Here is a 55,250-nt window from a genome sequence, read left to right as displayed (position 1 = left end):
ACGAGTCCAAGGTGCATGCCGAGGGTCTGGCCGCCGCGACCGCAGCCGGTGCGCAGGTCGTCGCCGCGCCGGGCGGGCAGCGTTGGTGCCTCGACGCGATCTTCGGCATCGGTGCGCGTCCGGGGCTCACCGGCAAGGCCGCTGAGTGGGAGAGCTGGCTCGGCCGGGAGCTGCCCTACACGTTCGTGGTCGACGTGCCGTCGGGTGTCGACGTCGACGGGGCGACGCTGCCCGGCAGCCACGTCAGCGCCGAGGCGACGGTGACCTTCGGGACCTTCAAGAACGCACTGCTCGCCGACCCCGCAGCGGACGCGGCCGGCACGGTCACACTGGTCGACATCGGGCTCGTGCCCCACCTGCCGACGCCGTCGATCGAGGCGATCGAGGCCTCCGACGGCCACCTGCTCGACCAGGTGCTGCCGGGCAAGAGCTCGCACAAGTACTCGCGCGGCGTGCTGGGCATCGCCGCCGGGTCGGAGCAGTACGCCGGTGCGGCCCACCTCTGCGTCGCCGGCGCCCAGGCTGGGCTGGCCGGGATGATCCGGTTCGTCGGGAGCACCGCGCTCAGCCAGCGGGTCGTCGACCGGGCGCCCGAGGTCGTGGCCGGACGCGGACGAGTCCAGGCCTGGGTCGTGGGACCCGGCAGCGGCGACGACGTCGAGTCGCAGCTCGCGATGGCGCTCGAGGACGGCGTGCCCGTCGTGGTGGACGCGAGCGCGCTGCACCACATACCCGATCGGTTCGAGGTGCCAGCGCTGCTGACGCCACATGCCGGCGAGCTCGCGGCGATGCTGGACACGACTCGCGAGCAGGTCGAGGCCGACCCCCTCAGGCACGCCACCATGGCGGCCGAGCGCTGGAACGCGACGGTGCTGCTCAAGGGCCGGCGCACGCTCGTGGCCCAGACCGGTGCGCCGACCAGGGTCAACCTCAGCGGGTCGTCGTGGCTCGGCACAGCGGGCGCCGGCGACGTGCTGGCCGGGTTCGCCGGATCGCTGCTGGCCGCAGGCCTCGACCCGCGCAACGCCGGATCCATCGCGGCCTACCTGCACGGCGTGGCGTCGGTCCACGCCAACCCTGACGGTCCCATCGTGGCCACCGACGTGGCCTACGAGCTGCCGGCGACCGTCGCCGCATTCGTACGGGGGGACCTCGCGTGACCGCGCCACAGGCGGAGGCCGTCATCGACCTCGACGCGTTCCGCGCCAACATCGCCGCGCTCAAGGCGTGTGCGCCGCAGTCGGCGTTGATGACCGTGGTCAAGGCCGACGGCTACGGCCACGGTGCGGCGCAGGTGGCCCGTGCGGCGCGCGACGCCGGCTCCGAGTGGCTCGGTGCCGCGACCCTCGAGGAGGCCCTCGCCCTGCGACAGGCCGGCGATCGGGGCGACCTGTTGTGCTGGCTCGCCGCACCCGGCGCGAACTTCGCCGCGGCGATCGACGCGGGCGTCGAGGTCACGGCGTCGTCGGCCGGGCAGCTCGCGGAGATCCTCGCGGCACCGGCGACCGTACGCCCGAAGGTCCAGCTCAAGGTCGACACCGGGCTGTCGCGCAACGGCGCGTTCGGCACGCAGTGGACCGAGCTCGTCGAGGCCGCTGCCGTCGCCCAGATGGGCGGAGCCGTCGAGATCACCGGCGTGTGGTCGCACTTCGCCTGCGCCGACGAGCCTGGTCATCCGGCCAACGACGCCCAGGAGTCGGCGTTCAACCACGCCGTGGGTGAGCTCCAGACAGCCGGCATCGAGCCGGCGCTCCGGCACCTCAGCAACTCCGCGGCGACCCTGACCAGGCCCTCGGCCCACTTCGACCTCGTCCGCGTCGGCATCGCGGCATACGGCATCCGGCCCGATCCCCGCATGACGTACGAGACACGGCTGACGCCTGTGATGACGCTGCGGGCCCGCCTGGCCGCCGTCAAGCGCGTGCCGGCCGGCGCCAGCGTCTCGTACGGCCACACGTGGACCGCCGAGCGCGAGACCACGCTCGGCCTCGTCCCCATCGGCTACGGCGAGGGCATCCTGCGCACCGCGTCCAACCGTGCCGAGGTCGGCTTCGCCGGCGGACGCGCGCGTCAGGTCGGCGTGGTCTGCATGGACCAGTTCGTCATCGACCTCGGCGACGCCGATGCCTCGCGGGGCGACCTCGTCACGGTGTTCGGGCCCGGCGCCGACGGCGAGCCGACCGCCGAGGACTGGGCCGCCGCCGCGGGCACCATCGCGTACGAGGTGGTCACCCGTCTCGGCGGCCGCATAGAGCGTACGTACGTGGGGGAGCAGGCATGAAGCGCGCGGCAAAGGTCGGCACCACTGCCGGGGCGTTCGTGGCTGCGGGCGTCGTGGCGACGCTGCTCAACGGCCGGCAGCGCCACCAGCGGCGCCTGAGGCGCGGCGAGGACGTCGAGTTCGGCTCGGTCCACAGCGACCCGGTGCAGGTCACGGCCACCGACGGCGTGCTGCTCAACGTCGAGATCGACGAGGCCGAACGCAAGACCCCGACGGTCGTGTTCGTGCACGGCTGGGTCGAGTCGATCGACGTCTGGCACTACCAGCGGCTCGCGTTGAGGGGCAAGGTCCGCATGGTGTTCGTCGACCTGCGCTCGCACGGCGAGTCGGGGCGCTCGTACCTCGACAACTCCTCGATCCCGCACCTCGCCGACGACCTGCGCACCGTCATCGGCGCCCTCGTGCCGCGCGGACCCATCGTCCTGGTGGGTCACTCGATGGGCGGCATGGCGATCATGGAGCTCGCCGCGGCGGAGCCGAAGCAGTTCGCCCGCAGGGTCAAGGGTGTCGTGCTCATCAGCACGAGCTCGGGCAAGCTGATGCGCAGCAGCCCGGCCCTGCGCTACCTGATCCCGTTCCTGCGCGTCGCGTCGCCCGTGCTGGACTGGGGTCGTACGTTCAACAGCTATTCGATCGTTCGGCGCTGGGGACTCGGCCCGAACGCCCAGGAGCGCCACGCCGACATGACCAACGAGATGATCCTGAAGTCGCCGACCCACGTGCTGATGGACTTCTACCCCAACTTCGTGTCCCTCGACCTGACGTCGGGCCTCAAGACGATGGGGTCGGCCAAGACCGTCGTGATGGGTGGCACCGCCGACCTGATCACGCCGATCAAGCACAGCCGCCGCCTCGCCGACGCCATCCCCGGTGCCAAGCTCGTCGCGCTCGACGACGTCGGCCACATGGTCATGTTCGAGGAGCACGAGAAGGTCACCGAGGTCATCGAGGACGTCCTGGAGGGGCTGGCATGACCGCGCTCAACGTCATCCATGCCGGACCGGAGCACGCTCCGCAGATCGTCGACATCATCCACCGGTCGTTCGGTGCCCGGCCCGCCCTCGACCCGCCGTCGACGGCGTCCGAGGAGACCGTGGAGTCGGTCGCCGAGGTGCTCGGCACGGCCGGGGGACTCCTGGTCGAGCGCCGTGGACTGCCGATGGGCGCGATGCTGTTCGACGAGTCCCGCCCGGGACAGCTCGGCCTCAAGCGGGTCTGCGTCGACCCCGACATCCAGGCCCGCGGCGTCGCGTCGGCGATGGTCGGGGTCGCCGAGGACACCGCCGAGGAGCGCGGCAAGGACGGCATCTGGCTCGACGTGCGCGAGGAGCTGCCCGAGACGGTGCAGTTCTGGTCGCGGCGGCTCTACCACCCGGTCGGTCGCGATCGCCAGTTCATCGAGTTCGGCAAGACGTTGTGGCTGGCCCGTGAGGTGCCCACCCCCGACGAGATGCACGACCTCGCCGCGAAGCTGTCGACCCTGCTGCGGCCCGGCGACCTGCTCGTCCTGTCCGGTGACCTCGGTGCCGGCAAGACCACGTTCACGCAGGGCCTCGGCGAGGCGCTGAGCGTACGCGGGCCGATCACCTCCCCGACGTTCGTCATCGCCCGTACGCACCCGTCGCTCGCCGGGGGTCCGCCGCTCGTGCACGTCGACGCCTATCGGCTCGGCAGCGCCGCCGAGCTCGACGACATCGACCTCGACGCCACGACCGAGGAGGCCGTCACGGTAGTCGAGTGGGGCGACGGCATGGCCGAGCAGCTGTCGGACAGCTGGCTGCACGTACGCATCGAGGTTCGCGGTGCGCGTCCGATCGACCCGCTCGGGACGCCGCACGAGGGTGACCTCGTCGACGAGGCCGAGCCGCGCGTCGTGACCGTCAAGCCGCACGGTCCCCGTTGGGTCGGCGTGCCGCTGCGCTCGACCCTCCTCTCCTGACCTCCGCTGAGTCATCAGCGTTAGGGTTCATGGCGTGCTGCTGCTTGCGTTCGACACCGCCACCCCGGCCATCACGGTCGCCGTCCACGACGGCGAGCGCGTCGTCGGCGAGGCCGCGGGCGAGGGCGCCATGGCGCACGGCGAGCTGCTCGCACCCGCCATCAGGGACGCCGTGGCTCAGGCCGGCGCCACGATGGCCGACCTCACCGACGTCGCCGTCGGCGTGGGCCCCGGGCCGTTCACCGGTCTGCGCGTCGGCGTCGTCACGGCACTGACGCTCGGCTCGACGCTGGGCCTGACGACGCATGGGGTCTGCACGCTCGACATCATCGCCGCCGACACCCAGGTCGAGGGCGAGTTCCTCGTCGCCACCGACGCCCGCCGCAAGGAGGTCTACTGGGCTCGTTACGGCGCCGATCATGTGCGCCTCGACGGTCCCCATGTCGACTTCCCGGCGGATCTCGCGGGGCGGCACCCCGACCTTCCGACGTACGGGCGGGGCGGTCAGCTGTATGACGGCGTGCTGCGTGCCGCCGGCGAGTCGAGCGACCCCCGTGCGGCCGCGTTGGCGCGGATCGTCGCGGCAGGCACGGCCCAGGTGCTGCCGCTCGAGCCGCTCTACCTGCGGCGCCCCGACGCCACCCCGTCGGTCTCGACCAAGCGCGCATGATCCGCACGGCCCTGCCCACCGAGGTCACGGCTGTCACGGCGATCGACCTCGCGTGCTTCGGCCGGGACGCCTGGACCGAGACCCTGCTCCGTGCCGCGATCGAGGACGAGCGCCGGACCCTGCTGATCGACGACCTGGAGGCTTACGGGCTGATCGCCGTCGCCGGTGACGTCGCCGACCTCGAACGCATCGCCGTCATGCCGTCGCGTCGCCGCCAGGGCGTTGCGCGGCGGATCCTGGACGCACTGTGCGCCGCCGCGGGCGCTCAGGGTGCGTCCCGCATGCTGCTCGAGGTGGCCGCGGACAACGCCGCGGCGACGGGGTTCTACGACGCGTACGGGTTCACCACGATCAGCCGGCGTGCCGGCTACTATCGCGACGGCGTCGACGCGCTCGTCATGCAGCTCGAGCTCCAGGAGGCTTGATGAGGAAGAACGTCAGCTCACCGTCGCCGTTCGAGGACGTCGTCGGCTACTCCCGCGCCGTACGCGTCGGCGACAGCGCGTGGGTCGCCGGCACCACCGCGACGGTCGACGGGGAGGTCGCCGGGGTCGGCGACGCGTACGAGCAGGCGCGCGTCGCGTTCGGGATCGCGCTCGAGGGCCTCGGCACGACCGGCCTGGGGACGGAGCACGTCGTACGCACGCGGATGTACGTCACCGACATCGCCGACTTCGACGCCGTCGGCCGGGCCCACAAGGAGATCTTCGACGCCGTACGCCCCGTCGCCACGATGGTGCAGGTCGTGGCGCTCGCCCGTCCCGAGCACCTCGTGGAGGTCGAGATCGAGGCACGCATTGCGCGTTCGGGATGGCGTGGAAGGCTGGGTGCATGACCGAGACTCCAGACACCTTTGACGACGACGGCGACGGACCCGACCAGGACGCGATCTTCGACGATCCGGACGAGACCCTCGACTCGGGCTACTCGCCGCCGGAGAGCTACCGCGGCGAGGGATTCGGCACGACAGCCGACGAGGCGCTGCAGGGCGAGTCCCTCGACGAGCGCCTCCGCCAGGAGGAGCCGGACGCCGATCCCTATGCCGAGCCGGCCGAGGACATCGACGACGGCGAGGTCGGCACGGAGCGCGCGGGTCGTCTGGTCGATCCCGACGAGGGCTTCGGCGAGGACACCGAGAAGGACCTCGTGGGCGAGGACGTCGGTGTCGACGGCGCCGCTGCGAGCGCCGAGGAAGCCGCCGTCCATGTCGTGGAAGAGGACTGAGCGGGGCCGGGCGTGAGCCTGCTCTCGATCATCGCTTCGGTGCACGCGTGTGCACTAAGGTGACCTGATGCGCGACATCACCTACCCTCCGGTCATCCTCACCGCCCGGACGTTGTTCAAGGTCCTCGGCATGAAGTTCCAGATGTCGGGCACGGAGCACATCCCGCGCACCGGTGGCGCGATCCTCGCCGCCAACCACATCGGCTACGTCGACTTCATCTTCGACGGCTTCGCGGCCCAGCCGAGCGGGCGGCTCGTGCGCTTCATGGCCAAGAAGGACGCGTTCGACCACAAGATCTCCGGGCCGATCATGCGCTCGCTCCACCACATCTCGGTCGACCGCGACAACGGCCAGGCGTCGTACGACCAGGCGGTCGAGTACGCCCGCAACGGCGAGATCGTCGGGATCTTCCCCGAGGCCACGATCAGTCGCTCGTTCGAGATCAAGGAGCTCAAGACCGGCGCCGTGCGCATGGCCGCCGAGGCCGGCGTGCCGCTCATCCCCATGGTCACCTGGGGCACGCAGCTGCTGAAGACCAAGGACCACCCGTCCGACATGAAGGGCCGCGGCAAGACGATCGGCCTGCACGTCGGCGCGCCGCTCGAGGTGACCGGTGAGGACCCCGTCGCCGAGACCGCGCGCCTCCGCGAGGCCATGACGGAGCTGCTCGACAAGGCGATCGCCGACTACCCCATCAGCCCCGAGGGCAAGTGGTGGGCGCCCGCGCGGCACGGTGGCACGGCCCCGACACCGGAGCAGGCCAAGAAGCTTGATGAGGAAGAGCTGATCGCCCGCGCCGCGCGCCGGGCCGCCAAGAAGGAGTCGTGACATGAAGGCAGTGCTCGGGCAGACGGTCCTGGCCGAAGCGCCGGTCGAGGACCTCGTCAAGATCGAGGGCAACTGGTACTTCCCCCCGGCGAGCCTCACCGACGGCGCGTTCGAGAAGAGCCCCACGGCGTACCACTGCCCGTGGAAGGGTGACGCGCAGTACTGGAACGTCGGCGCCGGGGACGACCGCCTGCCCGATGGCGCCTGGTCCTACCCCGAGCCGATCCCGTCGTCGTTCGACAAGGTCGGCCAGGACTACAGCGGTTACGTGGCCTTCGACCCCCGCGTGACCGTCGCCGAGTAGGACCCCGGGAGAGCTCAGTCGCCGACCGACCCGTCGGCCATCTCGCGGAGCAGGTCGAGGTGGCCGTTGTGCCGCGCGGTCTCCTCGATCAGGTGCAGCAGGATCCACCGAGCCGTCAGGGGGATGTTGCGCGACTGCTTGCCCTTCATCGCCATGTCGAGGTCGACGGTCTCGAAGACCGCGCGGGTGCGGGCCGCCTCCTCCTCGTAGAGCCGGATGACCTCGTCGAGGGGCAGCTCGAGGCCCTCGCGCAGCTCGGCGTCAGGATCTTCGTCGGTCCACGGCCCGTCGTCCTCGCCGCCGAACAGGTCGGCCTTGACCCACGACCGCTCGACCCAGCGCAGGTGGTTGAGCAGCGCGGCAGGCGCGGTCAGCGGCGAGGTCTCGATCGGGGCGTGACGTGCCTTGGCCTCGTCCAGCCCCTGCACCTTGAACACCGCGGTCTCCTGGACGTACTTCAGCATCGTGAGCAGCAGCGTGCGCTCGTCCCACGGTCCGTCGGGTCCCGGGTCGTCAGATCTCGTCATGGTTCGAGCCTGCCACAGCCGCCTGTCACAATGGCGGCGTGAGTGAACCGTTGGTGATGGGCATCGAGTCGTCGTGTGACGAGACGGGCGTGGGCATCGTGCGTGGCACGGAGCTGCTGGCGCATGCACTCTCGTCGAGCATGGAGCAGCACGTACGCTTCGGCGGCATCGTGCCGGAGGTCGCCAGCCGGGCCCACCTCGAGGCCATGGTCCCCACGCTCGAGCAGGCCTACGCCGAGTCCGGCATCCGTGTGCAGGACGTCGACGCGATCGCGGTCACCAGCGGGCCCGGTCTCACCGGCGCGCTCCTGGTCGGCGTCGCGGCAGCCAAGGCCCTGGCACTGGCGCACGACAAGCCGCTCTACGGCGTCAACCACCTCGCCGCGCACGTCGCGGTCGACCAGCTCGAGCACGGCCGCTTCGAGGAGCGTGCCGTGGCGCTGCTGGTCAGTGGCGGCCACACCGAGATCCTGCTCGTCGACGACATCGTCACCGGCATCACGTTGCTCGGGCAGACGATCGACGACGCCGCCGGCGAGGCGTTCGACAAGGTCGCCCGGTTGCTCGGCCTGCCCTATCCCGGCGGCCCGCACATCGACCGCGTCGCCCGCGAGGGTGACGCCTCGACGATCAAGTTCCCCCGTGGTTTGACGGGCGGCCGTGATCTCGACAAGCACCGCTACGACTTCTCGTTCTCCGGCCTCAAGAGTGCTGTCGCCCGGCACGTGCAGCACGAGGACCGCATGGGGCGTACGTTCGCGGTCGCCGACATCGCCGCGTCGTTCCAGGACTCGGTCTGCGACGTGCTGACCAAGAAGGCCATCGACGCGTGCCTCGACCACGACGTCAAGACCCTCATCATCGGCGGTGGCGTGGCGGCGAACGGCCGGCTGCGCCAGTTCGCCGAGGAGCGCGCCGCCAAGGCCGGCATCCAGATCCGGGTGCCGCGCATCGGCCTGTGCACCGACAACGGCGCGATGGTCGCGGCCCTCGGAGCCGAGGTCGTACGCCGTGGGCTGCCGCCGTCGTCGCTCGACCTGCCCGCCGACTCCAGCATGCCGGTCACGCACGTCGTCGCGGCCTAGCCGACCCGGCTGAACCGCACGACCTGTCCCGGTGCCGCCTGCCCCAGACGGTCGGTGTGCCGGTCGAGCACGACCGCGATGACCGGGTAGCCGCCTGTCACCGGGTGGTCGGGGCCGAACACGATCGGCTGGCCGTCTGCCGACACCTGGATGCTGCCGCGCACGCACGGCTCGCTCGGCAGCTCGTCGGTCCTGGTGCGTTCCAGCGCCGGACCGGTGAGGCGTACGCCGACGCGGTCCGAGGCCGGGCTGACCTGCCAGGGCGACTCCAGCAGCCGGCGCACCGCTGCCGCCGTGAACCAGTCGTCGCGCGGCCCGAGCACCACGTCGAGCGTCAGCTCGCCGGTACGTCCGAGAGGCGGCACGTCCTCGATGTCGGGCGGGTGGGTCGCCGGGCCGACATCGAGGCGGTCGCCGGTGCTCAGCGGGGCAGGGCCGAGCCGGGCCAGCGTGTCGGTCGACCGCGAGCCGAGCTCCTCCGGCACGCCGATGCCGCCGGCCACCCCGACGTACGCCCGGAGTCCCGCGCCGGGCGTTCCCAGGGCCAGGCGTTCGCCCGCGTGCAGGCGGACCGCCCGCCCGTACGCCCGAGGGTCACCGTCGACCGTGATGGCGCCCGCGCCGCCCGTCACCGCCACCCATGTGGCCGTCTCGGCTCGCAGCTCGAGCCCACCGCGCAGCACCTCCAAGGCGGCGGCGCCCGGCTCGTTGCCGAGCACGAGGTTGACCTGGCGGAGCGCCGGTCGGTCGAACGCGCCGGACGGGCTGACGCCGAGGTGCCCCAGACCCGGCCGGCCGAGGTCCTGCACGAGCGTGAGCAGGCCGGCGGACTCGACGACGAGGGTCATGCCACGACGAACCTGACGGTCGTGCCGGCCGTGAGCAGGGCGGGCGGCTCGCGCTGGGTGTCCCACATCGCCAGCTCCGTGCGGCCGATGAGCTGCCAGCCGCCGGGCGACTCCCGCGGGTAGACGCCGCTGAACTCGCCGGCGAGCCCCACCGAACCTGCGGGCACCCTGTTGCGGGGAGACTCGCGACGCGGCACCTGCAGGCGCGGATCTCCGCCGACGAGGTAGGAGAACCCGGGCGCGAAGCCGCCGAACGCGACCGTCCAGGGCGTACTCGTGTGCGCCTCGACGACCTCGGGCTCGGTCAGGCCGGTGAGCCTGGTGACGTCGTCGAGATCGGCGCCGTCGTAGACGACCGGGACCTCGATCTCGGGCCCGTCGAGCGGACTGGCGAGATCGGCCGGCGTCGTACGCCCGACCAGCGATCGCAGAACCGAGGGCTCCCCGCGGAGGAGGACGGTGCGGGCGCCGAGCACCACCTCGGCCTCGTCGTGGAGCGCGGCGAACCAGCGCTGCGCCTCGTCGAGCGACTCGCAGTCGATCAGGAGCGCCGTGTCGCCGTACGGCTTGAGGTTCACGCGATGACGCTCGTGAGCTCGGCGCCGTGTGCCTCGAGCGCCGTACGCACCGCGCGCGCCAGGTCCACCGCGCCCGGGCTGTCGCTGTGCACGCAGACCGACGAGACGCTGTCCATCAGGCGTACGGCCTGGGCGGCGACGGCCTCGGGGTCGTCGAGCACCGCGCCGGGCTCGCTGCGGGGCACGAGCCGGCCGTCGGAGGTGTAGGCCCGGTCGGCGAAGCCCTCACGGATGACCGGGATGCCGCAGGCCTCGGCGATCGACAGCGACACCGATCCGGGCAGCCCGAGCAGGGGCAGCGGTGTGCCGAGACCTTGGACTGCGTCGACCACGGCCTGCGCCTGCACGTCGTCGTCGACGATCCGGTTGTAGAGGGCGCCGTGCGGCTTGACGTACGACACGACGCCGCCGGCTGCGCGGGCGATCCCGTCGAGCAGCAGGATCTGGCTCAGGACCTCGCCGGTGAGCTCGTCCGAGGGCATGTCGAGGTGGAGCCGGCCGAAGTTGCCCCGGTCCGGATAGCCGACCTGGGCGCCGATCGCCACGCCTCGTGCGACGGCCGCTTCGCACGTCGCCTGCATGAGCTCGGCGTCGCCGGCGTACGCCCCGCAGCACACGTTGGCGCTGGTGACGATGTCCAGCAGCGCGACGTCCTCACCGGACTCCCACCGCGGCCAGGACTCACCGAGGTCTGCGTTGAGGTCGATCCGCATGGCAGCAGCCTATGCCCCGAGATTTGGATGCTGCTGCACCACGAAAACGCCGGCGGTGGTGCACCGGCATCCAAACCTCGGACCGTCAGAGGCGCTCGACGAGGAACGCGCGGCCGTGGCCGTGGACGCGGGTCATGATGATCGTCGCCGTGTTGGGGCCCTTGAGCTTGAGCCGGCGGATCAGCTCCTCGGGCACGATGTCGACGCCACGCTTCTTGACCGTCAGCGTCCCGACGCGGCGCACCTGGAGCGCGGCCTTGAGTGGCTTCTCCCGGAACGGCAGCTCGTCGACGATCCGGAACCCCCGTGCCAGCGGTGTCGTGTGCACGGCGTCCGAGGCGACGTACGCGATGTGGGCGTCGGGCAGCCACCCGCCGATCGTGGCGGCGAGCTCGCTGACCAGCCCGGCGCGGATGACGGCGTCGTCGGGCTCGTAGAGATACGCCCCGACGTCCGCCACCGCCACGGGCTCGCCGGTCGACACGAGCCCGGCACCCGACGGCAGCACCGTGGCGCGGCGAGTCGCCGAGGCGAACGGCGCGCCCCACAGACACGCCTCGACGAGGTTGCCGCCGTCGCTGACCCACTCGGCCTCGACCCCGCCCGGCACGGCGTCGTGCGCGATCCCCGGCATCAGCTTGGCCACGGCGCGACCTGCCAGCAGCTCCCTCACCCAGTCCCACGGCGGTTGCAGGTCGGACACCGAGAACGTACGTCCGCGGCCGTCCCGGCGTGCCGGGTCGATGAACGCGACCTCGTCGGCGCCGATCTCGACCGAGCGGGCGTCGGCGCAGATGACCTCGCCGTCGAGCCCGAGCGCGTGCAGGTTGGCGGCGGCGACCGCGGCCCGTACGGGATCCAGCTCGACCCCGCGGACCCGCAGTCCGGCGCGGGCCAGCGCCACGAGGTCGCCTCCGATGCCACAGCCGAGATCGACCACGTGCGTGGCCCCGGTGGACGCGAGTCGCTCGGCGCGGTGCGTGGCCACCGGCATCCGTGTCGACTGCTCCAGGGCGTCGTGCGTGAAGTACATCCGGGCCGCATCCGCGCCGAACTTGGTCGCTGCCCTGCCGCGCAGGTGGTTCTGGGTCACCGCTGCCGCGACGAGCGCCGGCGCGTACGTCTTGCGCAGCCGGGTGCCCAGCGCCAGGTCCGACTCGACGCCGGCCCGCTGAGCGACGTCGGCGAGCAGGAGCTGGCCCGCGGGGGACAGCAGCTGCTCGAACGTCGCCAGATCCATGGGGAGCAGTCTGCCGTGTTCCGGCCAAGGGGCCGGACCCAGGTTTTCCGCGCCGATTGGTTACATGGGTCGTGTCGGATCCGTCATCACCTATGACGAGATGTCCGATGTGAGGTGACGACATGACCGGATCGACCCACGACGAGCCGTTGGCGGCGGCGTTCGAGGAGCAGCGCGCACGCCTGGTGACGCTGGCCCATCGCCTGCTCGGCTCGCAGTCGGACGCCGAGGACGCCGTGCAGGAAGCCTGGTTCCGTCTGGCCCGGCAGGAGGCCGGCTCGATCGACAACCTCGGCGGCTGGCTGACCACAGTCGTGAGCCGGGTCTGCATCGACGCCTTGCGCTCGCGCACGTCCAGGCCGGTCACGTTCTTCGACGACAGGCTGCCGGAGGTCGTCGTGACCGATCCCGCGACCGGGCCCGAGGACGACGCGCTGCTCGCCGACTCGGTGGGGTTGGCGATGCTGGTCGTGCTCGACACGTTGCGGCCGGCCGAGCGCCTCGCGTTCGTCCTGCACGACCTGTTCGCGGTGCCGTTCACCGAGATCGCGGCCATCCTCGACCGGACCGTCGAGGCCACCAGGATGCTCACCAGCCGGGCGCGCCGGAAGGTGCGGGGTGCGCCGACCCCGGATCGCCGGGCCCGGACCGCGGTGGTCGACGCGTTCCTCGCAGCGGCCCGGGACGGAGACTTCGCTGATCTGCTCAGGCTCCTCGATCCGGATGTCACCTGGCGCCACCAGTCGCCCGACGGGACGGCCTCCCTGGTCGGTGCGTCCGACGTCGCGCGCCAGGCGGCGCAGGGTGCCAGTGGCCCCGTCGTCGCGCAGTCGGTGCTCGTCAACGGCGAGCCCGGAGTCGTGGCGCGGACCCCGAGCGGTGAGCCGTTCGCGGTCATGGCGTGCGCCGTGGTCGGCGGCCGGATCGTCGAGATCCTGTCGCTCCGCGACCCGGCGAGGCTTGCCGCGATGCACCTGCCGCCCATGTCGTGACTCGACGGCGCGGAGCCGGGGCCGCTAGCACTCGTTGAGGGCGAGTGCTAGATTTCGTATTGGCACTCTCGCCATGAGAGTGCCAAGCATCGGTGAGTACGACCCCCGCGACGGCGTGCCCACCAGCGTCCACCGTTCCACCGCCTGAAAGGGGAGGTCGACACGTGTCGGTCACCATCAAGCCGCTCGAGGATCGCCTGGTCATCCAGGCTGTCGAAGCCGAGCAGACCACTGCATCAGGTCTGGTCATCCCGGACACTGCCAAGGAGAAGCCCCAGGAGGGCAACGTCATCGCTGTCGGACCCGGTCGGGTCGACGACAACGGCAACCGCGTTCCTCTTGACGTCGCCGTCGGCGACAAGGTCATCTTCAGCAAGTACGGCGGCACCGAGGTCAAGTACGACGGCCAGGAGTACCTCATCCTGTCCGCTCGCGACGTCCTCGCTGTCGTTTCGTGATCTGACGCCCCGGCGCCCCTCCGCGGGCGCCGGGGCCTCTCACGTACGCCACCCCAGTCGCACCCCCACATTTTCGAAAGAAGCTGACATGCCCAAGATCCTCGAATTCGACGAGAACGCCCGCCGCTCGCTCGAGCGCGGCGTCGACAAGCTCGCCAACACCGTCAAGGTCACCCTCGGCCCCAAGGGTCGCTACGTCGTCCTCGACAAGAAGTGGGGCGCCCCCACGATCACCAACGACGGCGTGACCGTCGCGCGTGAGGTCGAGCTCGACGACCCGTTCGAGAACCTCGGCGCCCAGCTGGCCAAGGAAGTCGCCACCAAGACCAACGACGTCGCCGGTGACGGCACGACGACCGCGACCGTCCTGGCCCAGGCCATGGTCCACGAGGGCCTGCGCGCCGTCGCGGCCGGCGCCAACCCGGTCGGCCTCAAGAAGGGCATCGAGGCAGCCGTCGAGGCCGTCGTGAAGCGCCTGCACGAGGTCGCCCGCGACGTCGACGACATCAAGGACATGACCGACGTCGCGACGGTCTCGTCGCGCGACGGCGTCATCGGCCAGCTCATCGCGGAGGCCTTCGACAAGGTCGGCAAGGACGGCGTGATCACGGTCGAGGAGTCCAACACCATGGGCACCGAGCTCGAGTTCACCGAGGGCATGCAGTTCGACAAGGGCTACCTCTCGCCCTACTTCGTGACCGACACCGAGCGCATGGAGACCGTCCTCGACGATCCCTACATCCTCGTCAACCAGGGCAAGATCTCGTCGGTCAGCGACCTGCTGCCGATCCTCGAGAAGGTCGTCCAGGCCGGCAAGCCGCTGTTCATCATCGCCGAGGACGTCGACGGCGAGGCGCTGTCGACGATCGTCGTCAACAAGATCCGCGGCACGTTCACCTCGGCGGCCGTCAAGGCCCCGGCCTTCGGTGATCGCCGCAAGGCCATGCTTCAGGACATCGCGACGCTCACGGGCGCGCAGGTCGTGACCCCCGACGTCGGCCTCAAGCTCGACCAGATCGGCCTCGAGGTGCTCGGCACCGCTCGCCGCGTCGTCATCACCAAGGACGACACGACGATCATCGACGGCGGCGGCGACAAGGCCGAGGTCGACGGTCGCGTCGGCCAGATCAAGGCCGAGATCGAGAGCACGGACTCCGACTGGGATCGCGAGAAGCTCCAGGAGCGTCTCGCCAAGCTCGCCGGCGGCGTCTGCGTCATCAAGGTCGGCGCTGCCACCGAGGTCGAGCTCAAGGAGAAGAAGCACCGCATCGAGGACGCCGTCTCGGCGACCCGCGCGGCGATCGAGGAGGGCATCGTCGCCGGTGGCGGCTCGGCTCTCGTCCACGCCGTCTCGGTGCTCGACGACAACCTGGGCCTGACCGGTGACGAGGCGGTCGGTGTCCGCATCGTCCGCATCGGCGCCGACGCCCCGCTCGAGTGGATCGCCCGCAACGGCGGCGTCTCCGGCGAGGTCGTCGTCAACAAGGTCCGCGAGAGCGGCGAGGGCTACAACGCGGCCACCGAGCAGTACGGCGACCTGGTCGCCCAGGGTGTCCTCGACCCGGTCAAGGTCACGCGCTCCGCGCTGGCCAACGCCGCGTCGATCACCGCGATGCTGCTGACGACCGAGACCCTGGTCGTCGAGAAGCCGGCCGAAGAGGCCGAGGACGCGCACGCCGGACACAACCACTGATCCGGAGTAGGTAACAAGGAGAGACGGATGGCTCGGGTGAGCCATCCGTCTCTCTCGTTCTCTGAGCTGTTGCGCCGGTGTCGGGTAGCGCGAGCATATCGACTCCCGTGGTCTCGATACGCCGGCCGCGGGCGGCCTCCTACTCGACCGGCGAGGTGCGCGCCCCTCGGGCTAGATTCATGCGGGTGAGCACATCGCCGCACGACTTCGAGGGCGTACGCGCCGAGCTCGACCTCCCGACGCTTGCCGAGACGGCGAGCTTCCCGCCCGAGGTGGCCGCCGAGGCCACCACGATCGCCGAGGCCGCCCGCACCGACGTCGAGGACGCGACCACGATCCCGTTCGTCACGATCGATCCGCCCGGCGCACGCGACCTCGACCAGGCGATGTTCCTCGAGCGGGTGGGCGACGGCTTCAGGGTTCACTACGCGATCGCGGACCTGGGCGCCGTGATCCCGCCCGGTGGCGCCGTCGACGCCGAGGCCCGTCGGCGCGGCCAGACGATCTACCTGCCCGACGGCCGTGTGCCGCTGCACCCGCCGGTGCTGTCCGAGGACGCCCTGAGCCTCCTGGCCGGAGAGGTGCGCGGCGCAGCGGTCTGGACGATCGACGTGGCCGCTGACGGCGAGCTGGGCAACGTCTCCGTACGCCGCGCGCGGGTCAGGTCCGTGGCACAGCTCGACTACGAGGGTGTGCAGCGTTCGTTCGACGCCGGTGAGCCGCACCCGTCGCTCGAGCCGCTCGCCGACCTCGGCCGGCTGCGTCAGCGCGTACGCGTCGACCGTGGCGCGATCGAGCTCGCACTGCCCGAGCAGGAGGTCGAGCGTGAGGGGGACGCGTGGCGCGTCGTGATGCGGGTCCGCACCGACGTCGACGGGTGGAACGCGGAGATCTCACTGTTGACCGGCATGGCCGCGGCGCAGCTCATGCTCGGGGCCGAGGTGGGGCTGCTCCGCACCCTCCCGCCCCCGGATGACCGGGCCAAGGCCGACTTCCTGCGCACCGCACGCTCGCTCAAGGTCGCCGTGCCTGACGGAGCGACTCCCGCCCACGTGCTCGTCGGCCTCGATCCCGCGCTGCCCGCATCGATCGCACTGATGACCGAGGCGACCCGGCTGCTCCGCGGTGCCGGCTACGAGGCGTTCGACGGCTCGAGGCCGGCGCAGGTGGACCACGGTGGGGTCGGCGGCCCGTACGCGCACGTCACCGCGCCCCTGCGGCGCCTCGCCGACCGCTTCGGCACCGAGGTCTGCCTCGCGATCTGCGAGAAGCGAACCGTGCCGGACTGGGTGCGCGAGGCGCTGCCGTCCCTGCCGGAGATCATGAAGGAGTCGGACCGCCGCGCCTCGAAGGCCGATCGCACGTGCATCGACCAGGCCGAGGTGTGGTCGCTGGCCGGTCGGGTCGGGGAGTCGTTCGACGCGGTCGTCATGCACGCCGACCGAGAGGGCGGCGAGGTGGCTCTGCTCGACCCGCCGGTCATCGCCCGGTGCCGGGGCGAGGGCCTGCCCGAAGGTGAGCAGGTCAGCGTACGTCTGGCCGAGGTCGACGAGGCTCGTCGTGAGGTGCAGTTCACGTTCGGGGGCCCTGCCGACTAGGCATTTCGTTAGGTTAGGCTGCCCTTATGAAACGCAGACTTCTCGCGGCCACTGCCGCGATCGCCCTCGTGACCCTTGCCGCCTGCGGCACCTCCGCCTCGGAGGACGCCGGCAGCGGTCCCTGGACCTACACGGACGACCGCGACACCACGATCACCCTCGACTCGCCTCCCAAGCGCGTCGTCGCCCAGTCCTCGCTCGCCGCTGGGCTGAACGACCTCGGCGTGGACGTCGTCGGCGTCTTCGGTCCGCTCAAGCGCGCCGACGGCTCGCTGGACCCGCAGGCGGCGGGCCTCGACCCCGACGCGATCACCGACGTCACGGCCGGCGGGGAGTACGGCAGCCTCGACCTCGAGAAGCTCGCGAGCCTCGAGCCCGACCTCATCGTCACCAACATGTACCTGCCGCCAGAGCTCTGGTACATCAACGACGCCACGGCCAAGAAGGCCGTCAAGCTCGCCCCGATCCTCGCGGTCGACTTCCAGGGCGACTCGGTCATCGAGAGCATCGAGGACGTCCAGGAGCTCGGTGCGAAGCTGGGCGCCGACCTCGACTCGGCCAAGGTCGCCAAGGGGCGCGCGGACTTCGACGCCGCGAGCAAGCGGCTCACGGACGTCGGCGCGAAGCTCGGCGACCGCGAGGTGCTCGTCGTCTCCGGCACCAAGGACCTGTTCTACGCCGCTGACCCCGCGCAGTTCCCCGACCTCGACTACTACGAGTCGCTCGGGCTGCCGATCATCGCGGCCAAGGCCAAGGCGGGCACGTACTGGGAGGACATGAGCTGGGAGAAGTCTGACAAGTACGACGCCGACGTGGTCATGTGGGACTCGCGAGAAGGGGGATCGACGCTCAAGCAGTTCCAGGACCAGCCGGTGTTCTCGACGATCACGGCGGCCAAGAACGACGCCTGGGTGCCGTGGGAGGCCGTGTCGCCGGCGAGCTTCGCGGCGTACGCCAAGGTCATCGATCGTCTCGCCGACGACATCGAGGAGCAGCTGTGAGGCGCCTCGGCACGATCCTCGCGGCAGCTTCCCTGCTGGTGGCCGCGGCCTGCGGCTCGTCGGCATCAGACGACGAGGGTGCCGGGCCGTGGACGTACAAGGACGACGTCGGCACCCCGATCTCGCTGGACCACGCGCCGAAGCGGCTCCTCGTGCAGTCATCGATGGCGGCAGCCCTGACCGACCTCGGCCTCGGTGACGAGATCGTGGGCACGTTCGGGCCGCTCAAGAACGCCGATGGCCAGCCCGACTCGCAGGTCGCCGGCCTGGACCTCGGCAAGGCGGAGGACGTCACGGGCGGCGGCGAGTACGGCTCGATCGACCTCGAGAAGGCGGCCAGCCTCAAGCCGGACCTGGTCGTCACGAGCGCCTACCTCAAGAGCGACCTCTGGTACGTCAACGACGCGACCGCCAAGAAGCTCAAGCAGCTCGCGCCGATCCTGGTCGTGAGCTTCGACGGCAAGACGTTGCCGCAGATGCTCGACTCGACCGAGCGGGCGGCCAAGGCTCTGGGTGCCGACGTCGACTCGGACACCGTACGCACGGCGCACGACGACTTCACGGCCGCGGCCGGCCGCGTCGAGAAGGCCGGCCAGGCCCTCGGCAGCAAGAAGATCCTGGTCGGCTCACCGGCCAAGGACGTCTTCTACGTGTCGAACCCTGAGGTCAGCCCCGACCTGAAGTACTGGCGCGACCAGCTCAAGCTGCCGCTGGTGGTGCCGACGAAGCCCGACGAGGGCGGCTACTTCCAGACGCTGAGCTGGGAGAAGGCCGACCTCTATCCCGCCGACGTGTTCCTCTACGACGACCGTGTGGGCAAGGCCGGTCTCGCGATCCTCGAGGACCAGCCGGTGTTCGAGACCCTGCAGGCCGCAAAGCACAAGGCGTACATCCCGTGGACGTCCGTCGCGCCGCCCAGCTATCGGGCGTACGCGGACATCATGAATCGCCTGGCCACGCAGCTCGAGACGTATGCGGGCTAGTCGGAGCGGCGCTGGTCGAGTCCGGCCAGCACGATGTCGAGCTTGCGGTCGTACCAACCGCGGCCGCGCCAGACCTCTTCGGTGTCGTAGGCCTTGAGGACCGGCAGCCGGGGGCCGTCGGCGTGGCTCTGCTCGATCGCCTTGAGCCGTTGCATCTCGGCGGACGCCGTGAGCGCCAGGGTGATGACGAACTCGACCGCCACGGCGGCGTCCTCGAGCAGGAATCCCTGGTTCTGCAGCGACTCGATGTACTTCTCGATGCGCTCCTCGACCGCTCGGGGCGACTTGGGCGCGCCGAGTGCAGCGGTGTCGAGGCCCGGATGGTCCTCGCACATCTGCCAGATGGTCAGCCCGATGCCCTTGAGCAGGTCCTGCCAAGGCAGGTCGGCTTCCGGCCAGGTCGCGGCCAGGATCGCCTTGTCGAGGGCGCGGACGAGCAGGTCGTCACGATCCTCCACGTAGCGGTACAGACCGGAATGAGCGACCCCGAGCCGACGGGCGACCGACGGCATGCTGAACGTGGCGATTCCGTCGTCAAGCGCGGCCTGCGCGATGACGTCGACTGTGAGTGCCCTCGGGCGCCCTGGCTTACGGTCCATCCCGACATCATACTGCGAGTACGGATCAATCGTCGGTTGTTCTGTGACCCCGGTCGCACCACCCGGTCGGCGCGGCTCTCCCGCTTCCTCCGGACGTTAGGATGTGGCAATGGAGAACACGGGCATTCCTGACAAGTTTGCGTCCCTCGGACTCACGTACGACGACGTCCTTCTGCTGCCCGGATTCTCGGACCTCAACCCCAGCGAGATCGACACGACGTCTCGTCTGACGCGTGAGATCAACCTCCGGATCCCGCTCATCAGCGCCGCGATGGACACCGTCACCGAGTCGCGCATGGCGATCGCGATGGCCCGCCAAGGCGGCATCGGCGTCCTGCACCGCAACCTCTCGCTCGAGGACCAGGCCTACCAGGTCGACCTGGTCAAGCGGACCCAGACCGGCATCATCTCCAACCCCGTGACGATCGGCCCCGACGCGACGCTCGAGGAGCTCGACCGCATCTGTGGCGAGTACCGCGTGTCCGGGCTCCCCGTGGTCGACACCGACAACCGGCTGCTGGGCATCATCACCAACCGCGACCTGAGGTTCACCCCGGTCGCCGAGTGGGCGACGACCAAGGTCGACGAGGTCATGACCCCCATGCCGCTGATCACCGGCCACGAGGGCATCGCCCGCGAGGACGCGACGCTGCTGCTGCGCAAGCACAAGCGCGAGCGGCTGCCGTTGGTCGACGACGACGGCCGACTCGCCGGGCTCATCACGGTCAAGGACTTCGTCAAGTCCGAGCAGTTCCCGCACGCCAGCAAGGACGCCGACGGCCGCCTGATGGTCGGCGCGGCGATCGGCTACTTCGGTGATGCGTGGCAGCGCGCCACGACCTTGATCGAGGCCGGTGTCGACGTCCTCGTGGCCGACACCGCTCACGGTCACGTCCGGATGCTGCTCGACATCGTCAAGCGGCTCAAGACGGATCCAGCCACCCGGCACGTGCAGGTCATCGGCGGCAACGTCGCGACCCGTGAAGGCGCACAGGCGTTCGTCGACGCCGGCTCCGACGCGGTCAAGGTCGGCTTCGGGCCGGGCTCGATCTGCACGACCCGCGTCGTCACGGGGTGTGGCGTCCCCCAGATCACCGCGGTCTACGAGGCGTCGCTCGCGGCCAAGCCCGCCGGCGTACCGGTCATCGCCGACGGCGGCCTGCAGCAGTCGGGCGACATCGCCAAGGCACTGGTCGCCGGCGCCGAGACCGTGATGATCGGGTCGATGCTCGCCGGCGTCGAGGAGTCGCCCGGCGAGGTCGTGTTCGTCAACGGCAAGCAGTTCAAGGCCTACCGCGGCATGGGCTCGCTCGGCGCGATGAGCAGCCGGGGCAAGAAGTCCTACTCCAAGGACCGCTACTTCCAGGCCGAGATCACGAGCGACGACCAGATCGTCCCCGAGGGTGTCGAGGGCCAGGTCGCCTACCGCGGTCCGCTGTCGGCGGTCGCGCACCAGCTGATCGGCGGGCTCAACCAGTCGATGTTCTACGTCGGCGCTCGCACGATCCCCGAGCTCCAGGACAAGGGTCGCTTCGTCCGGATCACGTCGGCGTCGCTCAAGGAGAGCCACCCGCACGACATCCAGATGACCGCCGAGGCGCCCAATTACTCGTCGCGCTGAGCCGCGCCCCGTCCGCCTCGCGGCCGACGGCCGATAGCCTCGTCTCGTGGCCACCCGCAATGTCGCTGTCTTCATCGACGCCGAGAACCTGTTCAAGGGCTACGGCAAGCTCGACATCCCCGATGTCTCGATGGAGGACATCCTCAAGCAGCTCGAGTCCGCCGCGGCCCTGGCGGCCGACGGTGGCAACATCGCGGTCGCGCGGGCGTACGCCGACTGGAACGCCCTCGGGCTCGAGGACTACCGCCGCGACGTCGAGCGAGCCGGCGTGCAGACCGTGCAGGTCTTCTCGGTCAGCAAGGCCGAGAAGAACGCGGCCGACATCGTGCTGGTCGTCGACTGCCTCCGGGTGGCTGCCGAGCTGGAGCAGATCGACGTCTTCGTGATCGTGTCGGCCGACGGCGACTTCGTGCCGCTCGTGCGCCGCCTGCACGAGCTCAACAAGTACGTGGTCGGTGCGACGCTTCCCGACCACCGGCCCAACAACGTCCTCGAGCGCGAGGTCGACCAGTACGTCACGCTCAAGCTGGCCCCGAAGCCCCCGCCGGCCGCGGCGCTCAAGCCCCTGTTCTCGTCCGGTGAGCAGGCAGCGCCGGCCGAGAGCCGTCCGCGCAAGAGCGCGCGCAAGGCGCCTGCGGAGAAGCCCGCTGAACAACCCGAGGCGCGGGCCGCCCAGGCCCCGGCGAAGAAGGCCGCCCAGCAGGAGGAGCCGGCCAAGAAGGCCGAGCCGGCGAAGAAGGCCGCGACCAAGAAGTCCGCGACCAAGAAGGCCGAGCCGGCCAAGAAGACCGCAGCCAAGAAGTCCGCGAGCCAGGCACCGCCTGCCGCGGGCAAGGGCAAGGTCAACTGGCACGCCTTGGCGCAGGAGATCCCTGTCGTGCATGCCGAGGCCGCGACCTCTCCCGAGGACTACAAGGCGATCATCAAGAAGGTCCTCTCCGACTCCAAGGTGCGCAGCTTCAGCGACCAGCTGGCCAACCACGGTGGCCCGTTGCCGATCCTCGCGATGGCGATCAAGGCCGCAGCGCCGAAGCTCAGCCCGTCCGACGCGAGGGTCAGCTCGCTCTCGCGGGCGCTCAGGTTCGCGCTGGCCGGCACCCAGTACGCCCTGGCCCGCGAGAGCGACGACGTCCAGCCCGTGCTGGTGCGCCGATCGACCAAGCCCGAAGGCATGCTGCCCGACCTGTCGCTCGACGACATCCAACGAGGCGTCCAGTAGGTCAGGCATATTCCAACCGTGCGTCAGCGGTAAGGCTCCGCCTGTGCAGTAAACGCAAGGAAGTGTGGTGTTTTCCACGTCACGCCGGTCTCGCGCTGGATCCTTTCAGGCAAGACGGGTTCCAAGACGGATTTGATGGCGAACCCTTGTTCAGTTATTCGACTGAAGTATTGCGACACAGGTCGATGCACATGGAGAGTGTCGATCGAGCTCGTACGTAACGATGTTTTGAACCGCGATCGGATAAACGTCTCCTCCCGATAGTCGAACCACGGCTCGGTGTCGTACCCCCAGTAAGCAGGCCAGAAGTACGGGTGCGTGATCGTCGCAATGAACAGGGCGCCGCGCCGCAAGATCTTCCGTGCGTGCCTCAAGAAGTCATCCAGGTCGACGACGTCCATCAGCACCATGTTCGCGATGGCGACGTCGAATTTCTGATCGTGAGTCGTGGCGAACGATTGAATGGTGTCGGCGCTTGCATGCGCTCTGACTCCAGTCGTGGTCGAAAACTTGCGCGTGAGCTCGATCGAACGAGTGCTGGGGTCGATGGCGGTAATATCGTGCGACGCTCCTGCTAGGTACGGCAGAAGGCGTCCAGTCCCGCACCCGATGTCGATCAGGCGATTCGCACCCACCCCCCCTGACTTGAGAATGAGTTCGATTGTGGGACCAAGTACGTGTCGAAAGCTGATGTCGACGCCCGAGTCAATCTCAGCAGCTCGTTGATCGGCCAGCAAGTTCCAGGGCTCAATTTCAAGCTTTTTCGCCTCAGACCGCCCGATCGCTCTTGCCACGGACCCTCCACACCTTCTCGATTGATGTCAGACAATTCGCCATCTGAAATGTCACGTCATTAGGGTCTCGAAACTCGCGGATCCGGTGGTGGGACTTATCTTCCTTACCAACTGCGAGCGTCGTAGTTCCGGACGACCGCACGCGCGTAAACCGAACCCGAGGATGGTCAGGATGTGTGTAGGCGAGCACCTTCGCGCCCTGTTCCACCAGACTATCGATCCGATCAGACAATCGTCGTGACCGCGGCTTGTGCACGTAAATTGTCAGGTTGCCCTCGGCGGCCAGCCGGTCAAGGGCGGTCGCGGCACGTGTGTGAGTGGCCCAAGAAAGATCTCGACTGAAGATTGTCGCCTCACTCGCATCATCGAGAAGGCTCGCCATGTACTCAGTGATTTTGTCTTTGTGACGGGCAGAGCGACGCGCGTGGTCCTGGCTGAAACGAACCGCCACGCGATGGATCCACGGGAGGCCGCTGATCAGGCGCCAGTTACGGGGCTTGCGGAATCTCTTGCTTCGATCTCGTTTGACGAATGCAATGACCGTTATGACCGCCGCCAACAGTAGAACTGCGAGGGACGGGCCGAACGCTAGCCACTGTCCACGGGACATCTTCCCGACGCCGTCGTAGTTCTTCGACGTCACGACGCTGAAGATCGTCGTCATGGGAGCGATGAAGGCCGCTGCCACGGCACCGATCAGGTTCAGCCATTTCATGTCTCGGAACCTATCGGTCCAGCACAGTTTTCGAGTCGCGAAGAGGAAATCCGGAATGAAAATGGCAACGTGGCTAGCTAGCGCGGCGGCTGCCGGATCGTCTAGGTGGTAGGAACGCGGCAACGTCGGACGGGTCTCGCCGTCGCACTAGGCTGTACGCATGGCAGACATCGAGATCGGCACGGCGAAGCGCGGCCGGCGTGCGTACTCCTTCGACGACATCGCGATCGTCCCGAGCCGGCGTACGCGCGACCCCGAGGAGGTCTCGACGGCGTGGCAGATCGACGCCTACCGCTTCGAGCTGCCCGTCATCGCCGCGCCCATGGACTCGGTCATGAGTCCTGACACGGCGATCGCCCTCGGCAAGCACGGCGGCCTCGGCGTGCTCGACCTCGAGGGACTGTGGACCCGCTACGAGGACCCCGAGAAGCTGCTCGAGGAGGTCGCCGGCATCGACGGCCCGCTCGCGACCAAGCGGCTCCAGGAGATCTACGCCGAGCCGATCAAGGCCGAGCTCATCACCGCCCGCCTGCACCAGATGCGCGAGTCGGGCGTCACGGTCGCCGGAGCGCTGTCGCCCCAGAGGACCAAGCAGTTCGCCGACGTCGTCGTCGATGCCGGGGTCGACCTGTTCGTGATCCGCGGCACCACGGTGTCGGCCGAGCACGTCTCGGGCCAGACCGAGCCGCTCAACCTCAAGGAGTTCATCTACGAGCTCGACGTGCCGGTCATCGTCGGTGGCTGTGCGACCTATCAGGCCGCGCTGCACCTCATGCGCACCGGCGCGGCAGGCGTGCTCGTCGGCTTCGGCGGCGGCGCGGCACACACGACCCGCAGCGTGCTGGGTGTGGCGGTCCCGATGGCGTCAGCCGTCGCGGACGTCGCGGCGGCTCGTCGTGACTACCTCGACGAGTCCGGTGGCCGCTACGTGCACGTCATCGCCGACGGCTCGATCGGGCGCAGCGGCGACATCGCCAAGGCCATCGCCTGTGGCGCCGACGCCGTGATGATCGGGTCACCGTTCGCGCGCGCCGTCGAGGCGCCCGGTCGTGGGTTCCACTGGGGCGCCGAGGCCTGGCACCCCGACCTGCCGCGCGGCGCCCGCGTCGAGATGGGCACGGTGGGTGACCTGGAGTCGGTGCTGTTCGGTCCCTCGTCGGTCCCCGACGGCACGATGAATCTCATCGGCGCACTGCGCCGAGCCATGGCGACGACGGGCTACACCGACCTCAAGGAGTTCCAGCGGGTCGAGGTCGTCGTCGGCTGACCATGACGACTCTCGAGAGAGTGCCGTTCGAGCACCCTGATGCCGTGGCGCTGCGTGAGGAGCACGTGGCGTACGGCGACCAGCTCTACGCATCAGACCCGTCGTCGGTGAACCGGTTCAGCTCGGAGGGCATGGATCCAGCATCCGTCGTCGCGACCGTCGTGGCGTACGACGAGGACGGCCCCGTCGGCCACGCCTGCCTTCGCGCGCTCGACGGCGAGCTCGAGATCAAGCGCATGTACGTCGTGCCGGCCCGCCGCGGATCGGGCATCGCCGACCAGCTGCTCGCAGCGATGGAGGACGTGGCCCGCGACCAGGGCGCGCGACGGGTGATCATCCACACGGGCGACCGGCAGCACGCGGCCCTGAAGTTCTACGACCGTCACGGCTACACCCCGATCCCGGTCTATCCGCCGTACGAGGACGTCACCTACTCGCTGTGCTTCGAGAAGCTCCTGTGATGCGGGTCCGGTCGGTCCACGTCTATCCGGTCAAGGCCACCGCGCCGGTCGACCTCACGTCGGCAGCGGTGGAGCTCGCCGGGCTGCGCGACGACCGGCGCTGGGCCGTGGTCGATCCGCACGGGGTCCGGCTCAACGCGACGACGCACGACCGGCTGCTCACCGTGACGGCCACCCCAGATGAGTCGGGCGCGATCACGCTCACGGGCCCGGACCGGCCACCGCTCGTCGTGCCGGTCCCCGTCGGCGGTCCGGAGGTCCCGGTCAACGTCACCCGGCTCAGCACGATGGTGGACGCCGGCGAACCCGCCGCGGCGTGGCTCAGCGGACTGCTCGGCGAGCCCGTACGCCTCGTCTGGCAGGACGACCCGGCGCGACGGCCGATCTCGCAGGAGCACGGTGGGCTCGGTGCCGAGCCCTTGAGCCTCGCCGACACCGGGCCGCTGCTGCTCACGACCACGTCGTCGCTCGCGCAGCTCGAGGCGTGGATCGCCGAGGAGCAGGAGCCGCAGGCCATGGCGATGCAGCGGTTCCGCGCCAACGTCGTCGTCGAGGGCTCCGAGGTGCCGTTCGCCGAGGACGACTGGCGCGCCATCCACATCGGCGACGTGCCCTACCGGTTCGGTGAGCACTGCGACCGCTGCATGGTGACGACGATCGACCCGGTGACGCTGGCGCACGGCAAGGAGCCGATCCGTACGCTCGCGCGGCACCGCAAGTGGGACGGCAAGACCTGGTTCGGCATCCGGATCATTCCGCTCGCGACCGGCAAGGTGTCGGTCGGCGACGAGGTCACGATCGCCTAGGCGACGTCGAACAGATCACACCCGGGGCCACTGGCCGGTCGGGTCAGGGGTGCCTTAGCATGGTGAGGCTAGCCTTATTTCGAGGTGGAGCCCCGCATCCCCGAAGGACATTCCCTGCAATGAAGCCTCTTGCCACGCTCAGCGTGCTGACGATCGCCGCGCTGAGCCTGACGGCCTGTGCCGACGACCCCAAGTCCTCTTCGGGTGGCCTCACGGTCAGCGCCTCGGACTCCACGTGCGAGGTCTCGAAGACCGACCTCAAGGCCGGCCCGTCGACGTTCAAGGTCACCAACAAGGGCAGCAAGGTCACCGAGTTCTACGTCTACGCAGACGGTGACCGCATCATGGGCGAGGTCGAGAACGTCGGACCCGGCCTGACCCGCAACCTCGTCGTCGACCTGCCCAAGGGCACGTACGAAGGCGCCTGCAAGCCGGGCATGGTCGGCGACGGCATTCGTCAGAAGATCACGGTCACCGGCGAGGCCGCCAAGAAGCTGTCCGACTCGCAGCAGCTCAAGGCCGCGGCGACGTCGTACGAGCGCTACGTCAACTCGCAGACCGTCGCGCTGATCGCCAAGACCGAGGAGTTCGTCACGGCGGTCAAGGAGGGCGATGTCACGGAGGCCAAGCGACTCTACCCGATCGCCCGTACGTACTGGGAGCGCATCGAGCCGGTCGCCGAGAAGTTCGGCGACCTCGACCCGCTGACCGACGGCCGCGAGGCCGACGCCAAGGCCGAGAAGCGCGACTTCACCGGCTGGCACCGCATCGAGAAGCAGCTCTGGGTCGACAACAACACCGAGGGCATGGCGCCGTACGCCGACGACCTGCTCGCCAACGTCAAGAAGATCGTGGCGCTCGGCAAGGACGCACCGCTGACGGCGCTCGAGCTGGCACAGGGCTCCAAGGGCCTGCTCGACGAGGTCGCGACGAGCAAGATCACCGGCGAGGAGGACGAGTTCAGCCACACGGACCTGTGGGACTTCAAGGCCAACATCGAGGGCTCGGAGGCCGCCATCGCGGCGCTGCGCCCGGTGCTGGAGAAGCAGGACCCCGCCCTGGTCAAGGAGCTCGACGCCAAGTTCAAGGCGCTCGACGACGACCTCGACCAGTACCAGGACGACAGCGGCGACTGGACGTTCTACGACAAGCTCACCAAGGCACAGGTCAAGCGCCTGTCTGACCTGGTGGCCGCCGTCAGCGAGCCGATCAGCCGCGTCGCCGCCGTGGTTGCCGAGTCTGCGTAGCCTGAACTGATGTCCGAGCAGAACGAGATCACGTCAGGCCTCTCCCGGCGCAAGCTGATCGGAGCGGCCGGGATCGGCGCGCTCGCGGTCGGTGCCGGCGGTGGTTACGCCGTGGGCCGCCAGAGCGACGAGCCGACAGCTGGTGTGCCCGACCCCGACGCCAAGCCCGTCCCGTTCGAAGGGGCCCACCAGGCCGGCATCGTCACGCCGGCCCAGGACCGGCTCTACTTCGTCACGCTCGACATGACGAGCGAGGAGCGGGTCGACCTGATCTCGCTGCTCAAGGACTGGACCGAGGCGTCGCGGCAGATGACGCAGGGCAACGACGTCGGGAAGTTCGGTGCGGTGTCGGGCTCGCCGTTCGCCCCTCCGGAGGACACCGGTGAGGCGCTCGGCCTGCCGCCTTCGGGACTGACGATCACGGTGGGCTTCGGCCGCAGCCTGTTCGTCGATGCCAAGGGCAAGGCCCGGTTCGGCCTCGAAGGCAAGCTGCCCGAGCGGCTCAAGGACCTGCCGGCGTTCTCGGGCGACGACCTCGACCCGGCGCTGTGCGACGGCGACCTCGCGATCCAGGCCTGTGCCAACGACCCGCAGGTCGCGGTGCACGCGGTCCGCAACCTCGTACGCATCGCGTTCGGCCGGGCCTCGGTGCGCTACTCGCAGATGGGCTTCGGGCGCACGTCCTCGACCTCGTCCGCGCAGGTCACCGCCCGCAACATGCTGGGCTTCAAGGACGGCACGGCCAACATCAAGGTCGAGGACAATAAGGACGTCGAGGACTTCGTCTGGGTGCCCAAGGAGGACGGGCCCGACTGGCTGGTCGGCGGCTCCTACCTCGTCAGCCGCAAGATCAACATGCGCATCGAGATCTGGGACCGCGAGCCGCTCGAGGGCCAGGAGAACATCATCGGCCGGGCCAAGGGGTCCGGCGGGCCGCTGTCCGGTGGCGACGAGTTCGCCAAGATCGACTTCAAGAAGAAGAACGATCGTGGCGCGCCGGTCATCGACATGAAGTCGCACGTACGCCTGGCGCACCCCGACTTCAACAAGGGTGCGAAGCTCCTGCGTCGCGGCTACAACTTCGTCGACGGCTCGGACGGCCTGGGGCAGCTGTCGGCCGGGCTGTTCTTCATCGCCTACCAGCGCGACCCGGAGAAGCAGTTCGTCCAGGTCCAGCACTCCCTCGCCGGATCGCAGAACGACCTGCTCAACGAGTACATCGTCCACGTCGGCTCGGGCCTGTTCGCCTGCCCGCCCGGCGTCGGCCGCAAGGGCTACTGGGGCGAAGGGCTCTTTGCCTAGACCACGTTGAACCAGGTCTGCAGTCGTGGGATGCGGCGCAGGATCATCTGGTCGACCAGCAGCGCGATCAGCAGCGTGATGCCGAAGAACGGCAGGAACACGCCGAGCGCGACGATCGCCACCGCGAGCAGCGGGCTGCTGCGCAACGGCATCCGTCCGCGAGGCGCTGCGACGGAGCCGGCGCTCTTGGGCCGCCGGCGCCACCACATCATCGGTCCCGAGACACACATGAAGATCACCATGAGGCACGACAAGGCAGCGGCCCAGAAGCTGACCGGGCCGAAGCTGCGACCCTCGTGCAGGCCGATTCCCTGCGAGACGATCTTCGCGAGCGCGGGATAGTCGGCGAAGCCGTACGTGCCGACGACCTGTCCGCCGTACTGGTCGATGTGCACGGTCTTCTCGCGCGACGGGTCGTGGAACGCGTAGCTGATGGCGGAGAAGACGCCCATGTCGTCGGCGGGCAGCGCGATGGTGAGCGGGTGGTGCAACCCCGCCCGGTCAGCGACGGCGACGGCGGTGTCGATGTTGGCGATCGAGACCTCCTTGCCGGGCTTGCCCGACTGCGGGACCTTCGAGTCGCCCTGAGCCCAGGGGATCTCGTGGGCGTGGCTGTGCGGCAGCGACTCGTCGAGGGTGGACCCCTTCTTGGACACGCCGCCCGGGTCGCTGCCCCACATCGAGCTGCTGTGGTCGGTCGCCATCGTCTGCGCATGCTTGCCCCAGAACGCGGTCCACGGGAGCCCCGAGATCAGCAGGATCAGCAGGCTCGCGCCGACGACCGACCCGATGACGGCGTGCCGGCTCCGCATCGCCGATCCCGCCGCACCGGTGAGCTTGCGTCGCAGCCTCGCGGCTCGGCCCCGGATGAACAGGTAGTAGCCGGTCAGCGCCATCACGATCGCCCAGCATGCGCCCAGCTCCATCAGGACGTCGCCCGTGGAGCCGAGCATCATGTTGGTGTGCAGCCGGACGGCCAGCCCGCTCAGCGTGGTGTCGGGGTTGAGCTCGCCGAGCACTTCGCCGGTCCACGGGTCGACGTACGCGTCGCGGCTCGAGCCGTCGGGAAGGCTGAGGTAGAAGTCGGTCGAGCGGTCCTTGCCCTTGGGCTCGGTCATCGATGCGATCGTGGCCTTCGGGTACGCCTTGGCGACCGCGGCGCGCTGGTCCTCGTACGGCACCTGCTTCGTCACGCCGGCCGGTTGCTCGACCTTCATGACGTCGGCGTGCATCAGGGGCTCGATCTGGAACCGCAGCAAATAGATGAGGCCGGTCGACGCCAGCACCAGCAGGATCGGGGCGACGATGAACGCGGCGTAGAAGTGCCAGCGCCAGAACGCGCGGAACAGGCCACCGCCGGGCTTGCGCTCCTTGTCCTTGCTGCGGACGGGCGCCAGGGTGTCAGTCGCCATCGGGGGCTCCTTCAGGGGTCGCAGCGTGCGGGCGGGAGGCCATCAGGAGCAGGCAGAACACGACGATCGCTGTCGAAAGGCCGAGCAAGAGGAGCAGCGGGTCCAGCGACGGGTTGTCGTCCTCGGCCGTCGTCGCGACGTACGCCGTGCTGGGCGCCGGAGCCTGCGTCGCTGCCGGTGCGGGGGTCGTGGTGGCCGTCTTCGGGTCGGTGGTGGCGGGTGCCGTCGGTGCAACGGCGGCCGGTGTCGTCGCCGCGGGTGCGGGTGCGACCGCCTTGGCCTTGGCCGAGATCGTGGCGTGCATGTCGGGATGGACGCTGCAGGTGTAGGAGTAGGCGCCGGCCTGGGTGAACGTGTAGCTCCAGCTCTTGCCCTTGGTGAGCATCGGCGACCGGAACTTCACGGGTCCGCTGGTGACGACGACGTCGTGCGGGACGCTGTCCTGGTTGGTCCACGTGACGGTGTCACCCTGCGTGATGCTCATGGAGCCGGATCCGTACGCATAGCTCTTGATCGTGATCTGGTGTGTCGCCGCCGAGGCCTCGGAGGCCGGCCACACCATGACGGCGAGGGCGGCGAGGAGGCTGGCGAGCAGGACCCGCGGACCCTTCCGGGAGGTGGTGGAAAGGGGAGACGACATGGAATGTCCTTCCGTGGGTGGTGGGGCCGGTCATACTGGGTGGCGTGGTGGTCCGGCCGGTTGCGACTCGGCCGGACCACCACATCTGTCTCGCTCCTAGCAGGAGCTCAGATCCTCACCGACGAGCGGCTTGATCATGTTCTCGACGAGCACGGTGTGCGTCTTGACGTACTGGTCGATCGCGAGAGCGTCGGTCACCTGCTGGCCGAGGCTCGTCTCCAGGTGCGCCGCATAGACGTGCTGCAGGAACGTGTCCAGCGTCGACTGCACGCCGCCCAGCAAGGGCTTGAGCATGTTCTCGACCAGGACCAGGTGGGTCTTGAGGTACTGGTCGAGGTTCAGGGCGTCGGTGACCTGCTGCCCGAGGCTCGTCTCGAGGTGCGCGGAGTAGAGGTGCTGCAGGAACACGTTGATCGTCGACTCCAGGCCGGCGCAGACGTCATCTCCGCCACCCATGGGCGGCATCGTCGGCGTCGGTGTGGGGGTCGGCGTCCCGGTGGGCGTCGGCGTCGGCTTCGTGGGCGTCGGCGTCGGGGTCGGGGTCGTGCTGGAACCCGTCACCGTCACCTTGGCCGTCATGTCCGGGTGCACGGCGCAGTAGTACGAGTACGTACCGGCCGTCTTGAACGTGTAGGAGAAGCTCTCACCCTTGGCGAGGTTGCCGGAGTTGAACTTCACCGGACCGCTGGTGACCGTGACGGTGTGCGGCGCGGTGTCCATGTTGGTCCACTTGACGGTGTCGCCGACGGCGACGGTCAGTGCGGCGGGCGAGAACTTGTAGTTCTCGATCATGACCTGCTTGGTGACGGCCGCGGTTGCCTTGGTGCTCGTGGCGGTGGCGGACGTCTTCGTGGTGGCAGCAGCGGCGACCGCCGCTGCCTTGGCCTTCGTGGTCGCGGCGCTCGCGGTGAGGGTGTCCGAGGACTCGGACGCCCCCGCGGACAGCCCGGCCACGGACACGATCGCGGTGAGCACACCGCCGATCACGAGAGTCATGAGACCCCAACGCTTCGGGGTCAGGCGGTTGTCGGTGTCGGTCGTGCTGGTCATGCGTGGACTCATCGAGCCACTCCTTCTGTGGGTTGTGGTTCACCCGGGTGGCTGGCCGACTGCGACTCGGCCAGAACTCCGGTTGTCTGGATGGGGGACTGGGTCAGCACGAGCTGAGATCGGCGCCGACGAGCGGCTTGATCAGGCTCTCGACCCACACGGTGTGGGTCTTGACGTACTGGTCGACCGACAGGGCGTCATTGACCTGCTGACCGAGGCTCGTCTCGAGGTGAGCCGAGTAGACGTGCTGGAGGAAGGCGTCCAGCGTCTGCTGGGTGCCTCCGAGGAGCGGCTTGAGCATGTTCTCGACCAGGACCAGGTGGGTCTTGAGGTACTGGTCGAGGTTCAGGGCGTCGGTGACCTGCTGGCCGACGCTCGTCTCGAGGTGTGCGGCGTACAGGTGCTGCAGGAACACGTCGACCGACGACTCGAGCCCCGTGCAGACGTCGCTCGTCGCCGGCATCGCCATGGGATCGGTCGTGGCTGCCGGTGCGGGCGTCGTCGTTGCCGGTGTGCTGGCCTTCGTGCCGCTGGGTGCTGCTGCCACGGGCGCTGCGGCCGGTGCCGTCGTGACGACCGGTGTGGTGACCAGGCTGGTGGTCGGCAGCAGGCCACCGAGGAGACCGCCCGAGCTGCTCGTGGACGTGACCGAGGCCGCCGGCGCCAGTGCGTCGGTGGTCGTCGTCGACGTCGTACGCAGCGCGACCAACGACGCGGCCGCCGCCAACGCGGCCAGCAGGGCGATCACGACGAGACTGCGGCTGCGCAGCTCGGGTGACCGGAATGGACTGGTGGACGGTGAGGGATTCATCTGACTTGCCTTCCTGAGGGAGGGTTCCTTCGGGTGGTGATTCACACGCCTGGGCTGGAGGTGACCAGGACACTTGCGGCGCCGAGCACGGCGATGACCAGCACGGTCTCGGTCGCGACCGACGCGATGAACGCGCCGACCGGGGAGCCCCGGTGGGTCGAGCTGGTCAGGTTGCGGCCCACCCAGCTCTTGCTCTTCATGGCCGCGAGCAGGACCGTGGCGAAGAGCGCGAGCTTGATGAACAGGACGCGGGCGTAGTGGGTGTGCCAGAACCCGTCGACGGAGCTGATGATCTGCCAGCTGAGGATCAGGCCGGACGAGACGATGACGAGCACCGAGACCATCGCGATCGTCGAGAACTTCGGCACGATGCGCTCGAGCTCGGCGATGCTGCGGCGGGGGAGCAGGCACACCGTCATGACGGTGAGGCCGCCGACCCAGGCACTGATGCCGACGAGGTGGAGGAACTCGGCGGCGGCGCCCCAGGTCGGCTGGGCGCCCTGCGTCGCGTGCGCGTTCATCCCGGTCGTACGGATGAGGCCGGCAGCCACGATCAGAGCTGCGACCCGCCAGGGGAGCTCTCGTACGACGTTCTCGCCGCGCTGGAACACGGCCGCGACGACCACGGCCGCCAGCAGCCAGAGGAGGGCCATCGCGGTGGTGACCCGCCCGAAGTCCTCGTTGAGTGCCTCACGGAGTGTCATCCCACCCGAGGAGCGCCACACCACCACGGCCTCGGAGGCGGCGGCTGCGGCGATGCCGGCGGCGACGGAGATGCCCAGCAGCAGTCGGCTGCGGCGCTCCTTGGCGCCGGCCGGCCAGAGCAGCGAGAGGAACAGGAGGCCGCCGACGAACACGGCCATGGCCAGGTAGCCGACGATGCGGGCCGAGACCGTCACCCAGGTGATGAGGCGTGAGTCGTCGGGTGGCGCATTCGCGTCGGCGCCTGTCGTGGCAGCCCCGGCATCGCTCTCCTTGACGTGCAGGGCGATCGCGCCGGAGCTCTCGTGACCGTCGTGCGGGTCCTCGGCCTGCCAGCTGAGCACGACGGTCTTGGCGGGCTTGACCTTGCGGAGGTCGACCTTGAGGGTCGCGGGCTTGCCGGCCACCGCCAGGACCTTGAGCCGGGTGCCGTCGGACGTGACGGTGAGGTCGTCGGGGCCGAGGGACTCGCTGAACACGAGGGTCGCGTACGACGGCAGCTTCTCCAGCGTCGACCCGGTGGCGGGCGTCGACTTCTCGAGCTCGTCGTGGGCCTGCGTCGGCGAGGCCAGGCCCAGCGTCAGGAGAGCGGTCGTGGTGACGGCGAGTGCGCCGAGCTGCGCTAGCCCGCGACGGCCGATCACTGGTCGTCCGTCTCGGCGGTCGCGGCCGTCTCGGTGCAGCAGGTCGGGCCGACGACCGTACCGATGAGGCAGGTCAGCGGGCCCGGCGTCTTGCCCTTGACCGGTGGACCGGCGAGGTCGCTCACGAGCGGCGTCGTGGACAGCACGGACGAGAGCAAGGACGAGGTCAGCTGGCCGACCGCCGGGACGCTGGCGAGCACGGACGGCGGGCACGTGTCGGCCGGCTCGGTCGGCGCGGGCTCGGTGGGTGTGGGCTCAGGGTCGGTGGCCACCGGCGAGGGCGAGTCGGCCGGCATCGACATGTCCGGCATCGTGCTGGGGCCCGGCATGGCCATCGGCGGTGCGATCGCAGCGGCGGCGGGGGGAGTGACGACGGGAGCCGCCGGGGCCACCGCAGCGGGGGGTTTCTGCGGTGCCGGGGTCGCCGTGGTCGCCGCGTCGGTCGGGGTGATGCCGATCCCCGATGCGTAACCGAGGATCACGACCACCCCGCCGGCCAGTACCGATGCCATGGCGGCGTCGCGACGGTCGACGAATCCTGCCCGAGATGAGCTCACAGTTGTTCCCCTTCAGCGCAGGACAGGGAATGGGAGTGGTCCTGCGCGTGCCAACCATGCTGGCGAGCGGGAATCCGCAGATGGTGTCGGTCGCGTGAATTGCGCGGTTCATTTCGCTCATGACGCCGGGCTTTCCGGGGTGAGCGCTCGGAAATCGTCCGGACACGAAGCGTGCGCACACTTGCAACGTGTCGGTCCGGCGTACGTGACGAGCGTCTTGCTACTGGCCGGTAGTCATGTGACACTCGCGATGTCATACTCAGGGTATGACCGCGCTCGACTCACCCGCCACGACCACGTCGCCCGTCTCGCCGACCCGCGTCGCGGAGCTGACGGGCCTCATCCGTACGACGTCGGGCGAGAGCCGGACGACCCACTCGCCGCTGACCGGTGATCCGGTCGCGGAGATCCCCGTCTCGAGCATCGCCGACGTCGAAGAAGCCTTCGTGAGCGCGCGGGTGGCGCAGGGCGCCTGGGCCCAGACGTCGCTCCGCACCCGCAAGAAGGCGCTGCTGCGGCTCCACGACCTCGTGCTGGAGCACCAGGACGAGCTGCTCGACCTCATCCAGGTCGAGTCCGGCAAGAGCCGCGCGCACGCCTTCGACGAGGTCGCGCACCTCGCCCTGACCGCCCGCTTCTACGCCCGGCGCCTCAAGAAGCAGATCGGGACGCGCCGCCGCAACGGTGCCCTGCCCGGGCTGACGTCGATCACGGTCAACCAGGTGCCGAAGGGCGTCGTCGGCATCATCAGCCCGTGGAACTACCCGCTGACGATGGCGATCTCCGACGGCATCCCGGCCATCGCCGCGGGCAATGCCGTGGTGCACAAGCCCGACAGTCAGAGCCCGCTGATCGCCCTCGCCGGAGTCGAGCTGATGCGCAAGGCCGGCATCCCCGCCGACGTGTGGCAGGTCGTGAGCGGCGCCGGATCGGTCGTCGGCACCGCGATCATCGAGCGCGCCGACTACGTCTGCTTCACCGGCTCCACGGCGACCGGCAAGCTCATCGCCCAGCAGGCCGCGGCCCGGCTGATCAGCTGCTCGCTGGAGCTCGGTGGCAAGAACCCCATGATCGTGCTGCCGAGTGCCGACGTCGACAAGGCCGCTGCCGGCGCCGTGCAGGCATGCTTCTCGTCCGCGGGCCAGCTCTGCGTGTCGATCGAGCGCCTGTACGTGCCGGAGTCGCGCTTCAAGGAGTTCAAGACCGCGTTCGTCTCGCGGGTCGAGCACCTCGCCCTCGGTGCCGCCCTCGACTGGGACGCCGACATCGGCTCGCTCGTCTCACAGGCGCAGCTCGACACCGTCACCGACCACGTCAAGGACGCCGTCGCGCACGGCGCCACGGTGCTCGTCGGCGGCAAGCCGCGCCCGGACCTCGGCCCTTACTTCTTCGAGCCGACCGTGCTCGAGGGCGTGACGCCCGATGCCGAGTGCTTCGCCGGCGAGACGTTCGGTCCGCTCGTATCGCTCTACCCCTACAGGACCGTCGACGAGGCCGTCGCGCTCGCCAACCAGGGCGAGTACGGCCTCAACGCGAGCATCTGGGGCAAGCCGCGTGAGGCGCGGGCCATCGCGCCCCGCATCAAGGCCGGCACGATCAACATCAACGAGGGCTTCTCGGCCACGTTCGGCAGCGTCGACGCCCCCATGGGCGGCATGCGCCAGTCGGGACTGGGTCGACGGCAGGGTGCCGAGGGCATCCTGCGCTACACCGAGCCGCAGGCCGTCGGCGTGCAGCGCGGCTTCCCGGTCGCCGGGCCGTCGTTCCTGCAGTCCCGGACGTACGCCAAGGTGCTGACTGCTGGACTGAGGATCCTGAGGAGGACCCCGCGTGCCTGATCACGGACACGACTACGACGTCATCGTCATCGGATCGGGATTCGGCGGGAGCGTCTCGGCGCTGCGGCTGACCGAGAAGGGCTACAAGGTCGCGGTGCTCGAGGCCGGCAAGCGGTTCGAGGACAAGGACTTCGCCAAGAGCTCGTGGCGGCTGCGCAAGTTCCTCTGGATGCCGCAGCTCGGCTGCTACGGGATCCAGCGCATCGACAAGCTCAAGGACGTGCTCATCCTGTCCGGCGCGGGCGTCGGCGGCGGCTCCCTGGTCTACGCCAACACGCTCTACGAGCCGCTCGACCCGTTCTACAAGGATCCGGCGTGGGGTCACATCACGGACTGGAAGGCCGAGCTGGCCCCCTACTACGACCAGGCCAAGCGCATGCTGGGCGTCTCGGTCTACCCGATCGAGACCGCAGCGGACACGATCATCAAGCAGGTCGCCGAGGACATGGGCGTCGGTGGCACGTTCCACCACACGCCGGTCGGCGTCTTCTTCGGGGCAGAACCGGGTGAGACCGTCGCCGATCCCTATTTCGGTGGCGCCGGTCCTGATCGCGCCGGCTGCAAGCACTGCGGCGAGTGCATGACGGGCTGCCGCCACAACGCCAAGAACACGCTGGTCAAGAACTATCTCTACCTCGCCGAGAAGGGTGGCGCCGAGGTGCACCCGCTCACGACGGTCACCTCGGTCGCGCCTCTCGCCGGCGGCGGCTACGAGGTCGAGACCCGGCGCACGAACAAGCGGTTCCGCCCGCACAAGAAGATCACCGCTGAGCAGGTCATCTTCTCGGCCAGCACGATGGGCACCCAGAAGCTGCTGCACAAGATGAAGGATCGCGGCGCGCTGCCGCGGGTGTCCGACCGGCTGGGGCTGTTGACGCGTACCAACTCCGAGGCACTCCTCGGCGCGATCGCCAACGGCCGCGACGTCGACTACAGCCACGGCGCCGCCATCACCTCGTCGTTCCACCCCGACGAGCACACCCACGTCGAGCCGGTGCGCTACGGCAAGGGCTCCAACGCGATGTCGCTGATGCAGACCGTGCTGACCGACGGCAGCACGAGCACCCCGCGCTGGCGGGTGTGGCTCAAGGAGATGTGGCGGCAGAAGTTCCGCATCTTCAAGCTGTACGACCTGCGGCACTGGTCGGAGCGCACCGTCATCGCGCTCGTCATGCAGACGCACGACAACTCGATCACGACCTACACCAAGCGCGGCATCACGGGCCGGCGCAAGCTGACCTCGAAGCAGGGCCACGGCGCGCCCAACCCGTCGTTCATCCCGCCGGCGCACGAAGCCGTGCAGCGGATGGCCGAGCACATGGACGGCACGCCCGGCGGCACGATCGGCGAACCGTTCAACGTGCCGCTCACCGCGCACTTCATGGGTGGCTGCGCGATCGGCGACTCGCCGGAGACCGGTGTCATCGACCCCTACCAGCGGCTGTTCGGCCACGAGGGCCTGCACGTCGTCGACGGCTCGGCGATCAGCGCCAACCTCGGCGTCAACCCCTCGCTGACCATCACGGCGCAGGCGGAGCGGGCGATCTCGTACTGGCCCAACAAGGGCGAGGACGACGTACGCCCCGCCGTCGGCGAGGCCTACCGCAAGATCCAGCCGGTACCGCCCAAGAACCCCGTCGTGCCTGCGGACGCCCCGGCCGCCCTGCACCTCCCCATCATCGGGGTCAGCTAGAGGCTGGCGCCGGAGCGGGGACGCTGACAGAGTGTCCCAATGCGCGCGGCGACGGCAGGTCTGGTGGGTCGGCTGGCTGTGGGCGCGATGGTCGTGGCGGCGTTGGTCTCGTGCGGTGACGGTACCGACCCCACGGCCGGTCCCTCGCCGTTTCGGGGGATACAGCCCGCAGGCACCTACGAGGCAGAAGCCAAGGCCGTGGCGCGTCCCGAGCGCGGCATGCTCCGGCTGACCACCAGGGACGTGGCTGCCGGCTGCAGCAAGAAGCCGCGAGCGACGGTCGTGGTCGAGATCGATCCCGCAGAGGCCCGTGACTTCGTCTACGTGAACCTCACTCAGGACGTCGTGGCGCCCTCCGGAAAGGCGAACTGCCGGGAGCAGGGCGTGCGGCACGTCGTGGTCGACCTCGGAGTGCGCGGCAGCAAGGCGTCACAGGTCGTCGTCAACAACCAGGCCTGGGGTGCCAAGGACCAGCTGGGCGAGCTCCAGAAGTGCGAAGCGCCGTTCGGCTGCACCGGGCCACCGACCGATCATTGCGACCAGGCGTGGATCGACCAGCTTCTGTCGGGAGTGGAGATCGCGCCCGAGCGGCAGACCGAGACCGTGGCGTGCGACGGCAGGTGGCTCATCCTGGACGTCGACGCCGTAGTCTCGGGCTGTGAGAGTCGTGACGGAGCGGCCCCACCGAGCGGGTGCGCGGGCAAGGGGACGCACGCTCGGTGGTTCGCCCGCTTCAGCGAGAAGGATCCGGTCGGGTGGGATGTCGTCGCGTCAGGCGACGAGGCAGGATGCGCCGTGCCGGCCGCGAAGCACCTCGACATCCCCCGAGCGCTGTGTCGCGACCTGCCGGGCCGGGAGAAGTAGCCCCGCACAAGGCCCCGGAATGCACAGAGCCCGACCGGGAGGGAGCTCACGGGTCGGGCCCTGTTGTGCCACGAGGAGCAGCACATGATCTAACGGGAGGGAGTGTTGTTAGATCCACCCTGTAAAACGACCGCCGTGACACAGGGTTACGACGTTCTTCACATTATTTTCAGGCCGATAGGATGGGCCGCGTGGCCCCAGATCATGACCTTGTTCTCGTAGTCGATTTCGGGGCTCAATACGCCCAGCTCATAGCCCGGCGGGTGCGCGAGGCGCGCGTCTACTCCGAGATCGTCCCGCACACCATGCCGATCGACGAGATGCTCGCCAAACAACCCGCGGCGATCATCCTCTCGGGCGGCCCGTCGTCGGTCTACGAAGCCGGCGCTCCGCAGCTCGACGCGACGCTGTTCGAGGCCGAGGTGCCGGTGTTCGGCATCTGCTACGGCTTCCAGGCCATGGCCCAGGTGCTGGGCGGCAACGTCGCGCACACGGGACAGCGTGAGTACGGACGCACGGCCGTGAGCGTCGTCGAGCCGGGCACTCTGCTTGCCGGGATCCCCACGGCGCTGACGTCGTGGATGTCGCACGGTGACGAGGTCGTCGCTGCACCCGAGGGCTTCCTCGTCAACGCCAACTCTCCGCGCGCCACCGTCGCCGCGTTCGAGCACACCGAGCGCAAGCTCGCCGGCGTGCAGTGGCACCCCGAGGTGCTGCACAGCGAGCACGGTCAGCGCATCCTCGAGTCGTTCCTCGTCAACATCGCCGGCTGCCGGCAGACCTGGACCAGCAGCAACATCGTCGAGGAGCAGGTCGAGCTGATCCGCCAGCAGGTCGGCGACGCCCGCGTCATCTCCGCGCTGTCGGGCGGCGTCGACTCAGCGGTGTCGACGGCGCTGGTGCAGCGCGCGATCGGCGACCAGCTGACCGCGGTGTTCGTCGACCACGGCCTGCTCCGCGAGGGCGAGGCCGAGCAGGTCGAGAAGGACTACGTCGAGGCCACGGGCGTCGACCTCAAGGTCGTCGACGCGCGCGACCAGTTCCTCGGCTTCCTCGCCGGCGTCTCCGACCCCGAGGAGAAGCGCAAGATCATCGGCCGCGAGTTCATCCGGGTCTTCGAGGCCGCGGAGCGCGAGGTGCTGGCCACGCCCGGCACACCGGTCAAGTTCCTCGTGCAGGGCACGCTCTACCCCGACGTCGTCGAGTCCGGTGGCGGCGCCGGAGCGTCCAACATCAAGAGCCACCACAACGTCGGCGGACTGCCCGAGGACCTCGAGTTCAGTCTCATCGAGCCCTTGCGCACGCTGTTCAAGGACGAGGTACGTGACGTCGGTCGCCAGCTCGGCATCCCCGAGGCGATCGTCGGGCGTCACCCGTTCCCCGGACCCGGACTCGCGATCCGCATCGTCGGCGCGGTCGACGCCGAGCGCCTGCGCATCCTGCGCCGCGCCGACGCGATCGTCCGCGAGGAGACCACGGCGGCGGGGCTCGACGGCGAGATCTGGCAGTTCCCGGTGGTGCTGCTGGCTGACGTCCGCTCGGTCGGCGTCCAGGGCGACGGTCGGACGTACGGGCATCCGATCGTGCTCCGGCCGGTGTCGAGCGAGGACGCCATGACCGCCGACTGGAGCCGCCTCCCGTACGACGTGCTGGAGCGCATCTCGACCCGCATCACCAACGAGGTCGACGAGGTCAACCGCGTCGTCCTCGACATCACCAGCAAGCCCCCCGGCACGATCGAGTGGGAGTAGGCGCACCGACGAACGGGTCCGAGACCGTTCGCGAGCTGTCTCCGTGACATTGCCGCGATGTGGCGCAGTCGAGCTGTCTTGTTAGGGTCGTCGGAGTCGATCGAAGGGGAACACCTGTGAGTCAGACCGCCTCCCAGCGGCAGAAGAGGGTGTTCCTGACCCTGTTCGCGATCGGCGTCCTCGCTGTCGTGGCCTTCGCCGGATGGCGCCTCATGGGCAACGACGACAAGGCCGAGCCTCTCGCGGTCGGCAGCGACTCGACGTCGACCACCACCGCGACGACTGGCGCACCGACGACCACGGCGCCCACCAAGAAGCCGAAGCCGTCCGCGTCGTGCGAAGGGCCCGACACCCAGTTCAACGTCAAGGGAGTCGAGCAGGACAGCCTGCTGCCCGACTGCGGCACGACCCCGGTGACGCACCAGGAGGAGAAGAAGTCCGGCCTCGGACTCGCCTGTGGCGGCTCCTACCCCGTGATCCTCTACAAGACCACGACGACCGACGCCAAGACCTCGATCTGCGGCAAGGACGCGTCCGGTGAGTCGTTCCGGTTCGTCACCAAGCCGAGCGGCGGTGACGTCGTCGACCTGCCGGGCCGCTACGACCCCTCGCTCGACGCGTTCGTGGCCAAGAAGGGCGGCACGTCCTACGCCGTGCTGGGCTACGACGGCACGCTCGTGATCAAGAAGGACGGCACGACGTCCAAGCAGAAGTCGTCCGAGTGGATCTCGCTCGACAACGAGTCCGACTACGACTGACCAAGACTCGGTCGTGCTGGACTGTCACGTCTGAGCCGGGCATCTCGTCTGAGGGGCAAGCACCCCGACAAGGAGAGTCCCATGAAAGACAGTTCAGCACGTCATCGGATCGTGGTTCTGGGCGGCGGCTACACCGGAGTGATGGCCGCCATTCGAGTGGCGCGACGTACGCGGCGACACGGCGGTCACGTGACGCTGGTCAATCCGACCGCGCGCTTCAACGAGCGGTTGCGGATGCATCAGCAGGCGACCGCGCAGGAGATGACCCACCTCGACATCCCGACGCTCGTGCAAGGGCTCGACATCGAGTTCGTGCAGGCGTGGGCGACAGCTCTCGATCCTGAGCACAACCGGGTGACCCTCGCCTCCGATCGCGGCGTCACGTCGGTGGACTACGACACCTTGATCTACGCGATCGGCAGCTCGACGCCGACGGATCTCGTGCCGGGCGCAGACCTGCATGCCCACACCCTCAACGATCCCGCGTCGGCGGCGAGCCTGGCGGCGGCCCTGGCCGAGATTCCTGACGGCGGCACCGTCGTCGTGGGAGGCAACGGGCTGACCGGCGTCGAAGCGGCAACCGAGATCGCCGAATCGTTCCCGTCGCTCCGGGTCGTCCTGCTGGGGCGCGACGAGCCGGCGCCGATGATGAACGCGAAGGCGCGCGCGTACCTTCTCGGCGCGCTCGAGCGTCTGGGCATCGAGAACCGCACCGGCGTGGAGATCACCAAGATCCTCCCGGACGCGGTCGAGCTGGCCGGCGGCGAGCTGGTCGCGTCGGACGCGACGCTGTGGACCACGGGATTCATGGCGCCGCCGCTGGCGGCCGACGCCGGGCTCGAGGTGGACGCCCAATGGCGCATCGTCGTCGACCCGCAGCTTCGATCGGTCAGCCACCCCTCGATCCTCGCCATCGGCGATGCCGCCGCGATCCGGCGTCCGTGGGGTGTCCTCCACGGCACCTGCCAGAGCGGCATGCCGTCGGGAGCTCATGCCGCCGACACCGTGGGGCGGCTGCTGCGGGGCAAGGCGCCCAAGCCGTTCCGGTTCGGTTACGTCCACCAGCCCGTGAGCCTCGGACGCCACGACGCGGTCGTGCAGTTCACCAAGGCCGACGACTCACCGGGGCGGTTCCACCTCACCGGCGCGGCCGCCGTGAAGTACAAGGAGACGGTCACCCGCAGCCCGTCCACGACGTACGGCCTCTCCCGTCGCTGGGTGATCCCGATTGCGTTCCTCGCGCGAAAGGGCCCTCGCCAGATCGGCTAGGACGTCGCCGGCGAACGGTCCGGCTCCCGCCCGGGGCTGGACCGTTGTCGCGCCCGAAGCCGACTGACGGTCAGCCGTCGAACGACGCCCGGGTCCGGCGGATGACGTCGTCGACGACACCGGTGAGGTCGGTCGAGCGGGCCGCGACCGCGCGTTGACGCTCCGAGCCGGTGCCGTCGGCCAGCAGCCGCCGTACGCCTTCAGCGACCAGGTCCACGCTGCCATGCTCCTCGAGCACCGGACGCAGGCTCTCGACGAGCACGCCCAGCGCCTTCTCCGCTGGGACGACGGCTCGCGTGACCGGATCCATCAGCGACTCGGTGAGCCCGTTGCGCCGGGCGCGCCACCGGGCACCCCTCAGCAGGTCCACGCGCCAGGGCGGAGCGACGTCTCCCGCCGCGCGGGCCCGCGCCACGGTCTCGACGAGGGCGCGCGCCACCTCCGCGATCAGGACCGTGTCGTCGAGGTCGGTGCACGCGTCGGCGACCCGGATCTCGATCGTCGGGAAGTTGCGGGACAGCCGGGCGTCGAAGTACAGCATTCCCTCGTCGAGCGCCGCGCCTGATGCGATCAGCTCGCGAGCGACCTGTTGGTAGCCGTCGGCGTCACCGAACGGCTCGACCGGCCCGGCGCTCGGCCATCCGTCGTAGAGCTGACGGCGCCAGCTCGCGTACCCGGTGTCCTCGCCGCGGTAGAACGGCGAGTTGGACGACATCGCCGCCAGCAGCGAGAGCCACGGCTGGATGTCGTCGATGATCCCGACCGCCTCGGCCTCGTCGACCGACACGTGCACGTGGGTGCCGCACACCAGCCCGGCCTGGCCGAGCACCTTCCCGTACGTCTCGAGCATCGTGACGTAGCGGTGCTTGGGCGTGGTGCGGCCGTCCTCGTGGGGCAGGACCGGGGTGGCGACCGCGGCCAGCTCAGCGCCCACGGACTCGGCCGACTCCGCCGCCAGCCGCCGCTCCTCCACGAGGTCGAACCGCAGCGCAGCCAGGTCGGTGTGCGGGCGGGTACGGATCTCGAGCTGCTGGAGGAACAGCTCCTGGTCGAGGTCGTCCTCGGCCGCCCGGGTGGCGTGGACCGCTGCGTCGGAGACGGGCGCGAGCCGCCTGGTGCGGGGATCGATCAGGAACATCTCCTCCTCGACGCCCACCTCACGCACGGTCAGGAACCTTCGGCGTCGTCCAGGAGTCCTTCGGCGCGCGCCTCCTGCACGATGCGCCTGACGTTGTCGATGGCGCCGCAGTCGTCGTCGATCTGCCGGTTGCGCTCGGCGGCGAACTTCTCGCCGAGGTCGAGACGGGTCGGCTCGCCGACCTCCTCGCGCGCCGGGTTGAGGATCGTCAGCTCCTCCTCGGTGAGGTGGTGGTTGACGAGCTCGGCGAGCTTCTCCAGCGCGTCGTCGAACTTCTGCGTGTCGGTGCCCGCGCACTCCAGCAGGGCGAGCAGCGCCTCGTTGCCCTCCGCATGCTCCTCCTTGCCGTGGTCCACCTCCTCGGCGTCGGCCGAGGTCTTGCGCCGCAGCACGGGGTAGACGTACTTCTCCTCCGCCTCGGCATGCGCCACGTGCAGCGCTGAGAACGCAGCACGTACGCGCTCCCGGTCGCTCTCGGAGTTGCGGAGGTCGCGGAGCAGGGACTCGAATCGCCGGTGGTCCTCGATGATCAGGTCGATCACGTCGCCCGATTCTGGCCGGCCCAGGTCAATCATCGTCATGGGAGGCACCTACCCCGGCAGCCCCACGGTCAATCCCGTGTACGCCGACGGGCGCCACGTGCGCGTGGTGTGTGATGCACCGGAGGCCCGTTTGCCCGTCCGGGCCGGGGGTAGGACAGCCAGATGAACGTCACACCCCAGAAGACGACGCCGTGAGCGTCAACCGCCGCGTCATCGCCGCGACCCCCGACGACGTATGGACCGTCCTGGCCGACGGCTGGCTCTACCCGCTGTGGGTCGTGGGCGCCTCCCGCATGCGTGACGTGGACCGCGACTGGCCCGAGGTCGGCAGCCGGATCCACCACTCCGTGGGCGTCTGGCCGTTGCTGATCGACGACCACACCGAGGTGCTGGAAGCCGTGCCCGGCCGATCGATCACGCTCAAGGCGCGGGCCTGGCCGGTCGGCGAGGGTCGCGTCGAGATCCGGCTCAGCGACGTCGGAGCGCAGACCGAGGTCGTCATCACCGAGGAGGCCACCGCCGGCCCCGGCGTCCTCGTACCGGAGCCGTTCAAGGGACTCAGCCTCAAGTGGCGCAACACCGAGACCCTGCGCCGGCTCGCGTTCCTGGTCGAGGGCCGGCACGAGGCCGTCGACCGCGCCCAACGATCCACGAAGGAGAACTGATGCGTGCACTCACCTGGCAGGGCAAGCGTTCCGTCTCGGTCGAGACGGTCCCGGACCCGGTCATCCAGCAGCCCAACGACGCGATCATCAAGGTCACCTCGACCGCGATCTGCGGGTCCGACCTGCACCTCTACGAGGTGCTCGGGCCGTTCCTGCACCCCGGCGACGTGCTGGGCCACGAGACGATGGGCGTCGTCCAGGAGGTGGGCCCGGAGGCCGGCGACCTCAAGGTCGGCGACCGCGTCGTGATCCCCTTCAACATCTCGTGCGGACACTGCTGGATGTGCTCGCGGGGCCTGTTCGCGCAGTGCGAGACGACGCAGAACGAGAAGACCGGCAAGGGTGCCTCGCTGTTCGGCTACACCGAGCTCTACGGCTCGGTGCCCGGCGGCCAGGCGGAGTACCTGCGGGTCCCGGAGGCGCAGTTCGGACCCATCAAGGTGCCCGAGGGCGTGCCCGACGAGCGCTACCTCTACCTGTCCGACATCCTGCCGACGGCGTGGCAGGCGTTCGAGTTCGCCGACGTGCCGGAAGGTGGCACGGTCGCGGTGTTCGGGCTCGGGCCGGTCGGTCAGCTGACGGCCCGCATCGCGCTCAACGCCGGCCGGCGGGTCATCGGCGTCGACCGCATCGCCGAGCGCCTCGACCTCGCGCGCTCGTACGGCGTGGAGGTCATCGACCTGGACTCCGTCGACGAGATCACCGAGGCGATCTTCGACTTGACCGACGGCCGCGGCGCGGACGGCACGATCGATGCGGTCGGCATGGAGGCGCACGGCTCGCCGATCGCCAAGACCGCGATCACCGCCGTAGGCATGCTGCCCGACGCGCTGGCCAAGCCGCTCACCGACAAGTTCGCGATCGACCGCCTCGCCGCGCTGATCGCGTGCATCAAGTCCGTACGACGTGGTGGAACGGTCTCGGTCAGCGGTGTCTACGGTGGCGAGGTCGACCCGATGCCGGTGATGGAGATGTTCGACCGCGGTATCACGATGCGGCTCGGGCAGTGCCACGTCAAGCGCTGGACCGACGACATCATCAAGGTGCTCCAGCACGACGGCGACCTCCTGGGCGTCGAGTCGCTCGCGACGCACCACGTCCCGCTCGAGGAGGCACCGGCCGCTTACGAGATGTTCCAGAAGAAGCAGGACGGCTGCGTCAAGGTGGTGCTCAAGCCGTGACCGAGGGCGCCCGCGTCGTCGTCGTCACGGGTGCGTCGAGCGGCATCGGCCGGGCCGTCGCACTGCAGTCCGCAGCGGCCGGCGACCACGTCGTGCTGGTGGCCAGGGGTGAGCCGCCGCTGCAGCAGGTCGCGCAGGAGTGCGACACCTCGGGTGCCACCTCCACGCTCGTGCTGACGACCGATGTGGGCGACGACGCGCAGGTCGAGAAGATGGTCACTGCGGTGACCTCGCAGCACGGTCGGATCGACGCCGTCGTGCACTGCGCGGGCGTCGTCGCGTACGGCCGTACCGAGGAGGTGCCGGCCGAGGTCTTCGAAGGCGTGCTCCGCACCAACCTCACGGGCTCGGTCAACGTCGCGCGCCACGCCATCCCGGTGCTGCGACAGCAGGGCGCCGGCTCGCTCGTGCTGTTCGGCTCGGTCATCGGGCACATCAGCGTGCCGGGCATGAGCGCGTACGTGCTGAGCAAGTGGGGCGTACGCGCGCTCGCCCGGCAGCTGCAGCTGGAGAACCGTGACCTCGACGACGTGACGATCGCCTACATCGCGCCCGGCGGGGTCGACACCCCGATCTATGAGCAGGCCGCCAACTACGACGGCTTCGCCGGCCGCCCGCCGCCGCCCGTCCTGTCACCGGAGCGGGTCGCCCGGATCACCCTGCGCCGGCTCGACCGGCACCGTGCCCGGACGCAGATCGGCATCGCCAACGACGTCATGCGGTTCGGGTTCAACGCCCTGCCGTGGGCGTTCGACTTCCTCGTCGGGCCGCTGTTCCGGACCATGGCGAGCGATCGCACGACCCGCGTCGAGCCGACCGAGGGCAACGTGCTGGAGTCCCACTTCACCGGCAACCAGATGCACGGTGCCCAGGGCAGCGCGCTGCTCGGCATCGGCCGCAACGTGCTCGCCAAGGTCACCGGCAAGGACTCGGCGTGACCCGTACGTACGACGCCGTCGTCGTCGGTGCCGGGCCCAACGGGCTCGTCGCGGCCAACCACCTCGCGGACGCCGGCTGGTCGGTCCTGGTGCTCGAGGCACAGCCGGAGGTCGGGGGAGCGGTGCGCAGCGCGGAGGACGTGCACCCGGGCTTCGTGCACGACACGTTCAGCGCGTTCTACCCTTTGGCGGAGGCGTCGCCGACCATCAGGTCGTTCCACCTCGAGGAGCACGGCCTCGTCTGGCAGCACGCGCCCGCGGTGCTGGGCCATCCGACCAAGGACGGCCAGTGGGCCATGCTGCACCGCGACCGCGACATCACGGCGACGCTGATGGACGAGCAGCACCCGGGCGACGGCGAGGCGTGGCTCGAGCTGTGCGGCCAGTGGGATCGCATCGGCGACCAGATGGTCAAGTCCCTCCTGTCGCCGTTCCCTCCGGTCAAGAACGGGCTCGGTGCACTGGCGCGGCTTCGCAGCGCCGGGGGACTCGACTTCGTACGCATGATGCTGACGCCTGCGGCCGAGCTGGGCCTTGCGCGCTTCGGCGGCTCGTCGCCCCGGTTGCTGATCGCGGGCAACGCCGGCCACGCCGACATCCCGCTGCACGCGCCGGGATCGGGGCTGATGGGCGTGCTGCTGGTGATGCTCGGCCAGACCGTCGGCTTCCCCGTGCCTCAGGGCGGCGCAGGCGAGCTGACCAAGGCGCTGGCCCGTCGCTTCGAGTCGCTCGGCGGCGAGATCCACTGCTCGTCGGAGGTGTCGCGGATCAAGGTCGAGGACCGTCGCGCGACCGGCGTGCGTACGACCGACGGTGAGCACTTCGGCGTACGCCGGGCCGTGCTCGCCGACGTCGCCGCTCCGCACCTGTACGGCGGCCTGGTGCAGCCCGATGCCCTCCCGGCACGCACCAGGCGAGGCATGAAGGCGTTCGAGCTCGATCCCGGCACGGTCAAGGTCGACTGGGCGCTCGACGGCGTCGTGCCGTGGGCCAAGCCGCCGCCGCACGATCCCGGCACGTTCCACGTCGCGGACTCGGTGGAGCAGATGACCGAGGCCCTTGGCCAGGTCTCGGCGCGCGCCATCCCGGCGGCGCCGTTCATGCTCGCCGGGCAGATGTCGACGACGGACCCGACCCGTTCACCCGCCGGCACCGAGGCCCTGTGGGCCTACACGCACGTGCCGCAGGACGCGATCCGCGACGCCGGCGAGGAGGGCATCCGCGGGGTCTGGGACCGGGACGACTGCGAACGCTTCGCCGATCGCATGCAGGCCCGCATCGAGGAGGTCGCTCCCGGGTTCGGATCGAGGATCCTCGCGCGCCGCGTGCTGGGTCCGCGCGAGATGGAGCAGCGCGACCTCAACCTCATCGGGGGCGCGATCAACGGCGGCACGGCCCAGCTCCACCAGGAACTGATCTTCCGCCCGGTGCCCGGCATGGGCCGCGCCGAGACCCCGGTCCGCGGGCTCTACCTCGCCTCGGCATCGGCCCACCCCGGCGGGGGTGTGCACGGCGCGTGCGGCATGAACGCTGCGCGGGCGGCGATCGCGCACACGCGCGTACGCGAGCTGCTGCCCGCCTCGCTCAGGCGCTGAGCCGCCGGCCGTCCGGCGCCTCGAAGGCGAGCTGGTCGAGTCGTACGGTCGGCTGCCGGTACTGCTGCTCGAGCTGTTCCTGCGTCCGGCGGTTGAGCGCGGGATCGACCGATGCGACCGCCTCGTCGACGATCACGACGCGGAGGTCCCGGGCGTACGCGTCGGCGGCCGTCGTCGCGATGCACGACTCGGTCGAGACCCCGGCGAGCGCGATCGTCTCGATGCCTTGCGCAGCGAGCAGGTCCTCGAGCTCGGTGCGGAAGAACGCGCTGTCGCGGGTCTTGACCACCGTGGTGGTGCCGTCCGTGCGAAGGCCCGCGACCGGCTCGGCGCCGGCGGTGCCCTCGATGACCATCCCGCTGTCGTCGTCCCGCATGTTGAGGGCCCAGGTCGACCGGTCCGGCCTGTGCTCGGTGCGGACCTCGATCACGGGTGCTCCGGCGGCAAGGGCCCGCTCGGCCAGCGTGTTGCACGCGGCGACCAGGTCGTCGCGGCAGCGCTCGAGCTCGTTGTCGTTGAAGTAGTCGACCTGCATGTCGACGACGATCAACGCCTGTGCGGAGTGGCCCATGGTGCTCCTTCCGTGCGTCCGGCCTGGAGGCGGTCTACCCGCAACCCCCGCCGGTCAACCCTCAGCGGAGGCGGTCCAGGTCGGCCTCCGCGTCCTCCAGCTCGCGCTGCGACTCGCGCTCGGCCTCCTCGGCACGATCAGCCGCCTTGTCCGCCTTGTCGAGCGCCTGCTCGGTCTCGGCCATCTCCCGTTCGAGTGCCTTGGCCTTCTTGCGGAGCTCGAGGAGCTCCTCCTGCAGGGCGTCGCGGTCCTCGACCAGTGACTCCAGCTCGTCCGCGGCCGCCTTGGCCTTGCGGCGTGCCTTGTCGACCTTGGCCTCGGCCACCTCGAGGCGCTTGCGCTCCAGCTGGGTGGGTCCCTGCTTGACCTTCTTCGTACGAGGTCGGGCGCCTTCCGGCGGGATCGCGACGACGTCGGTCAGGTCGACGGGCTCGAAGGGGTTCGCCGCGAACGTCGCCACGAGCAGTCCGTCCTGCACGGCGTCGGCGGCGTCGGCGTCGGTCATCGCGGCGCGGAGCGTCTCCTCGACCCCCGCTGCCGCCTGCGCGCTCAGCGTGCCGCCCGAAGCCTTGACGAGCTCGGCCGCCTCGTGGAGTGCCTGCCTCGTGAGGTCGCGGCGGGCGCGGTCCAGCAGCCGCGTACGGGATCCGTCCGAGTCGGACTGCGCGTCGCGCAGCTGCTCGCCGAGCTCGACGACCTCCTCGACGAGGTCGGCCTGCTCGCGGGCCAGCGCGTTGACCGCCCACGCCGCGGCGCTGGGCTTGCGCAGCGCCTTGACCTGTCGGGCCAGCTCCTTGTCGCCGGCGCCGTCGGCGGCGTCCTTGCGGGCCGCGATGAACTCCGACAGCGGCCGGGCGTAGAGCTCCTGGGCGATGGATCGCAGGTCGGCCATGGCTCCAGCGTATGACCGGTGGGCCGTGGCCGCGGGTTTGTCGCGTTCGGCCCGCGGGTACGTCGGCGCCATGACCTCACTGTGGCTCGATCGTCCCGACCTGCCCGCGAGCGACCCGCTCCCCGTCGGCGAGCGCCTCGACGACCTGGTGATCGGCGCCGGCCTGACCGGACTGACGACGGCGCTGCTTCTGGCCCGCGCGGGTCGCCGGGTGGCGGTCGTCGAGGCCAGGAGCGTCGGCGCCGTGACGACCGGCAACACGACCGCGAAGCTCTCGCTGCTGCAGGGCACCAAGCTGTCGTCGATCCTGCGCAAGCAGTCCCATGCGGTGGCCCAGGCGTATGTCGACGCCAACCTCGAGGGTCAGCAGTGGCTCGTCAGGTTCTGCGCCGACCACGGCGTGCCGATCCAGACCCGCGACGCGATCACGTACGCCGCCGAGATCCACCAGGTCGACGCGGCCCGCAACGAGCACGACGCGGCTCGTTCGCTCGGCCTCGACGTGCAGTGGCAGGACCGGCTCGACCTGCCGTTCCCCAACCATGGCGGGACGGTGCTGGGGGAGCAGTACCAGTTCGACCCCCTCGACGTCCTCACCGCGCTCGCGAGCCAGGTCCGCGAGCACGGCGGCACGATCCACGAGGGGCACCGAGTGGTGAACGCGTCCAAGACCGGCCGGCCGACGGTGCACCTCGACGACGGCACCGAGCTGACCGCCGACGAGGTGATCCTCGCGACCGGCACGCCGATCCTCGACCGCGGCCTCTACTTCGCGAAGCTCGAGCCCCTGCGCTCGTACGCCCTGGCGTTCGACTTCGCGACGACACCGATGCCGATGAGCCTTTCGGCGGGTCAGCCGTCACGCTCGGTCCGCGACATCCCGCGGGAGAACGGCACCACCAAGCTCATGATCGGCGGCAGCGGGCACACCGTCGGCCGCACCGGCTCCGAGGCAAGCCACGTCGACGAGCTGCGGCAGTGGACCGCGACATACTTCCCCGGCGACGTCGAGACCCACGTGTGGTCGGCGCAGGACTACCAGTCGCACGACGGCGTCCCGTACGTCGGGACGTTGCCGCGCGGTGGCGGCCGGTTCCACGTCGCGACCGGCTTCGACAAGTGGGGGATGACGAACGCCGTCGCCGCGGCCCGCAACCTCACGTCGACGCTGCTGGGCGAGCCGGTGTCGTGGTCGAAGCCGATGTCGCGGCGCATCACCCGGCCGCAGGGCGCGGCCAAGATCGCCGAGCTCAACCTCTCGGTGGGCGCCTACCTGGCCAAGGGTCTCGTGACCGCCGAGCTCAAGGCGGCGCCCGACAGCCCTCCGGAAGGCGCCGGCGAGGTGGGCCGCGACGGTGTCCTGCCGACGGGTGTCTCGACCGTCGACGGCCGGACCTGCGCGGTCAGGGCCATCTGCACGCACCTTGGCGGAGTCCTGAAGTGGAACGACCAGGAGAAGAGCTGGGACTGCCCGCTCCACGGCTCGAGGTTCACCCCCGACGGCGAGGTGCTGGAGGGCCCGGCGACCCGGCCGCTGCGGAAGCCCTAGGGGCGGTCGCGGGCGGCGAGCACCTTGTGCGTGCCGTCGCACCACGGCTGGTCCGCCGACTTGCCGCACCGGCACACGGCGCTCACCGGCCGCTTGGTCTCGTGAGCGACACCGTCGGCGTCCTCGACGACGTGATCGCCGCGCAGCAGGAGCGGCCCGCCGGGGCAGATGATCACGTCGGGGTGCTCGAAGCCGTGCTCACTCATGCCGCGTCCCACTCGTCGAGCATCCTCGCTGCGTAGCGATCCTCGAGGTCCAGGCAGGTGTACGCACCGAACACGACGTCGTCGACGAGCTGCGGCTCCTCGGCGACGAGGGCGCCGCAGATCGTACGGACGGCGAGCTGCTCGTGCACCGCATCGGCCTCGACGTGCTCCTCGTAGTACGCGATCATCTCCTGCGGCAGCTCGAGCCGTGCCAGCCCTTGGGCCATGCGCCGCGACGGCAGCGAGCTGGTGGCCTCGAACGCAGCGAGGTGTCCGAGCGACGCCGCACGGAGCCGGCGATGCAGGCCGAACAGTGACATCGCGTTGTTGAGCTCGAGGATCTCGACCGGTACGTCGTCGATGTAGGCGAACGGGTCCGCGCGCAGACCGGACGCCTCGAGCCCCAGCGCGAACAGGTGTGCGTGCAACCGGTTGGGGTCGCCGCCGCCGAACTCGTCGTACTGCAGCTCCATCAGCGCCGCCTTGGGCGCTGTCGGGAGCCGGGGGACGCTCCAGGCGACCGGATCGGACTCCTTGAGGTGATAGATCGAGCGGTGCCTCAGCAGCTCGAGGACCTGCTCGCGGTCGGCCTTGCGCTGGACGTACGCGGCGAGGGACGGCCCGTCGTGGTCGGCGATGTAGGCGAACAACCCCTCCGCGAACGGCTCGTCGAGGGTGGTCTCGGTGTGGCGGGCCCGCAGCCCGGCCTCGAAGTCCTGCTCGAGGCTGCGTCGCAGCCGCAGGACGTCCGGGTTCCACTCCAGCTCGTCGTCGACGTCCTCGAACCCGGCGTAGTGGAGCTCGTACATCGTCCAGAGCGCGATCTGGGCGTCGTCGTTGTCGGTCGGCTCGGGGCGCAGGCTCCCGACCTCGCCGGTGTCGGAGCGGAGGGCGTCGAACAGCGCTTCGCTCAGCTCACCGCGGGCCTTAGGGAGCAGCATCGTGATCCTTGTCGTCGTCGTCGAGGTCCTGCCACTCGCCGCGGCAGTCGACGAACCCACGAGGCGGGCGCGAGTGCTCCGGAGGACCGGGCCGTGGATGGCCGGCGATCGGGGCGAGGACCTGTGGGTTCATGTCGCGGCCCACATACCCCTGACGGACTGTGACAAACGCGGGTTTGGTCACGCTGACCAGTGGGTATGTGGATCGGTGGTGCGAATCCGCGCAGGGCCGAGAGGATCACGATGCACGTGCGAACGGTGGTGGCTGTTGCCGTGGCCTTCGCGCTGGCGGTCCTCTCCGGCTGTTCCGGGAGCCCGCAGGACATGTCGATGGGCGTCCGCGAGGCGCAGTCCGCCGTCGGCAGCGCGACGCTGGCCCTCACGTCGTCGCAGGACGATGACACGACCGGCAGCTTCGCCGAGACGATGGTCGACGAGGCCGGTACCCGCATGACGGCGGCGTCCAAGCAGGCATCGGCGTTCAAGCCCACGGACCGGCACACGGCTGGGCAGCTCGAGGCCGTCACGAAGGCCCTGGGTGACGCGGACACCGCGGTTCGGCACGCGAGCCAGGCGCTGTCGGGCTATCCAGGAGCGCCCAGTGTCCGGTCCGCGCTCGATGAGCTGAAGCAGAGCTCCAGCGACCTCGAGCAGCTCGCGAAGAAGCTCGAGGCGCCGCGATGAAGAAGTACTTCGCCGTCGCGCTCGGCATCCTCACGGCGATCGGCGGCTTCGTCGACATCGGGGACCTGGTGACCAACGCGGTCGTGGGTTCGCGCTTCGGCATGTCGCTCGCCTGGGCCGTCGTCGTCGGCGTCGTCGGCATCTGCTTGTTCGCCCAGATGTCGGGCCGCGTCGCCGCCATCAGCGGGCGCGCGACGTTCGAGATCATCCGGGAGCGGCTCGGTCCTCGCGCCGGCACGGCCAACCTGGTGGCTTCCCTGCTGATCACGATCATGACGCTGACCGCCGAGGTCGGCGGTGTCGCCCTCGCACTCCAGCTGGCCAGCGGCGTCCAGCCGTTGCTGTGGATCCCGGTGGCGGCCTTCGCGGTGTGGCTCGTGATCTGGCGGGTCAAGTTCTCGATCATGGAGAACGTCGCCGGGGTGCTCGGGCTCTCCCTCGTGGTGTTCGGCGTGGCGTTGTTCCTGCTCGGCCCCGACTGGGGCGAGCTCAAGGACCAGGCGCTGCAGCAGACGTCGCACCCGCGCGAGACCCCGCTGACGTACTGGTACTACGCGATCGCCCTGTTCGGCGCCGCCATGACGCCGTACGAGGTGTTCTTCTTCTCCTCCGGTGGAGTCGAGGAGCGGTGGACCGAGAAGGACCTGGTGACGTCACGGGCCAACGTCCTGGTGGGCTTCCCCTTGGGCGGTGTGCTGTCGCTGTTCATCGCGGGCTGCGCCGCAACGGTGCTGCTGCCCCGCGGCATCGACGTCGATGCGCTGTCGCAGACGGTCCTGCCGGTGGCGATGGGCGCGGGGCAGCTCGGGCTGGCGGTCGTGATCCTGGGAGTCGTCGCCGCGACGTTCGGCGCAGCGCTGGAGACCGGCCTCTCGGCAGGCTATGCGCTGGCCCAGTTCAACGGCTGGTCGTGGGGCAAGTTCCGGCGGCCGGCCCAGGCGGCCCGCTTCCACCTGACGATCATCATCTGCCTGATCGTCGCGGTGCTGGTCCTTCTCACCGGGATCGACCCGATCCTCGTGACGGAGTACTCGGTCGTGTTCTCAGCCGTCGCGCTGCCACTGACGTACCTGCCGATCCTGGTCGTCGCGAACGATCCGCAGTACGTCGGTGAGCACACCAACGGCCGGTTGCTCAACGCGGTGTCGTCGGTCTACCTCGTGATCATCATGGTGGCCGCGATCGCGGCGATCCCGCTGATGATCCTGACGAAAGCAGGTGCCTGATGGCCGATCTGCCCAAGCACGAGTCACCCGGCCGGGTCCTGGACCTCAACCTGCACGTCCTCGACCGCCAGGTGCTCGACAACGACGACGTGCCGATCGGCCACGTCGACAACGTCGAGGTCGACGGCATCGAGCCCGG

At 69.7% G+C, this 55,250-nt stretch carries 59 protein-coding genes (2 of these 59 only partly in view); 38 read left to right on the top strand and 21 right to left on the bottom strand.

Going from position 1 to position 55,250, the window contains the following annotated elements:
- The 10 genes from ASE12_RS08120 to ASE12_RS08075 form a co-directional block, all read left to right on the top strand.
- A protein-coding gene (locus ASE12_RS08120) for a bifunctional ADP-dependent NAD(P)H-hydrate dehydratase/NAD(P)H-hydrate epimerase (RefSeq protein ID WP_056399172.1) crosses the window boundary here: on the top strand, window positions 1-1,160 show its 3' portion. The gene continues 238 nt to the left of window position 1, outside the view; 1,160 of the gene's 1,398 nt are visible here — the last part of the coding sequence; its start codon lies off the left edge, out of view; its stop codon occupies window positions 1,158-1,160.
- Window positions 1,157-2,281 (top strand): alanine racemase, encoded by a 1,125-nt coding sequence (gene alr, locus ASE12_RS08115; protein WP_056399171.1) that lies wholly within the window; start codon window positions 1,157-1,159, stop codon window positions 2,279-2,281. The genes ASE12_RS08120 and alr overlap by 4 nt, the downstream gene beginning before the upstream one ends.
- Window positions 2,278-3,255, top strand: a complete 978-nt coding sequence (locus ASE12_RS08110) for an alpha/beta fold hydrolase (RefSeq protein WP_056399168.1) — start codon at window positions 2,278-2,280, stop codon at window positions 3,253-3,255. The genes alr and ASE12_RS08110 overlap by 4 nt, the downstream gene beginning before the upstream one ends.
- Complete coding sequence (gene tsaE / locus ASE12_RS19730) at window positions 3,252-4,220, top strand: tRNA (adenosine(37)-N6)-threonylcarbamoyltransferase complex ATPase subunit type 1 TsaE (RefSeq protein ID WP_082582157.1); 969 nt, start codon at window positions 3,252-3,254, stop codon at window positions 4,218-4,220. Before ASE12_RS08110 ends, tsaE begins: the two co-directional genes overlap by 4 nt.
- Window positions 4,221-4,254: 34 nt before the next feature.
- A complete protein-coding gene (gene tsaB / locus ASE12_RS08100) occupies window positions 4,255-4,890 on the top strand; it encodes a tRNA (adenosine(37)-N6)-threonylcarbamoyltransferase complex dimerization subunit type 1 TsaB (RefSeq protein WP_056399166.1) in 636 nt (211 codons plus the stop codon).
- Window positions 4,887-5,315 carry an N-acetyltransferase gene (locus ASE12_RS08095; RefSeq protein ID WP_056399164.1) on the top strand — a complete coding sequence of 143 codons (429 nt, stop codon included), beginning with the start codon at window positions 4,887-4,889 and terminating at the stop codon, window positions 5,313-5,315. The genes tsaB and ASE12_RS08095 overlap by 4 nt, the downstream gene beginning before the upstream one ends.
- Window positions 5,315-5,725: a RidA family protein gene (locus tag ASE12_RS08090; protein ID WP_056399161.1), complete on the top strand. Its 411-nt coding sequence runs from the start codon at window positions 5,315-5,317 to the stop codon at window positions 5,723-5,725. The genes ASE12_RS08095 and ASE12_RS08090 overlap by 1 nt, the downstream gene beginning before the upstream one ends.
- A complete protein-coding gene (locus ASE12_RS08085; protein WP_056399158.1) occupies window positions 5,722-6,114 on the top strand; it encodes a DUF5709 domain-containing protein in 393 nt (130 codons plus the stop codon). Before ASE12_RS08090 ends, ASE12_RS08085 begins: the two co-directional genes overlap by 4 nt.
- Window positions 6,115-6,181: 67 nt before the next feature.
- Complete coding sequence (locus ASE12_RS08080; protein ID WP_056399156.1) at window positions 6,182-6,943, top strand: 1-acyl-sn-glycerol-3-phosphate acyltransferase; 762 nt, start codon at window positions 6,182-6,184, stop codon at window positions 6,941-6,943.
- A gap of 1 nt (window position 6,944) precedes the next feature.
- Window positions 6,945-7,247, top strand: a complete 303-nt coding sequence (locus tag ASE12_RS08075) for a DUF427 domain-containing protein (RefSeq protein WP_056399155.1) — start codon at window positions 6,945-6,947, stop codon at window positions 7,245-7,247.
- A gap of 14 nt (window positions 7,248-7,261) precedes the next feature.
- On the opposite strand, the gene ASE12_RS08070 is transcribed toward ASE12_RS08075, so the two are convergent.
- Window positions 7,262-7,774 (bottom strand): DinB family protein, encoded by a 513-nt coding sequence (locus ASE12_RS08070; protein ID WP_056399154.1) that lies wholly within the window; start codon window positions 7,772-7,774, stop codon window positions 7,262-7,264.
- Between the two features lie 38 nt (window positions 7,775-7,812).
- Here ASE12_RS08070 and tsaD point away from each other — a divergent pair, with 38 nt between their 5' ends.
- Window positions 7,813-8,859, top strand: a complete 1,047-nt coding sequence (gene tsaD / locus ASE12_RS08065; protein ID WP_235508869.1) for a tRNA (adenosine(37)-N6)-threonylcarbamoyltransferase complex transferase subunit TsaD — start codon at window positions 7,813-7,815, stop codon at window positions 8,857-8,859.
- Here tsaD and ASE12_RS08060 read toward each other — a convergent pair.
- The 4 genes from ASE12_RS08060 to ASE12_RS08045 form a co-directional block, all read right to left on the bottom strand.
- Window positions 8,856-9,707: a biotin-dependent carboxyltransferase family protein gene (locus ASE12_RS08060; protein ID WP_056399150.1), complete on the bottom strand. Its 852-nt coding sequence runs from the start codon at window positions 9,705-9,707 to the stop codon at window positions 8,856-8,858. The two genes, tsaD and ASE12_RS08060, sit on opposite strands and share 4 nt — an antisense overlap.
- Complete coding sequence (locus ASE12_RS08055; protein WP_056399146.1) at window positions 9,704-10,285, bottom strand: allophanate hydrolase subunit 1; 582 nt, start codon at window positions 10,283-10,285, stop codon at window positions 9,704-9,706. The genes ASE12_RS08060 and ASE12_RS08055 overlap by 4 nt, the downstream gene beginning before the upstream one ends.
- The gene (locus tag ASE12_RS08050) at window positions 10,282-10,998 is read right to left on the bottom strand and encodes a LamB/YcsF family protein (RefSeq protein WP_056399143.1); all 717 of its coding nucleotides are present in this window, start codon (window positions 10,996-10,998) and stop codon (window positions 10,282-10,284) included. Before ASE12_RS08050 ends, ASE12_RS08055 begins: the two co-directional genes overlap by 4 nt.
- An 85-nt stretch (window positions 10,999-11,083) precedes the next feature.
- Window positions 11,084-12,238 carry a class I SAM-dependent methyltransferase gene (locus tag ASE12_RS08045; RefSeq protein ID WP_056399140.1) on the bottom strand — a complete coding sequence of 385 codons (1,155 nt, stop codon included), beginning with the start codon at window positions 12,236-12,238 and terminating at the stop codon, window positions 11,084-11,086.
- A 122-nt stretch (window positions 12,239-12,360) separates the two neighbouring features.
- Between ASE12_RS08045 and ASE12_RS08040 the strand changes: the two genes are divergently transcribed.
- From ASE12_RS08040 to ASE12_RS08015, 6 genes are all read left to right on the top strand, one after another.
- Window positions 12,361-13,230, top strand: a complete 870-nt coding sequence (locus tag ASE12_RS08040) for a sigma-70 family RNA polymerase sigma factor (RefSeq protein ID WP_056399136.1) — start codon at window positions 12,361-12,363, stop codon at window positions 13,228-13,230.
- Between the two features lie 164 nt (window positions 13,231-13,394).
- The gene (groES, locus tag ASE12_RS08035; RefSeq protein WP_056209271.1) at window positions 13,395-13,688 is read left to right on the top strand and encodes a co-chaperone GroES; all 294 of its coding nucleotides are present in this window, start codon (window positions 13,395-13,397) and stop codon (window positions 13,686-13,688) included.
- Window positions 13,689-13,776: 88 nt separating this feature from the next.
- A complete protein-coding gene (groL, locus tag ASE12_RS08030; RefSeq protein ID WP_056399133.1) occupies window positions 13,777-15,381 on the top strand; it encodes a chaperonin GroEL in 1,605 nt (534 codons plus the stop codon).
- A gap of 185 nt (window positions 15,382-15,566) precedes the next feature.
- On the top strand, window positions 15,567-16,979 hold the full coding sequence (locus ASE12_RS08025; RefSeq protein WP_200954983.1) for an RNB domain-containing ribonuclease: 1,413 nt from the start codon (window positions 15,567-15,569) through the stop codon (window positions 16,977-16,979).
- Between the two features lie 26 nt (window positions 16,980-17,005).
- On the top strand, window positions 17,006-17,980 hold the full coding sequence (locus ASE12_RS08020) for an ABC transporter substrate-binding protein (RefSeq protein WP_056399129.1): 975 nt from the start codon (window positions 17,006-17,008) through the stop codon (window positions 17,978-17,980).
- Window positions 17,977-18,963, top strand: coding sequence for an ABC transporter substrate-binding protein (locus tag ASE12_RS08015; protein ID WP_056399127.1), 987 nt, complete (start codon window positions 17,977-17,979; stop codon window positions 18,961-18,963). The genes ASE12_RS08020 and ASE12_RS08015 overlap by 4 nt, the downstream gene beginning before the upstream one ends.
- Here the strand turns inward: ASE12_RS08015 and ASE12_RS08010 are convergent.
- A complete protein-coding gene (locus tag ASE12_RS08010; RefSeq protein WP_056399125.1) occupies window positions 18,960-19,562 on the bottom strand; it encodes a TetR/AcrR family transcriptional regulator in 603 nt (200 codons plus the stop codon). The two genes, ASE12_RS08015 and ASE12_RS08010, sit on opposite strands and share 4 nt — an antisense overlap.
- 109 nt (window positions 19,563-19,671) lie before the next feature.
- Here ASE12_RS08010 and guaB point away from each other — a divergent pair, with 109 nt between their 5' ends.
- Window positions 19,672-21,183, top strand: a complete 1,512-nt coding sequence (gene guaB / locus ASE12_RS08005; protein WP_056399123.1) for an IMP dehydrogenase — start codon at window positions 19,672-19,674, stop codon at window positions 21,181-21,183.
- A 46-nt stretch (window positions 21,184-21,229) separates the two neighbouring features.
- Window positions 21,230-22,402 (top strand): NYN domain-containing protein, encoded by a 1,173-nt coding sequence (locus ASE12_RS08000; RefSeq protein ID WP_056399121.1) that lies wholly within the window; start codon window positions 21,230-21,232, stop codon window positions 22,400-22,402.
- A gap of 23 nt (window positions 22,403-22,425) precedes the next feature.
- Here ASE12_RS08000 and ASE12_RS07995 read toward each other — a convergent pair whose 3' ends face one another.
- The gene (locus ASE12_RS07995; RefSeq protein ID WP_082582156.1) at window positions 22,426-23,196 is read right to left on the bottom strand and encodes a bifunctional 2-polyprenyl-6-hydroxyphenol methylase/3-demethylubiquinol 3-O-methyltransferase UbiG; all 771 of its coding nucleotides are present in this window, start codon (window positions 23,194-23,196) and stop codon (window positions 22,426-22,428) included.
- Window positions 23,171-23,911, bottom strand: coding sequence for a hypothetical protein (locus ASE12_RS07990; RefSeq protein WP_056399119.1), 741 nt, complete (start codon window positions 23,909-23,911; stop codon window positions 23,171-23,173). The genes ASE12_RS07995 and ASE12_RS07990 overlap by 26 nt, the downstream gene beginning before the upstream one ends.
- A gap of 160 nt (window positions 23,912-24,071) precedes the next feature.
- Here ASE12_RS07990 and ASE12_RS07985 point away from each other — a divergent pair, with 160 nt between their 5' ends.
- The 5 genes from ASE12_RS07985 (at window position 24,072) to efeB (ending at window position 28,994) form a co-directional block, all read left to right on the top strand.
- Window positions 24,072-25,178 carry a GuaB3 family IMP dehydrogenase-related protein gene (locus ASE12_RS07985; protein WP_056399117.1) on the top strand — a complete coding sequence of 369 codons (1,107 nt, stop codon included), beginning with the start codon at window positions 24,072-24,074 and terminating at the stop codon, window positions 25,176-25,178.
- Window positions 25,179-25,180: 2 nt separating this feature from the next.
- Entirely contained in the window at window positions 25,181-25,639 is a 459-nt protein-coding gene (locus tag ASE12_RS07980; protein WP_056399113.1) for a GNAT family N-acetyltransferase, read from the top strand.
- The gene (locus tag ASE12_RS07975) at window positions 25,639-26,445 is read left to right on the top strand and encodes an MOSC domain-containing protein (RefSeq protein ID WP_056404642.1); all 807 of its coding nucleotides are present in this window, start codon (window positions 25,639-25,641) and stop codon (window positions 26,443-26,445) included. Before ASE12_RS07980 ends, ASE12_RS07975 begins: the two co-directional genes overlap by 1 nt.
- 119 nt (window positions 26,446-26,564) lie before the next feature.
- On the top strand, window positions 26,565-27,692 hold the full coding sequence (gene efeO, locus ASE12_RS07970; RefSeq protein WP_056399110.1) for an iron uptake system protein EfeO: 1,128 nt from the start codon (window positions 26,565-26,567) through the stop codon (window positions 27,690-27,692).
- A gap of 9 nt (window positions 27,693-27,701) precedes the next feature.
- Window positions 27,702-28,994, top strand: a complete 1,293-nt coding sequence (gene efeB / locus ASE12_RS07965) for an iron uptake transporter deferrochelatase/peroxidase subunit (protein WP_056399106.1) — start codon at window positions 27,702-27,704, stop codon at window positions 28,992-28,994.
- Here the strand turns inward: efeB and ASE12_RS07960 are convergent.
- From ASE12_RS07960 to ASE12_RS20215, 6 genes are all read right to left on the bottom strand, one after another.
- Window positions 28,991-30,406: a PepSY domain-containing protein gene (locus ASE12_RS07960; protein ID WP_056399103.1), complete on the bottom strand. Its 1,416-nt coding sequence runs from the start codon at window positions 30,404-30,406 to the stop codon at window positions 28,991-28,993. The genes efeB and ASE12_RS07960 overlap by 4 nt on opposite strands.
- Window positions 30,396-31,046: a plastocyanin/azurin family copper-binding protein gene (locus ASE12_RS07955; RefSeq protein ID WP_056399099.1), complete on the bottom strand. Its 651-nt coding sequence runs from the start codon at window positions 31,044-31,046 to the stop codon at window positions 30,396-30,398. Before ASE12_RS07955 ends, ASE12_RS07960 begins: the two co-directional genes overlap by 11 nt.
- A 96-nt stretch (window positions 31,047-31,142) precedes the next feature.
- Entirely contained in the window at window positions 31,143-32,096 is a 954-nt protein-coding gene (locus tag ASE12_RS20505) for a cupredoxin family copper-binding protein (RefSeq protein ID WP_082582155.1), read from the bottom strand.
- 103 nt (window positions 32,097-32,199) lie between these two features.
- Entirely contained in the window at window positions 32,200-32,907 is a 708-nt protein-coding gene (locus ASE12_RS20020) for a hypothetical protein (protein WP_157412855.1), read from the bottom strand.
- A gap of 41 nt (window positions 32,908-32,948) precedes the next feature.
- Window positions 32,949-34,253: a CopD family protein gene (locus tag ASE12_RS07935; protein ID WP_056399094.1), complete on the bottom strand. Its 1,305-nt coding sequence runs from the start codon at window positions 34,251-34,253 to the stop codon at window positions 32,949-32,951.
- A complete protein-coding gene (locus ASE12_RS20215; protein WP_162255473.1) occupies window positions 34,250-34,810 on the bottom strand; it encodes a hypothetical protein in 561 nt (186 codons plus the stop codon). Before ASE12_RS20215 ends, ASE12_RS07935 begins: the two co-directional genes overlap by 4 nt.
- Before the next feature lie 266 nt (window positions 34,811-35,076).
- On the opposite strand from ASE12_RS20215, the gene ASE12_RS07925 reads away from it, so the two are divergent.
- From ASE12_RS07925 to ASE12_RS07900, 6 genes are all read left to right on the top strand, one after another.
- Window positions 35,077-36,648 carry a succinic semialdehyde dehydrogenase gene (locus ASE12_RS07925; RefSeq protein WP_056399090.1) on the top strand — a complete coding sequence of 524 codons (1,572 nt, stop codon included), beginning with the start codon at window positions 35,077-35,079 and terminating at the stop codon, window positions 36,646-36,648.
- Entirely contained in the window at window positions 36,641-38,341 is a 1,701-nt protein-coding gene (locus ASE12_RS07920) for a GMC oxidoreductase (RefSeq protein ID WP_056399087.1), read from the top strand. Before ASE12_RS07925 ends, ASE12_RS07920 begins: the two co-directional genes overlap by 8 nt.
- Before the next feature lie 39 nt (window positions 38,342-38,380).
- A complete protein-coding gene (locus ASE12_RS07915) occupies window positions 38,381-39,205 on the top strand; it encodes a hypothetical protein (RefSeq protein WP_157412854.1) in 825 nt (274 codons plus the stop codon).
- A gap of 182 nt (window positions 39,206-39,387) precedes the next feature.
- Complete coding sequence (gene guaA / locus ASE12_RS07910) at window positions 39,388-40,956, top strand: glutamine-hydrolyzing GMP synthase (protein WP_056399082.1); 1,569 nt, start codon at window positions 39,388-39,390, stop codon at window positions 40,954-40,956.
- 116 nt (window positions 40,957-41,072) lie between these two features.
- Window positions 41,073-41,714, top strand: a complete 642-nt coding sequence (locus ASE12_RS07905) for a hypothetical protein (RefSeq protein ID WP_056399079.1) — start codon at window positions 41,073-41,075, stop codon at window positions 41,712-41,714.
- Between the two features lie 81 nt (window positions 41,715-41,795).
- Window positions 41,796-42,983 (top strand): NAD(P)/FAD-dependent oxidoreductase, encoded by a 1,188-nt coding sequence (locus ASE12_RS07900; RefSeq protein WP_056399069.1) that lies wholly within the window; start codon window positions 41,796-41,798, stop codon window positions 42,981-42,983.
- A gap of 70 nt (window positions 42,984-43,053) precedes the next feature.
- Here the strand turns inward: ASE12_RS07900 and ASE12_RS07895 are convergent, their stop codons facing one another.
- Window positions 43,054-44,148 (bottom strand): glutamate--cysteine ligase, encoded by a 1,095-nt coding sequence (locus tag ASE12_RS07895; RefSeq protein ID WP_056399067.1) that lies wholly within the window; start codon window positions 44,146-44,148, stop codon window positions 43,054-43,056.
- A 2-nt stretch (window positions 44,149-44,150) separates the two neighbouring features.
- Entirely contained in the window at window positions 44,151-44,702 is a 552-nt protein-coding gene (locus tag ASE12_RS07890) for a hemerythrin domain-containing protein (RefSeq protein WP_056399064.1), read from the bottom strand.
- Window positions 44,703-44,854: 152 nt separating this feature from the next.
- Between ASE12_RS07890 and ASE12_RS07885 the strand changes: the two genes are divergently transcribed.
- From ASE12_RS07885 to ASE12_RS07870, 4 genes are read left to right on the top strand one after another with little or no spacing between them, the layout of a single operon-like run.
- Window positions 44,855-45,328, top strand: a complete 474-nt coding sequence (locus tag ASE12_RS07885; RefSeq protein WP_056399061.1) for an SRPBCC domain-containing protein — start codon at window positions 44,855-44,857, stop codon at window positions 45,326-45,328.
- Window positions 45,328-46,509 carry a zinc-dependent alcohol dehydrogenase gene (locus tag ASE12_RS07880; RefSeq protein WP_056399057.1) on the top strand — a complete coding sequence of 394 codons (1,182 nt, stop codon included), beginning with the start codon at window positions 45,328-45,330 and terminating at the stop codon, window positions 46,507-46,509. The genes ASE12_RS07885 and ASE12_RS07880 overlap by 1 nt, the downstream gene beginning before the upstream one ends.
- Complete coding sequence (locus ASE12_RS07875) at window positions 46,506-47,447, top strand: SDR family oxidoreductase (protein ID WP_082582153.1); 942 nt, start codon at window positions 46,506-46,508, stop codon at window positions 47,445-47,447. Before ASE12_RS07880 ends, ASE12_RS07875 begins: the two co-directional genes overlap by 4 nt.
- Complete coding sequence (locus ASE12_RS07870; protein WP_056399056.1) at window positions 47,444-49,042, top strand: NAD(P)/FAD-dependent oxidoreductase; 1,599 nt, start codon at window positions 47,444-47,446, stop codon at window positions 49,040-49,042. Before ASE12_RS07875 ends, ASE12_RS07870 begins: the two co-directional genes overlap by 4 nt.
- On the opposite strand, the gene ASE12_RS07865 is transcribed toward ASE12_RS07870, so the two are convergent.
- Together ASE12_RS07865 and ASE12_RS07860 are read right to left on the bottom strand one after the other, a co-directional pair.
- Window positions 49,032-49,613 carry a cysteine hydrolase family protein gene (locus ASE12_RS07865; RefSeq protein WP_056399053.1) on the bottom strand — a complete coding sequence of 194 codons (582 nt, stop codon included), beginning with the start codon at window positions 49,611-49,613 and terminating at the stop codon, window positions 49,032-49,034. The genes ASE12_RS07870 and ASE12_RS07865 overlap by 11 nt on opposite strands.
- Window positions 49,614-49,674: 61 nt before the next feature.
- Window positions 49,675-50,505 carry a hypothetical protein gene (locus ASE12_RS07860; protein WP_056399050.1) on the bottom strand — a complete coding sequence of 277 codons (831 nt, stop codon included), beginning with the start codon at window positions 50,503-50,505 and terminating at the stop codon, window positions 49,675-49,677.
- A 70-nt stretch (window positions 50,506-50,575) separates the two neighbouring features.
- On the opposite strand from ASE12_RS07860, the gene ASE12_RS07855 reads away from it, so the two are divergent.
- Window positions 50,576-52,054 carry an FAD-dependent oxidoreductase gene (locus ASE12_RS07855; RefSeq protein ID WP_056399046.1) on the top strand — a complete coding sequence of 493 codons (1,479 nt, stop codon included), beginning with the start codon at window positions 50,576-50,578 and terminating at the stop codon, window positions 52,052-52,054.
- Here ASE12_RS07855 and ASE12_RS07850 read toward each other — a convergent pair.
- The 3 genes from ASE12_RS07850 to ASE12_RS20015 are packed head-to-tail and all read right to left on the bottom strand — an operon-like array spanning window position 52,051 to window position 53,334.
- Window positions 52,051-52,260, bottom strand: a complete 210-nt coding sequence (locus ASE12_RS07850) for a CDGSH iron-sulfur domain-containing protein (protein ID WP_056404640.1) — start codon at window positions 52,258-52,260, stop codon at window positions 52,051-52,053. The two genes, ASE12_RS07855 and ASE12_RS07850, sit on opposite strands and share 4 nt — an antisense overlap.
- A complete protein-coding gene (locus tag ASE12_RS07845; RefSeq protein ID WP_056399043.1) occupies window positions 52,257-53,201 on the bottom strand; it encodes an iron-containing redox enzyme family protein in 945 nt (314 codons plus the stop codon). The genes ASE12_RS07850 and ASE12_RS07845 overlap by 4 nt, the downstream gene beginning before the upstream one ends.
- On the bottom strand, window positions 53,188-53,334 hold the full coding sequence (locus ASE12_RS20015; RefSeq protein ID WP_157412852.1) for a hypothetical protein: 147 nt from the start codon (window positions 53,332-53,334) through the stop codon (window positions 53,188-53,190). Before ASE12_RS20015 ends, ASE12_RS07845 begins: the two co-directional genes overlap by 14 nt.
- Window positions 53,335-53,444: 110 nt before the next feature.
- On the opposite strand from ASE12_RS20015, the gene ASE12_RS07840 reads away from it, so the two are divergent.
- The 3 genes in view from ASE12_RS07840 to ASE12_RS07830 are tightly spaced (each overlapping or abutting the next) and all read left to right on the top strand, a layout consistent with a single transcriptional unit that may run on beyond the window.
- Window positions 53,445-53,885 (top strand): hypothetical protein, encoded by a 441-nt coding sequence (locus ASE12_RS07840; protein WP_157412851.1) that lies wholly within the window; start codon window positions 53,445-53,447, stop codon window positions 53,883-53,885.
- Window positions 53,882-55,111 (top strand): NRAMP family divalent metal transporter, encoded by a 1,230-nt coding sequence (locus ASE12_RS07835; protein WP_056399037.1) that lies wholly within the window; start codon window positions 53,882-53,884, stop codon window positions 55,109-55,111. Before ASE12_RS07840 ends, ASE12_RS07835 begins: the two co-directional genes overlap by 4 nt.
- On the top strand, window positions 55,111-55,250 hold the 5' end (the start) of the coding sequence (locus ASE12_RS07830) for a PRC-barrel domain-containing protein (protein ID WP_056399036.1). Its footprint extends 253 nt past the window's final position; 140 of the gene's 393 nt are visible here — the first part of the coding sequence; it begins with the start codon at window positions 55,111-55,113; its stop codon lies beyond the right edge, outside the window. Before ASE12_RS07835 ends, ASE12_RS07830 begins: the two co-directional genes overlap by 1 nt.

Source organism: Aeromicrobium sp. Root236 (genome assembly GCF_001428805.1).
Classification (GTDB): Bacteria; Actinomycetota; Actinomycetes; order Propionibacteriales; family Nocardioidaceae; genus Aeromicrobium.
The sequence above is the reverse complement of the archived record's forward strand: the minus strand, read 5'-3'. Positions and strand labels throughout refer to the sequence as shown.

Coding starts and splice junctions, on each gene's coding strand:
- ASE12_RS08110 (WP_056399168.1), top strand. CDS start 2,278: ATGAAGCGCGCGGCAAAGGTCGGCACCACTGCCGGGGCGTTCGTGGCT.
- tsaE (WP_082582157.1), top strand. CDS start 3,252: ATGACCGCGCTCAACGTCATCCATGCCGGACCGGAGCACGCTCCGCAG.
- ASE12_RS08095 (WP_056399164.1), top strand. CDS start 4,887: ATGATCCGCACGGCCCTGCCCACCGAGGTCACGGCTGTCACGGCGATC.
- ASE12_RS08090 (WP_056399161.1), top strand. CDS start 5,315: ATGAGGAAGAACGTCAGCTCACCGTCGCCGTTCGAGGACGTCGTCGGC.
- ASE12_RS08085 (WP_056399158.1), top strand. CDS start 5,722: ATGACCGAGACTCCAGACACCTTTGACGACGACGGCGACGGACCCGAC.
- ASE12_RS08080 (WP_056399156.1), top strand. CDS start 6,182: ATGCGCGACATCACCTACCCTCCGGTCATCCTCACCGCCCGGACGTTG.
- ASE12_RS08075 (WP_056399155.1), top strand. CDS start 6,945: ATGAAGGCAGTGCTCGGGCAGACGGTCCTGGCCGAAGCGCCGGTCGAG.
- ASE12_RS08070 (WP_056399154.1), bottom strand. CDS start 7,774: ATGACGAGATCTGACGACCCGGGACCCGACGGACCGTGGGACGAGCGC.
- ASE12_RS08060 (WP_056399150.1), bottom strand. CDS start 9,707: ATGACCCTCGTCGTCGAGTCCGCCGGCCTGCTCACGCTCGTGCAGGAC.
- ASE12_RS08050 (WP_056399143.1), bottom strand. CDS start 10,998: ATGCGGATCGACCTCAACGCAGACCTCGGTGAGTCCTGGCCGCGGTGG.
- ASE12_RS08045 (WP_056399140.1), bottom strand. CDS start 12,238: ATGGATCTGGCGACGTTCGAGCAGCTGCTGTCCCCCGCGGGCCAGCTC.
- ASE12_RS08040 (WP_056399136.1), top strand. CDS start 12,361: ATGACCGGATCGACCCACGACGAGCCGTTGGCGGCGGCGTTCGAGGAG.
- groL (WP_056399133.1), top strand. CDS start 13,777: ATGCCCAAGATCCTCGAATTCGACGAGAACGCCCGCCGCTCGCTCGAG.
- ASE12_RS08020 (WP_056399129.1), top strand. CDS start 17,006: ATGAAACGCAGACTTCTCGCGGCCACTGCCGCGATCGCCCTCGTGACC.
- ASE12_RS08010 (WP_056399125.1), bottom strand. CDS start 19,562: ATGGACCGTAAGCCAGGGCGCCCGAGGGCACTCACAGTCGACGTCATC.
- guaB (WP_056399123.1), top strand. CDS start 19,672: ATGGAGAACACGGGCATTCCTGACAAGTTTGCGTCCCTCGGACTCACG.
- ASE12_RS07990 (WP_056399119.1), bottom strand. CDS start 23,911: ATGAAATGGCTGAACCTGATCGGTGCCGTGGCAGCGGCCTTCATCGCT.
- ASE12_RS07985 (WP_056399117.1), top strand. CDS start 24,072: ATGGCAGACATCGAGATCGGCACGGCGAAGCGCGGCCGGCGTGCGTAC.
- ASE12_RS07980 (WP_056399113.1), top strand. CDS start 25,181: ATGACGACTCTCGAGAGAGTGCCGTTCGAGCACCCTGATGCCGTGGCG.
- ASE12_RS07975 (WP_056404642.1), top strand. CDS start 25,639: ATGCGGGTCCGGTCGGTCCACGTCTATCCGGTCAAGGCCACCGCGCCG.
- efeO (WP_056399110.1), top strand. CDS start 26,565: ATGAAGCCTCTTGCCACGCTCAGCGTGCTGACGATCGCCGCGCTGAGC.
- efeB (WP_056399106.1), top strand. CDS start 27,702: ATGTCCGAGCAGAACGAGATCACGTCAGGCCTCTCCCGGCGCAAGCTG.
- ASE12_RS07960 (WP_056399103.1), bottom strand. CDS start 30,406: ATGGCGACTGACACCCTGGCGCCCGTCCGCAGCAAGGACAAGGAGCGC.
- ASE12_RS07955 (WP_056399099.1), bottom strand. CDS start 31,046: ATGTCGTCTCCCCTTTCCACCACCTCCCGGAAGGGTCCGCGGGTCCTG.
- ASE12_RS20505 (WP_082582155.1), bottom strand. CDS start 32,096: ATGACCAGCACGACCGACACCGACAACCGCCTGACCCCGAAGCGTTGG.
- ASE12_RS20020 (WP_157412855.1), bottom strand. CDS start 32,907: ATGAATCCCTCACCGTCCACCAGTCCATTCCGGTCACCCGAGCTGCGC.
- ASE12_RS07925 (WP_056399090.1), top strand. CDS start 35,077: ATGACCGCGCTCGACTCACCCGCCACGACCACGTCGCCCGTCTCGCCG.
- ASE12_RS07915 (WP_157412854.1), top strand. CDS start 38,381: ATGCGCGCGGCGACGGCAGGTCTGGTGGGTCGGCTGGCTGTGGGCGCG.
- guaA (WP_056399082.1), top strand. CDS start 39,388: ATGGGCCGCGTGGCCCCAGATCATGACCTTGTTCTCGTAGTCGATTTC.
- ASE12_RS07900 (WP_056399069.1), top strand. CDS start 41,796: ATGAAAGACAGTTCAGCACGTCATCGGATCGTGGTTCTGGGCGGCGGC.
- ASE12_RS07890 (WP_056399064.1), bottom strand. CDS start 44,702: ATGACGATGATTGACCTGGGCCGGCCAGAATCGGGCGACGTGATCGAC.
- ASE12_RS07880 (WP_056399057.1), top strand. CDS start 45,328: ATGCGTGCACTCACCTGGCAGGGCAAGCGTTCCGTCTCGGTCGAGACG.
- ASE12_RS07865 (WP_056399053.1), bottom strand. CDS start 49,613: ATGGGCCACTCCGCACAGGCGTTGATCGTCGTCGACATGCAGGTCGAC.
- ASE12_RS07860 (WP_056399050.1), bottom strand. CDS start 50,505: ATGGCCGACCTGCGATCCATCGCCCAGGAGCTCTACGCCCGGCCGCTG.
- ASE12_RS07855 (WP_056399046.1), top strand. CDS start 50,576: ATGACCTCACTGTGGCTCGATCGTCCCGACCTGCCCGCGAGCGACCCG.
- ASE12_RS07850 (WP_056404640.1), bottom strand. CDS start 52,260: ATGAGTGAGCACGGCTTCGAGCACCCCGACGTGATCATCTGCCCCGGC.
- ASE12_RS07845 (WP_056399043.1), bottom strand. CDS start 53,201: ATGCTGCTCCCTAAGGCCCGCGGTGAGCTGAGCGAAGCGCTGTTCGAC.
- ASE12_RS20015 (WP_157412852.1), bottom strand. CDS start 53,334: ATGAACCCACAGGTCCTCGCCCCGATCGCCGGCCATCCACGGCCCGGT.
- ASE12_RS07840 (WP_157412851.1), top strand. CDS start 53,445: ATGCACGTGCGAACGGTGGTGGCTGTTGCCGTGGCCTTCGCGCTGGCG.
- ASE12_RS07835 (WP_056399037.1), top strand. CDS start 53,882: ATGAAGAAGTACTTCGCCGTCGCGCTCGGCATCCTCACGGCGATCGGC.